Annotated in this window: 51 protein-coding genes (1 of these 51 running past the window's edge); 7 read left to right on the forward strand and 44 right to left on the reverse strand. The window is 67.6% G+C overall.

The annotated features are described in order from the left end of the window. Positions 1-137 precede the first annotated feature (137 nt). From NWF34_RS12385 to NWF34_RS12400, 4 genes are all read right to left on the reverse strand, one after another. Positions 138-746 (reverse strand): trimeric intracellular cation channel family protein, encoded by a 609-nt coding sequence (locus NWF34_RS12385; protein WP_258325159.1) that lies wholly within the window; start codon positions 744-746, stop codon positions 138-140. A gap of 122 nt (positions 747-868) precedes the next feature. Continuing rightward, positions 869-1,042: a 50S ribosomal protein L32 gene (gene rpmF, locus NWF34_RS12390; protein WP_005193867.1), complete on the reverse strand. Its 174-nt coding sequence runs from the start codon at positions 1,040-1,042 to the stop codon at positions 869-871. Between the two features lie 178 nt (positions 1,043-1,220). Beyond that, positions 1,221-2,258: a DUF4190 domain-containing protein gene (locus tag NWF34_RS12395; protein ID WP_258325160.1), complete on the reverse strand. Its 1,038-nt coding sequence runs from the start codon at positions 2,256-2,258 to the stop codon at positions 1,221-1,223. A gap of 99 nt (positions 2,259-2,357) precedes the next feature. Next, positions 2,358-3,134, reverse strand: coding sequence for a DUF4190 domain-containing protein (locus tag NWF34_RS12400; protein ID WP_258325161.1), 777 nt, complete (start codon positions 3,132-3,134; stop codon positions 2,358-2,360). Between the two features lie 61 nt (positions 3,135-3,195). Here NWF34_RS12400 and NWF34_RS12405 point away from each other — a divergent pair, with 61 nt between their 5' ends. Further along, complete coding sequence (locus NWF34_RS12405) at positions 3,196-4,131, forward strand: AEC family transporter (RefSeq protein WP_258325162.1); 936 nt, start codon at positions 3,196-3,198, stop codon at positions 4,129-4,131. A gap of 24 nt (positions 4,132-4,155) precedes the next feature. On the opposite strand, the gene NWF34_RS12410 is transcribed toward NWF34_RS12405, so the two are convergent. Next, positions 4,156-4,794 (reverse strand): DUF1707 domain-containing protein, encoded by a 639-nt coding sequence (locus NWF34_RS12410; protein ID WP_258325163.1) that lies wholly within the window; start codon positions 4,792-4,794, stop codon positions 4,156-4,158. Between the two features lie 153 nt (positions 4,795-4,947). On the opposite strand from NWF34_RS12410, the gene NWF34_RS12415 reads away from it, so the two are divergent. After that, positions 4,948-5,577, forward strand: coding sequence for a hypothetical protein (locus tag NWF34_RS12415; protein ID WP_258325164.1), 630 nt, complete (start codon positions 4,948-4,950; stop codon positions 5,575-5,577). 15 nt (positions 5,578-5,592) lie between these two features. Here NWF34_RS12415 and NWF34_RS12420 read toward each other — a convergent pair whose 3' ends face one another. The 21 genes from NWF34_RS12420 to NWF34_RS12520 all read right to left on the reverse strand — a co-directional run bounded on the left by NWF34_RS12420 (position 5,593) and on the right by NWF34_RS12520 (position 31,224). After that, a complete protein-coding gene (locus tag NWF34_RS12420; RefSeq protein WP_258325165.1) occupies positions 5,593-7,599 on the reverse strand; it encodes a VWA domain-containing protein in 2,007 nt (668 codons plus the stop codon). A 10-nt stretch (positions 7,600-7,609) separates the two neighbouring features. After that, complete coding sequence (locus tag NWF34_RS12425; RefSeq protein ID WP_258325166.1) at positions 7,610-9,055, reverse strand: sigma 54-interacting transcriptional regulator; 1,446 nt, start codon at positions 9,053-9,055, stop codon at positions 7,610-7,612. A 291-nt stretch (positions 9,056-9,346) separates the two neighbouring features. After that, on the reverse strand, positions 9,347-9,910 hold the full coding sequence (locus tag NWF34_RS12430) for a maleylpyruvate isomerase N-terminal domain-containing protein (RefSeq protein ID WP_258325167.1): 564 nt from the start codon (positions 9,908-9,910) through the stop codon (positions 9,347-9,349). A gap of 4 nt (positions 9,911-9,914) precedes the next feature. Next, positions 9,915-10,409, reverse strand: coding sequence for an SRPBCC family protein (locus tag NWF34_RS12435; RefSeq protein WP_258325168.1), 495 nt, complete (start codon positions 10,407-10,409; stop codon positions 9,915-9,917). Further along, positions 10,406-10,807 (reverse strand): helix-turn-helix transcriptional regulator, encoded by a 402-nt coding sequence (locus tag NWF34_RS12440; protein ID WP_258325169.1) that lies wholly within the window; start codon positions 10,805-10,807, stop codon positions 10,406-10,408. The genes NWF34_RS12435 and NWF34_RS12440 overlap by 4 nt, the downstream gene beginning before the upstream one ends. Before the next feature lie 150 nt (positions 10,808-10,957). Next, positions 10,958-11,881 carry a TauD/TfdA family dioxygenase gene (locus NWF34_RS12445; RefSeq protein WP_258325170.1) on the reverse strand — a complete coding sequence of 308 codons (924 nt, stop codon included), beginning with the start codon at positions 11,879-11,881 and terminating at the stop codon, positions 10,958-10,960. 271 nt (positions 11,882-12,152) lie between these two features. Continuing rightward, positions 12,153-12,983 carry an ABC transporter ATP-binding protein gene (locus NWF34_RS12450; protein WP_258325171.1) on the reverse strand — a complete coding sequence of 277 codons (831 nt, stop codon included), beginning with the start codon at positions 12,981-12,983 and terminating at the stop codon, positions 12,153-12,155. Further along, the gene (locus NWF34_RS12455; protein WP_258325172.1) at positions 12,964-14,016 is read right to left on the reverse strand and encodes an ABC transporter substrate-binding protein; all 1,053 of its coding nucleotides are present in this window, start codon (positions 14,014-14,016) and stop codon (positions 12,964-12,966) included. The genes NWF34_RS12450 and NWF34_RS12455 overlap by 20 nt, the downstream gene beginning before the upstream one ends. 6 nt (positions 14,017-14,022) lie before the next feature. Further along, positions 14,023-14,892 carry an ABC transporter permease gene (locus NWF34_RS12460; RefSeq protein ID WP_258325173.1) on the reverse strand — a complete coding sequence of 290 codons (870 nt, stop codon included), beginning with the start codon at positions 14,890-14,892 and terminating at the stop codon, positions 14,023-14,025. A gap of 139 nt (positions 14,893-15,031) precedes the next feature. Next, entirely contained in the window at positions 15,032-15,775 is a 744-nt protein-coding gene (locus tag NWF34_RS12465) for a sulfite exporter TauE/SafE family protein (RefSeq protein WP_258325232.1), read from the reverse strand. After that, on the reverse strand, positions 15,762-17,336 hold the full coding sequence (gene purH, locus NWF34_RS12470) for a bifunctional phosphoribosylaminoimidazolecarboxamide formyltransferase/IMP cyclohydrolase (protein WP_258325174.1): 1,575 nt from the start codon (positions 17,334-17,336) through the stop codon (positions 15,762-15,764). The genes NWF34_RS12465 and purH overlap by 14 nt, the downstream gene beginning before the upstream one ends. Next, a complete protein-coding gene (purN, locus tag NWF34_RS12475) occupies positions 17,333-17,956 on the reverse strand; it encodes a phosphoribosylglycinamide formyltransferase (protein WP_258325175.1) in 624 nt (207 codons plus the stop codon). Before purN ends, purH begins: the two co-directional genes overlap by 4 nt. Positions 17,957-18,001: 45 nt before the next feature. Continuing rightward, positions 18,002-19,597 (reverse strand): DUF6350 family protein, encoded by a 1,596-nt coding sequence (locus tag NWF34_RS12480; RefSeq protein WP_258325176.1) that lies wholly within the window; start codon positions 19,595-19,597, stop codon positions 18,002-18,004. A gap of 146 nt (positions 19,598-19,743) precedes the next feature. Beyond that, positions 19,744-20,913 carry a DUF5336 domain-containing protein gene (locus tag NWF34_RS12485; RefSeq protein WP_258325177.1) on the reverse strand — a complete coding sequence of 390 codons (1,170 nt, stop codon included), beginning with the start codon at positions 20,911-20,913 and terminating at the stop codon, positions 19,744-19,746. 216 nt (positions 20,914-21,129) lie between these two features. Beyond that, the gene (locus tag NWF34_RS12490) at positions 21,130-23,082 is read right to left on the reverse strand and encodes an acetoacetate--CoA ligase (RefSeq protein ID WP_375295664.1); all 1,953 of its coding nucleotides are present in this window, start codon (positions 23,080-23,082) and stop codon (positions 21,130-21,132) included. A 62-nt stretch (positions 23,083-23,144) separates the two neighbouring features. Further along, entirely contained in the window at positions 23,145-24,800 is a 1,656-nt protein-coding gene (locus NWF34_RS12495; RefSeq protein ID WP_258325179.1) for an AMP-binding protein, read from the reverse strand. Between the two features lie 69 nt (positions 24,801-24,869). Then, a complete protein-coding gene (locus tag NWF34_RS12500) occupies positions 24,870-25,790 on the reverse strand; it encodes a CoA ester lyase (RefSeq protein ID WP_258325233.1) in 921 nt (306 codons plus the stop codon). 5 nt (positions 25,791-25,795) lie between these two features. After that, complete coding sequence (locus NWF34_RS12505) at positions 25,796-26,296, reverse strand: MaoC family dehydratase (RefSeq protein WP_258325180.1); 501 nt, start codon at positions 26,294-26,296, stop codon at positions 25,796-25,798. Then, positions 26,293-27,438: an acyl-CoA dehydrogenase family protein gene (locus NWF34_RS12510; protein WP_006436157.1), complete on the reverse strand. Its 1,146-nt coding sequence runs from the start codon at positions 27,436-27,438 to the stop codon at positions 26,293-26,295. The genes NWF34_RS12505 and NWF34_RS12510 overlap by 4 nt, the downstream gene beginning before the upstream one ends. A 76-nt stretch (positions 27,439-27,514) precedes the next feature. After that, positions 27,515-29,584, reverse strand: coding sequence for a biotin carboxylase N-terminal domain-containing protein (locus NWF34_RS12515; RefSeq protein WP_258325181.1), 2,070 nt, complete (start codon positions 29,582-29,584; stop codon positions 27,515-27,517). Positions 29,585-29,643: 59 nt separating this feature from the next. Next, positions 29,644-31,224 carry a carboxyl transferase domain-containing protein gene (locus NWF34_RS12520; RefSeq protein ID WP_258325182.1) on the reverse strand — a complete coding sequence of 527 codons (1,581 nt, stop codon included), beginning with the start codon at positions 31,222-31,224 and terminating at the stop codon, positions 29,644-29,646. Between the two features lie 265 nt (positions 31,225-31,489). Between NWF34_RS12520 and NWF34_RS12525 the strand changes: the two genes are divergently transcribed. Next, positions 31,490-35,068 carry an indolepyruvate ferredoxin oxidoreductase family protein gene (locus NWF34_RS12525; protein WP_258325183.1) on the forward strand — a complete coding sequence of 1,193 codons (3,579 nt, stop codon included), beginning with the start codon at positions 31,490-31,492 and terminating at the stop codon, positions 35,066-35,068. Positions 35,069-35,320: 252 nt separating this feature from the next. Here NWF34_RS12525 and NWF34_RS12530 read toward each other — a convergent pair whose 3' ends face one another. From NWF34_RS12530 to NWF34_RS12555, 6 genes are all read right to left on the reverse strand, one after another. After that, a complete protein-coding gene (locus NWF34_RS12530; RefSeq protein ID WP_258325184.1) occupies positions 35,321-36,136 on the reverse strand; it encodes an SAM-dependent methyltransferase in 816 nt (271 codons plus the stop codon). Next, positions 36,117-36,809 carry a DUF5336 domain-containing protein gene (locus tag NWF34_RS12535; protein WP_258325185.1) on the reverse strand — a complete coding sequence of 231 codons (693 nt, stop codon included), beginning with the start codon at positions 36,807-36,809 and terminating at the stop codon, positions 36,117-36,119. Before NWF34_RS12535 ends, NWF34_RS12530 begins: the two co-directional genes overlap by 20 nt. 496 nt (positions 36,810-37,305) lie before the next feature. After that, positions 37,306-38,541, reverse strand: coding sequence for an acyl-CoA dehydrogenase family protein (locus NWF34_RS12540; RefSeq protein WP_258325186.1), 1,236 nt, complete (start codon positions 38,539-38,541; stop codon positions 37,306-37,308). Next, on the reverse strand, positions 38,538-40,199 hold the full coding sequence (locus NWF34_RS12545; RefSeq protein WP_258325187.1) for a class I adenylate-forming enzyme family protein: 1,662 nt from the start codon (positions 40,197-40,199) through the stop codon (positions 38,538-38,540). The genes NWF34_RS12540 and NWF34_RS12545 overlap by 4 nt, the downstream gene beginning before the upstream one ends. Before the next feature lie 40 nt (positions 40,200-40,239). Further along, on the reverse strand, positions 40,240-41,214 hold the full coding sequence (locus NWF34_RS12550) for a cyclase family protein (RefSeq protein ID WP_006436147.1): 975 nt from the start codon (positions 41,212-41,214) through the stop codon (positions 40,240-40,242). A 269-nt stretch (positions 41,215-41,483) separates the two neighbouring features. Beyond that, positions 41,484-42,323 carry a TetR family transcriptional regulator gene (locus tag NWF34_RS12555; RefSeq protein WP_258325188.1) on the reverse strand — a complete coding sequence of 280 codons (840 nt, stop codon included), beginning with the start codon at positions 42,321-42,323 and terminating at the stop codon, positions 41,484-41,486. 96 nt (positions 42,324-42,419) lie between these two features. Here NWF34_RS12555 and NWF34_RS12560 point away from each other — a divergent pair, with 96 nt between their 5' ends. Further along, the gene (locus NWF34_RS12560) at positions 42,420-44,066 is read left to right on the forward strand and encodes a class I adenylate-forming enzyme family protein (protein ID WP_258325189.1); all 1,647 of its coding nucleotides are present in this window, start codon (positions 42,420-42,422) and stop codon (positions 44,064-44,066) included. Here the strand turns inward: NWF34_RS12560 and NWF34_RS12565 are convergent, their stop codons facing one another. The 7 genes from NWF34_RS12565 to NWF34_RS12595 form a co-directional block, all read right to left on the reverse strand. Continuing rightward, positions 44,067-44,708 carry a TetR/AcrR family transcriptional regulator gene (locus tag NWF34_RS12565; RefSeq protein WP_191834825.1) on the reverse strand — a complete coding sequence of 214 codons (642 nt, stop codon included), beginning with the start codon at positions 44,706-44,708 and terminating at the stop codon, positions 44,067-44,069. It abuts the gene before it with no gap. 17 nt (positions 44,709-44,725) lie between these two features. Beyond that, the gene (locus NWF34_RS12570; RefSeq protein WP_191834824.1) at positions 44,726-45,346 is read right to left on the reverse strand and encodes a nitroreductase family protein; all 621 of its coding nucleotides are present in this window, start codon (positions 45,344-45,346) and stop codon (positions 44,726-44,728) included. Between the two features lie 79 nt (positions 45,347-45,425). Further along, positions 45,426-45,731 (reverse strand): hypothetical protein, encoded by a 306-nt coding sequence (locus NWF34_RS12575; RefSeq protein ID WP_191834823.1) that lies wholly within the window; start codon positions 45,729-45,731, stop codon positions 45,426-45,428. A 304-nt stretch (positions 45,732-46,035) separates the two neighbouring features. Beyond that, complete coding sequence (locus NWF34_RS12580) at positions 46,036-47,280, reverse strand: hypothetical protein (protein WP_258325190.1); 1,245 nt, start codon at positions 47,278-47,280, stop codon at positions 46,036-46,038. A 107-nt stretch (positions 47,281-47,387) separates the two neighbouring features. Further along, positions 47,388-47,702 carry a type VII secretion target gene (locus tag NWF34_RS12585; protein ID WP_258325191.1) on the reverse strand — a complete coding sequence of 105 codons (315 nt, stop codon included), beginning with the start codon at positions 47,700-47,702 and terminating at the stop codon, positions 47,388-47,390. Positions 47,703-47,792: 90 nt separating this feature from the next. Further along, complete coding sequence (locus NWF34_RS12590; RefSeq protein WP_258325192.1) at positions 47,793-48,191, reverse strand: NUDIX hydrolase; 399 nt, start codon at positions 48,189-48,191, stop codon at positions 47,793-47,795. Next, the gene (locus NWF34_RS12595; protein WP_258325193.1) at positions 48,188-49,663 is read right to left on the reverse strand and encodes a carboxyl transferase domain-containing protein; all 1,476 of its coding nucleotides are present in this window, start codon (positions 49,661-49,663) and stop codon (positions 48,188-48,190) included. Before NWF34_RS12595 ends, NWF34_RS12590 begins: the two co-directional genes overlap by 4 nt. Before the next feature lie 111 nt (positions 49,664-49,774). Between NWF34_RS12595 and NWF34_RS12600 the strand changes: the two genes are divergently transcribed. Continuing rightward, entirely contained in the window at positions 49,775-50,239 is a 465-nt protein-coding gene (locus NWF34_RS12600; RefSeq protein ID WP_258325194.1) for an SRPBCC family protein, read from the forward strand. On the opposite strand, the gene NWF34_RS12605 is transcribed toward NWF34_RS12600, so the two are convergent. Both NWF34_RS12605 and NWF34_RS12610 read right to left on the reverse strand, forming a co-directional pair. Beyond that, positions 50,223-50,699: an RDD family protein gene (locus NWF34_RS12605; protein ID WP_024499978.1), complete on the reverse strand. Its 477-nt coding sequence runs from the start codon at positions 50,697-50,699 to the stop codon at positions 50,223-50,225. The genes NWF34_RS12600 and NWF34_RS12605 overlap by 17 nt on opposite strands. Next, positions 50,696-51,340: a hypothetical protein gene (locus tag NWF34_RS12610; RefSeq protein ID WP_258325234.1), complete on the reverse strand. Its 645-nt coding sequence runs from the start codon at positions 51,338-51,340 to the stop codon at positions 50,696-50,698. Before NWF34_RS12610 ends, NWF34_RS12605 begins: the two co-directional genes overlap by 4 nt. 198 nt (positions 51,341-51,538) lie before the next feature. Here NWF34_RS12610 and NWF34_RS12615 point away from each other — a divergent pair, with 198 nt between their 5' ends. Further along, positions 51,539-52,582: a DUF1524 domain-containing protein gene (locus tag NWF34_RS12615; protein ID WP_258325195.1), complete on the forward strand. Its 1,044-nt coding sequence runs from the start codon at positions 51,539-51,541 to the stop codon at positions 52,580-52,582. 72 nt (positions 52,583-52,654) lie between these two features. On the opposite strand, the gene sucD is transcribed toward NWF34_RS12615, so the two are convergent. Both sucD and sucC read right to left on the reverse strand, forming a co-directional pair. Continuing rightward, positions 52,655-53,557: a succinate--CoA ligase subunit alpha gene (sucD, locus tag NWF34_RS12620; protein ID WP_006436132.1), complete on the reverse strand. Its 903-nt coding sequence runs from the start codon at positions 53,555-53,557 to the stop codon at positions 52,655-52,657. A gap of 13 nt (positions 53,558-53,570) precedes the next feature. Further along, entirely contained in the window at positions 53,571-54,734 is a 1,164-nt protein-coding gene (gene sucC / locus NWF34_RS12625) for an ADP-forming succinate--CoA ligase subunit beta (RefSeq protein ID WP_258325196.1), read from the reverse strand. A gap of 447 nt (positions 54,735-55,181) precedes the next feature. Between sucC and NWF34_RS12630 the strand changes: the two genes are divergently transcribed. After that, entirely contained in the window at positions 55,182-56,327 is a 1,146-nt protein-coding gene (locus NWF34_RS12630) for a M23 family metallopeptidase (protein WP_258325197.1), read from the forward strand. 268 nt (positions 56,328-56,595) lie between these two features. On the opposite strand, the gene NWF34_RS12635 is transcribed toward NWF34_RS12630, so the two are convergent. After that, on the reverse strand, positions 56,596-57,671 hold the final stretch of the coding sequence (locus tag NWF34_RS12635) for a UvrD-helicase domain-containing protein (RefSeq protein WP_258325198.1). The gene runs 1,438 nt beyond the window's last position; 1,076 of the gene's 2,514 nt are visible here — the last part of the coding sequence; its start codon lies beyond the right edge, outside the window; it ends in the stop codon at positions 56,596-56,598.

Raw genomic sequence — 57,671 nt, forward strand, 5'->3', positions numbered from 1 at the left:
ATTCAGCCGCCCGGCAAGTCCGTTTGGACCCACTCTCCGCAAACCCACCACTTTTCGCCAAACTCACCACCCGCGCGGGTGGTGAGTTTGGCGATCGGTGGTGGGTTTGCGGGGTGGGCGGGCGTGCGCGGCGGCGGTCAGTGCCGGGCCGTCGGGAGTCGCCACCCGAACTTCAGTCCGAGCAGACGCAGACCGGTGGCGAGGATCGACCCGACCGTCAGCCAGACCCATTGCGGGACGGGGGTGTGGTAGGAACCGACCGCGACGATCGTGGCGCCGAGCAGCGCGGGGATCGCATAGAGGTCCGCGGGCTGGAGAAGCAGCGGGATCTCGTTGGAGATCACATCCCGCAGGACGCCGCCGCCGATTGCGGTCATGAGTCCGACGGCGGTGGCGGCGAACGCGCTCGCTCCGACGTCGACGGCGATCGACGCCCCGGTCGTCGCGAACAGGCCCATTCCGAAGGCGTCGAGGACGAGGATCGACCGGCGTAGTTTCGTGAAGGCCGGATGGAAGGCGAAGACGAGCAGACTGGCGATCGTGCCGGTCAGCGCGTTGCCGAAGCCCTGGACCGACGAGGGTGGGGTGATGCCGAGCAGGACGTCCCGCAGGACCCCGCCACCGGCGCCGGTGAGCACTCCGACGGTCACGATGCCCCACATGTCGAAGTCCTTGCGGACACCGACCATCGCACCGGAGGCCGCGAACACCGCGACACCCGCGAAGTTCAGCACGTCGAGAAGCACCTCAGACCCTCCTCACGACCAGGACGCCGGTCCGCCGACGGCATACGAATGGCCGCCCCCGGTAAACCGGGGACGGCCGTCCGTGTAGAAATCGCGGTGCCGAGGCGGCAACCGGGAAAAGGCTAGCGACGATCCAGATCGATGATGCCCGCGCGAGCGGCCTTCACGAGTCGACGCGGAATCCGCACGGGGACGCCGTTGACCTTTTCTTCCTGCAGTGCGGGGTTTTCCGCCTTCCACTGCGAACGACGGCTACGGGTGTTCGCCCGCGACATCCGGCGCTTCGGTACAGCCATGGTTGAGCCCTTCTCCTACTGTGGTCTGCGTGGCCGCCGGCAACGCTGCGCGTCACCGATCGACCCGAGTCAGTGCGCCTATCGGCCCCCGCGGGCGCGGCACACAACCCGACCAGACTACCTGGCGGGACCGTCCAGCTCCAAAATGGTCATCCGTACGACGCTCCGCAGATCCGCGTCAGATGTACGACCAGGGACTTTCCACTCCCGTGAACACGACGACCAGCCAGTACGCCACCCACATGACGACGATGAACAAGCCGATGACGATGGCCGTCAGCGCGAGGCCGTCGCCGGTCTGCCCACCACCTGACGCCGCGATCTGTCTGCGCGCCACCACGCCGAGTACGAGTCCGACCAGGCCGCCGATGCCGACACACACGAGACCGAGCAGCGAGGCGACCAGCGCAGCCACCGCAAGCGTATTCGTCTTGGGGGTCAGGCCGGGCCGAGGATCATCGCCGAACGCATGCTGTCCGGGTGGCGACCCCGCGGGCGCCTGCTGAGGCGACGGACCGTACCCGGGCCGACCTCCTGGCGCCGGCTGACCGGGCTGTCCGTAGGACCCGCCGTATCCGGGCGGGGTCCCCTGCGGTCCGTACCCGGGCGGCGCCGGCTGCCGGTGACCCTGCTGCCCCGGCCCCTGCTGCCCCGGCCCCTGCCGACCGTAAACCGGCGGCGGGCCGTAACCCGGTTGCGGAGGTCCACCCGGCCCACCGGGACCACCCGGAGGGCGGGTCGAGATCACGCGTGTCGAGTCGTACCCCGACGGTGGCGGACCGGACGGTGTGGGCGGTGCGGTATGACCCTGAGGTGCGCTCCCGGCACTTGCGCCACCAGTGCTGATGACGCGGGTGACACCGTCGGCCGGGCTGTGTGACTGCGGCACCGACGTGCCTTCCGGACCGGCGCCCGGCGTCGAGGTCAGGGGTGTCGAGGTGTCGGGCGACCGGGGGTCCGGCGTCGAGGGCACCGGCTCGGTCGTCTCCTCCGAACCTGCTGGGCGATTGCCGGATTCGCCGAGGAGCTCTGCGGCCGACACCTTCTGCGTCGGCTCCCCCGGAGAAGGATTCGGATCGGGTGCCGAATCCGGCGGTACCTGATCCGACGGGGACTGGGGTGTGGAGGACGGATCGCGCGGATCCCCGCCTCCGGTCGGGTTCGACATCAGGTGCCCTTCCAAGCCGTGCGTCGTCGCGGCGCGAGGATCGTTCATGCACACCCGCGATGGCTGCGCAGGTCACAGAGTAGTGAGAAAACGCCTCGAACTGGGCAGAAGTCGACGATCACCGGCCCGGATCGGCCCGAAATTCGTTCAGTAGTAGTAGACCGAGTCCGTCGAGTTGCCGGCCGCGATCAGGATGATGAACAGCACGATCCACACGATCGCGCCGAGGATTCCCAATGCGCCGGTGATGATGCCGGCGAGGCCCATGCCGGCACCGGTCTGGTTTCCGGCCGACTGCTCCACCTCACGCCGCGACATGAAACCGAGGACGACACCCGCGATTCCGAGGGGCAGCGCGAGCGGGAAGCACGCGGCAAGCATGACCAGGGCGACGATGCCGCAGATGAGTGCGCCGATCGCCTTGCCGTTGGTGCTCTTCTGCGGAGCGCCGTAGCCGTAATCTCCGTAAGGCGCAGCGCCGTAAGGATTCTGGGCACCGTAGGCGGCCGATCCGTAAGCGGGCGCCTGCCCGGCCTGGTAGGGATCGCTGTACTGGCCGTAGCCCGCCCCCGGCGGCTGACCGTACGGATTCTGGTCCTGGCCGTACGGATTCTGGTCCTGACCGTACGGGTTCTGTCCGTATGAGTTCTGGCCGTACGGGTTCTGGCCGTACGGGTTCTGGCCATAGGGGTTCTGCCCATACGGGTTCTGTCCGTACGGATTCTGACCCTGCGGATCGGAGGACGGTCCCGGTTGGTATGTCTGACCGAACTCGGTCGGCGCGTAGTCCGGGGAACCCTGACCCTGGTCACCCTTGTTCAGGTTCGGGCGCGACCCTCCTAACCCGTCCGCCGCCCCGGGGCTCGGCACGGTCCCCCAGTCGTCCTGGCCCTGGCCCGATCCCTGTCCCGGTGGATATGACACCCGTAACCCCCTCGTTCGATCCGATAAATCCGTTCATCACCCTAATGAATAGACTCGAGCGGTGTCTGGCGTCATCTCCGGCTTCACGGTGATCTTCATAGTAGTCGGGGTCGGCTATCTCCTCGGACGGACGCATGTGATCGGCGATCACGCACATGAAGTCCTGTCCCGCTTGGTGTTCTTCGTCTTCACCCCGGCGCTGCTGTTCCATTCGCTGGTCACCACGGACCTGTCGGTCGTCTTCTCCTCGACGCTGGTGATCGCCGGTGGTAGCGCGATGCTCATGGGCGTCATCTACCTCGTGATCGCCAAGCTGTGGTTACGACGCCCCGTCCCGGAACTCGTGATCGGCGCGCTCTCATCGTCGTATGTCAACAGCGTCAATCTCGGCCTCCCGATCGCGATCTTCGTCCTCGACGACGCGTCGTTCATCGCGCCACTGCTGCTGTTCCAGATCGTCATCTACTCCCCGATGGCCCTGTTGGCCCTCGACCTCACCGCCCTCGAACGGAACACCGAGAGGTCGATCGTCCGTGATTCGCTCGTCGCCCCGATCACCAACCCGATCGTCGTCGGCGGCATCGCCGGGCTGTTGGTGTCGGTGCTCGGTGTGATGCCACCGGCGGCAGTGATGTCACCGCTGAAGATGCTCGGTGACGCATCGGTGCCGGCGGCGCTGCTGGCCTTCGGTCTGTCGCTGACCGGCGTCCAGGTGTTCAAGAAGGGTGAGAGCCCGCGCCGCGACATCGCGCTCGCCGCTGCACTGAAGATGGTCGTGATGCCGCTGACGGTGTACGCGATCGCGCGGTGGGGGTTCGGCCAGACCGGCGAGGCGTTGTTCGCCCAGGTCGTGATCGCCGCACTGCCGACCGCGCAGAACGTCCTCGTCTACGCCACCCGCTACCGGCGCGGGCAGATCCTGGCGCGGGACACCGCGCTCATCACCACACTCGCGTCGATCCCGGCCATCGCCGTCATCGCCCTGCTTCTCGCCTGATGACTGCTGACCGCGCGGGCTCGGTCACACGTCGGGATCTTCGCGCGGCGCGACCTTCACCTCGACGCCGCCCATCAGCGCGAGCCCGGTCACGCGCACGACCGGCGCACCCGGCCGTGGCGACTTCTGCGACTTCCCACCGAAGCCGCCCATGATCCCGAGGCCGCCGATCTCGACGGTCACGCCCTCGGGAACCCTGATCTCGACGCCGCCCATGATCGCGATGCACTGGATGGTGAGAACCGGTGCGGTGAACTCGACCTCGCGCAGGTCGATCTCGACGGCCCCCATGATCGCCGTCGCGGTGAGGGCGTCGGCGACCACCGCGGTCCCCGACAATTCGCTACCGGACATGATGGCCAGGCGATGACGCACCGCCGCATCGGAACGCCCACCGGTCACCCGGGGGCCCGGCGACATCGACGGCGCCGGCATCGCCACGCCGAGCTGCGCGATCGGGAGATCATCGGTCAACTCGTCGAGATCGCCGAAGGTCTTGGCCATCATGGCTTTTCCCGCACGCTCCTCGTACTCGACGGGCGAGAGGCTGCCGTGAGCCATGGCTGCGGACAGGATTTCGTGCACCAGTTCCCGGTCGGCGTCGGCGGCACGCAGACGCGCCCGCCGATCGTCGGGTGCGGGGAGATCGCCGGAAGAGGTCACGTCTGGAAACCCTAGTGGCCGCACCGCAGTCAGACCACCCTGATTTCGACCCTGATCCGAACCCGACGACGATCCGCCCACCGCCCGACGCATGTGAGGCATAATTCAGTCACCCCGGACGGACACCCGCCCGACCTACACCGGAGGCGACCCATGGGCCAGCCCTACGATCCCGGTTCGTCCGGCGCGCCGAATCCGTATCAGCCCGGCCCGAACCATCCCGGCCCGTACGGGTACGGCGGTTACCCGCCACCCGCGCCGCCCAAGGACCGGACCGGGATGCGACTCTGGGGCAAGATCCTCACCGCCGTCGGTGTCGTGATCCTCGTCGCATCGGTCGCGATCGGCGTGGTGCTGGCCGTCAGCGGGATCAGCCAGGTGGTCGATCAGGCGGACCAGGCCTTCGTCGTCGACCCACGGGCCGAGCACCGATACGACGCCGGGGACACCTTCGCCCTCTTCCGCCCCGACAACGCCGCGGCGACGCCCTCCTGTGAGATCACCGGACCGGCGGCACTCGAACGCGGTTCCGACGTGACGGCCGAATTCCCCTACGACGGCACCCAGGTTCGGTCCTTCGACTCCTACAAGGTGGTCGAGGCGGGAACCTATTCGTTCCTCTGCAGCGGCCGCGTCGTGGTCGCCACGATCGACCTCGGCGGCATCTTCAGTGGTGTCGGCGGGGTTCTCCTGGCCGTCTTCGGTGGCGGATTCGGCGCCGTCCTCCTGCTGATCGGGATCGTGCTGTGGGCCATCGCCGGACGTAGGCCGCGAACGGCCTGAGCCGACGCCCGCCGGTCAGCCGCGTCGACGACGGCCCTTCCGGGACTTCAGGTAGTCGCCGACCACGGCGGCGCCGAGGCCGTCGACGTCCGGCGCCACGACGCGACCGCCGATCCGGCGCGCGATCTGGTCCATGAAGTGGGCCAGGCCTGGGTCCTCACCGAGACGGAAGAACGTGACCTGCGCGCCGAGCCGGGCGACGTGGTCGAGTTCGCGCACGGTCAACGCGATCGTCTGCGGGTGCGGCGGGTAGAAGAAGAACGGTTCACCACTGGGGTCGAGATGCGCGGTGGGTTCGCCGTCGGTGACCACCAGGACCACCGGTTGTGCGTTCGGGAAGCGACGCAGGTGCCGCTGCGCCAGCAACAGCGCGTGGTGCAGGTTGGTGCCCTGCTCCATCCGCGGTTGCAGTCCGGTCAGTTCCGCGATGTCGATGGACCTCGCGTAGCGGCCGAAGGCGATGAGATGTAGTTCGTCACTGCGGAAGCGGGTCGAGATCAGGTGGTTCAACGCGATCGCGGTGCGCTTCATCGGTGTCCAGCGACCCTCCATCTCCATGGAGAACGAGGTGTCGACGAGCAGCACGACAGCCGCCTGGGTGCGGCTCTCGGTCTCCGCCACCTCGACGTCGCGGACGTCGATCCGCACTCCGGACCGCGCCATCTCCGACGTCGCCAGCGACGGCTCGGTGGTCTCGGAGACAGTGCGCAACACCGCATTCGACACCGTCCGGGTGACATCCCAGGGGTCGGTGTCGCCGAACTCCCATTCGCGGCTGGCACCGGTCGGCTCACCGAGTAGACCGGTGCGCCGGGTCTGACGATCGCCTCGACGTCCCGACAACTGCTCGGCGATGTCGCGGAAGATCGACTGCCCGAGTTGCCGCATCGCCTTGGGACTCAACCGGAGTTGCCCGTCGGCGGCACGGTCGAAGAACCCCTCCTCCGACAGCGCTTTCTCGAGTTCGGCGAGCATCCGCGCGTCGACCGCCGCCTCGTCGCCGAGTTGCCGTGCGAGAGCGTCGAGGTCGATGTCGTCCATCTGCGCTCCGGCGTACTGCTGGGACAGCTGCTCGGACAACGCTTCCAATTCGGAGATGTCGCGGAGCGCCGCGGCACCCTCCCCCAGTCCCATCGGCTGGTCCCCAGAGAACGACTGCGCGTTGTCCCAGTCCAGCCCGGGCCGTGCCGCGCGGAGTTGTGAATCCATCTGCGCGAGTTGACTCATCAGGTCCGGCGAACCGAATGCCTGCTGCGCCAGCTGGTCCAGCTCGGCCTGCTGCTCCGGGGTGAGCGAGTTGTAGAACTGCTGTGCCGCGGCGGCACGCTGGGCCAGCGAGTCGATGAGTTCTTCGGTGTTGCGCGGGTTCTCCGGGAAGAAGTCGCCATGGGCGTCCATGAACTCGTCGAACATCTCCGACGTGTCCTCACCGCGGTTGTGCGCCTCGAGCAGCTCGTTGAGATCTTTGAGCATGTCCGAGACGCGCTGCCGGTCGGCCTCGGTGGCGCCTTCGAGCGCCTCCTTCATGCCGGCGAACCGCTGGTCGAGCAGCTCGCGGCCGAGGAGGTCCTTGATCTTCTCGTAGTCCTGCCGCGCCTGCGGGCTGCGCCAGTTGTACTCCGACAGCTCTTCGACGGCCTGCGCGGTCGACGGCGGGAGGCTGCCGATCTGCATCTCCGCGAACCGCGCGTCGTCGTCGAGATCGCGGGCGAGTTGCTTGCGCTCCTCGAGGACGGCGCGGTCGAGGAGCTCGCGAATCTCGGCGAACGTGCCGTCGAGGTTGCGCTTCTTCAGCAGCTCCTGCCGACGCCGGTTGACCTGTTCCCGGAGCTTGTCGAGGCCGCGCATGTTCGGGGTGCCCCGGCGCAGCAACTCCCGCAGGGCACGCTGCGGCGACGCACCGGCCATGACGTCGTCGCCGATCGTCTCCAGCGCCTCACGCAGGTCGACAGGCGGGGCGAGCGGGTCGGGCCCACCGGTGTACCGCTGGTAGCGCGAACGATGGAAGCTCTTGCGCGCCAATGTGTTCTCCTCAGCCGTAGATGGTCTGGCCGGCCTCGTCGGCTTCCTTGCCGATCCGACGAGCCAGGAACAGACCCTCGAGTGCCAACTCGACGGCACTCGCCCGCTCGCCTTCGATGTCGGCCTCGAGTCGCTCGGCGATCGCGTCGAGCACCTTCCCGGTTGTCTCCGGGGACGGGATCGAGCCCAGGAAGTCGACGGCCCGGACGCGGTCACCGGTCACGACCGGCTCACCGTTCTCGAGGGCGTCGACGAGCGCCGCCATGTCGATTCCGCCGAGATGTGCGCGGACGGTGTCGGCGACGGACTTGCGCATGAGGTGCTCGAGGATCTCCAGCTCGCGCCCCTCCTCACCGGACTCGAATTCGATCTTGCCGCGCAGCACCTCGACCACCGACTCGAGATCGACGACACGCGCGACCGCCTGGTCCTCGCCGGTGACCGTCGCGCGGTGAAGTGCCGCAGCGGCAACGGTTTCGGCTCCGGCGATCGAGAAGCGTGCGGAGACACCCGAGCGCTGGTCGATGGACGGGTGGTCGCGGGCATAGCGGGTGAACCGCGCCAGGATCTCGACGATGAAGGTCGGGACACTGGCGGTGAGGTCGGCCTCCTGCTCGATGACGGCGACCTCGTCGTCGAGTTCGAGCGGGTAGTGCGTGCGGATCTCGGCGCCGAAGCGGTCCTTCAGCGGAGTGATGATGCGACCGCGGTTGGTGTAGTCCTCCGGGTTCGCACTCGCCATCACGAGCACGTCGAGCGGGAGCCGCAGCGTGTAGCCGCGGACCTGGATGTCACGCTCCTCCATCACGTTGAGCATCGAGACCTGGATGCGCTCGGCCAGATCCGGCAACTCGTTGATCGCGACGATCCCGCGATGTGCACGCGGGATGAGGCCGAAGTGGATGGTCTCCGGATCACCCAGACTGCGACCCTCGGCCACCTTCATCGGGTCGATGTCGCCGACGAGGTCGGCCACCGAGGTGTCGGGGGTGGCGAGCTTCTCGCTGTAGCGCTGCGAGCGGTGACGCCATTCGATCGGCAGATCGTCGAGCAGGTTCGCGGCCTTGCGGATCGACGCGGGGGTGATCGGCTCGTACGGATGCTCGCCGAGCTCTGATCCGGCGATCACCGGCGTCCACTCGTCGAGGAGTCCGACGAGGGTGCGCAGGATGCGGGTCTTGCCCTGTCCGCGCTCGCCGAGCATCACGACGTCGTGACCTGCGATGAGCGCACGCTCGAGCTGCGGGATGACGGTGGCCTCGAAGCCGACGATCCCCGGCCACGGGTCGCGGCGCTCCCGCAGTGCGGTCAGCAGGTTGTTGCGGATCTCGTCGCGCACACTGCGCTGCACATGGCCGCTGGCACGCAGTTCACCCAGGGTGCGGGGTGAAGGATGGCGGGTTTCGGTCGACTGAGAACCATGGGTGGTGAAATTGTCCTCTGGCACGTGATCCACGCTACTCCGAGTTGTGATGTGCGTGCGTGGTGTCGGGTGGTCACCAGGGGCTTCGACGCGGTGCCTCGCTGCGCTCGGTACCGGCTCAGCCGACAGGGGCCGGAGCTTCGACGCGGTGCCTCGCTGCGCTCGGTACCGGCTCAGCCGACAGGACAACGCCTCCCCGCCGGCGGAGCATCCCCACTCTGCTCCCCGAGGAGCCCGGAGCCTGCGGAGGGCGTCTCGAGGGGCGGCGGGGGGCTTCGACGCGGTGCCTCGCTGCGCTCGGTACCGGCTCAGCCGGCAGTGGGCTCAGCCGGCAGTGGGGTCCCGGCCGATGAAGCCCATCAGGCGGCTGACGGTGTCGGCATCGACGGGCACGTCGACGGCGGGTCCGTACTGACCCGAACTCCGCAGCAACTCGTCGATGGGGATCATCCCGTCGAGCAGCACCTGCGCATAGGCGGTGTCGAGGTCGGGGGTCGCGCCCTGCGACCGGGCGAGGTCCCAGGTGTGCATGAAGACGTCGGCGGTGTAGAACCGGTCGACCGCGTCGGCGAGGCGGTGCTCCCCCGCCATCGGGTGGGTGAAGGTCTCCCGCGCCGCCGGCCCGTCGAGCAGTTCTTGCACCGCTGCCGCATGCGCCGACCATGCACCCGCCGGGTCGTCGGCGACCGCGGGCCCGCCCGGCAACCGCACGCCCCCGGCGTCGAGGAACCCGGTGAACCAGTCGACGAGGTGCGCCACGACATCGCGCGCGACCCAGCCGTCGACCGGTGTCGGCGCCTCCCAGTCGGAGACGTCGGCGATCACGTCGGCGAATCCGGCCGCGACCGCACGGTGCCGGTCGGCGGCGTCGAGTTCTGCCAGTGCCATGGTTCTACAGCTCACCGGACTCGAGCAGCCCGTCGAGGGCGGCATACCCCTCGTTGACGCCGACCTCCATGCCCGACGCGAGCCAGCCGTCGCGGGCTTCGAAACTGTCGCAGAGGGATTGGGCGTGCAGGCGCGTCGTGCCGTCGCCGCCGTCCTCGAACCACAGCGTCTCCAGCGACACCTGGTCGGGCATCCCGAGAAAGGTGAAGGTCTGCACGATCTTGTCCTCACCCACGGTGTGGAAGCAGCCGCGGAAGCCGAACTCCTGACCCTCGTGGGTCGAGACGTAGCGCCAGCTGCCGCCGTCGCGCACGTCCCATTCGAGGATCCGGCTGGTGATGGCGTCGGGGCCGATCCAGCGGACGAACAGATCGGGATCGGTGTGCGCCTTCATCAGCTGGGCGGGGGTGCCACGGAAGTCGCGGGTGATCCGGATGATCGGGACCTCCTTGTCGGCTTCGATGGCGGCCTCGGGATAGCGGGTCTGCGTGGTGCTCATGACGCCTTTCCTTTCCTCGTTGTCGTGTCGTTTTCGGTTGTCTTGTCGTTCTCGGCCTCGGGACGTTCCGCCTCGGGTCCGTCGTTCATCTCTGCGAGCAGTACGTCGAGTCGCTGGTAGCGCTCTTCCGCCCGCCGTCGGTACCGCTCGATCCATTTGGTCATGAGGTCGAACACCTCGGCTTCCAGATGGACCGGACGTCTCTGCGCCTCCCGGGTTCGGGTCACCAGGCCGGCGTCCTCGAGCACCTTCAGGTGCTTGGAGACCGCCTGGATGCTGACGTCGTAGGGCTCGGCGAGCTGGCTGACCGTCGCGTCGGAGACCGCCAGCCGCGCGACCATGTCGCGTCGGGTGGGGTCCGCGAGTGCGGCGAACACCTTCGACAGCTCGTCTGCCATTCTCGTCCTCCTCAACCGTTCGGTTGAATACAACGATGCGCCGACCACGGATCGTTGTCAACCCCTCGGTTGAATACGAGGACAAAAAGAAACCGTATGACGTTGTGCCCGGATTCCGGGCACAACGTCATACGGATCTCGAAGGTCGGCTCAGGCGGGTCCGACGGGCGCGTCGCCGCGCAGCGTGATGCGGTGCATCACCCGGCGGTTGTCGCCGTAGTCGCGGTTGGCGTAGTGCAGCGTGTTGCGGTTGTCCCACAGCGCGAGATCACCCAGACGCCAGCGGTGGCGGACGATGTGCTCGGGCTTGGTGATGTGCGCGTAGAGCAGGTCGAGGATGCCGCGGCTCTCGGCCTCCGACACGCCCTCGATGTGCGAGGTGAAGCCCGGGTTGACGAACAGCGACTTGCGGCCGGTCTCCGGATGCACCCGCACCACCGGATGGCTCACGGGCACCAGTTCGGTGACTTCCCTTCCTTCCCAGGTGTTTCCGCGACCATTGCGACGCTGCGCGAGATAGTAGCCGAACTCGCGGCTGCCGTCGTGTACCGCGGTCAGACCGTCGACGAGGCGTCGGATCGGCTCGGACAGCGACAGATACGCGAGTTCGGCGTCGGCCCAGTTGGTGTCGCCGCCGTTGCGCGGCAACACGACCGGACGCAGGATCGAACCCATCGGCGGACGCGGCATGAAGGTCACGTCGGTGTGCCAGACGTCGGCGAAACCGTTGTCGGCGCTGTCGAGTTCGTAGACCTCGTCCGGGACGTCGCCGGAGTCCCAGACCGGGTGGCCGAAGGTGAGGTCACCCAACCGATTTCCGAACTCGATGTGTGACGCGTCGTCGAGCTGCTGGTCCCGCAGCACGATCACCTTGTACTCGATCAGCGCCGCCCGGACGGCTCGCACCTCGTCGTCCGACGCCGCGGCGACGTCGAGACCGCGGATCTCGGCACCGAAGGTGGGACCGAACTCGTCGACGTCGAGTTCGACGCCCGAGGAGACGATGCCTGCGGTGGGAGCGGAGGCCCGGGCGGGAGCGGTGCGGACGTCAGGAACGGGATGGGAGATGGTCATGATGGTTCCTTCTCGAAGAGGGCCGGAGGTGGCGAGGAGCAACAGCCGCCGGCGGGGATCCGTGGTGGGAGCCGTCAGACCAGTTCATCGAGTGGATCGTCATCAGACGCAGAGACTCCGTCCCGGCCGCCGGCCCCGTACACGACGAGCGCGACGAGCAGTCGCGGTGCGGGGCAGACGGTGTGGAAACGGACACCCGTTCTGTCTAATCGCCTGTCACCGAATCGGACAGGGTTCGGCCCAGGCTGAGAAAAACATCCCCTCTGGGCCGTCAGACCGCCGCCTCCTTGACCGCTGCGCTCACCTCGGCGCGCAGCGCGGCGTACTCGGGAGATCCACGCAGCTCGTCGGGTGTCGCCCCGGTCCGCGGCAACGGGGAGCTCAGGTCGAGGGCCACCCGCCCCGGCCGTCGGCTGAGCACGACGATCCGGCTGCCGAGAAAGGCTGCCTCGTCGGCACTGTGGGTCACGAACACGTTCGTTCGTCCCGAATCCGTGCTCACCGCCCGCAGATCCTCCTGCAGCCGTTCACGAGTCAGCGCGTCGAGCGCCGCGAACGGTTCGTCCAGCAGGAGCAGTGACGTCTCGGCGGCGAGCGCCCGCGCGATGGCGACGCGTTGCTGCTGTCCGCCCGAGATCTCCCAGATCCGCCGTCCCGCGGTGTCGTCGAGCCCCACGCGGTGCAGCAACTCGTCCCGACGAGCCGTTCGCTCCGCCTTCGGAACCCGCGCGTACTTGAGTGCGAGGTCGACGTTGCCGCCGACGGTCCGCCACGGGAACAGGCGGGGCTGCTGGAAGACGACGCCGGCGGTGCCACCCGGAACAGGTGCTCCCCCGGATACCTTGACCTGCCCGGAGGTCGCGGGCTCGAAGCCCGCGATCAGCCGGAGCAGGGTCGACTTCCCGCAACCCGACGCCCCGACCAGGACGAGGAACTCACCGGGCGGCACCTCGAGGTCCACCGGACCGACTGCGGTGACGGCGTCGACCCCGGAGCCGTAGGTCCGCGTGACGTCGCGCAGACTGATCGATCCGGTTCGGTCGCTCGTCGGTACCGCGACCCGGTCGGCATCGACAACCTGGCTACTGCTGTTCGACGACACCCGGTAACCCCTTGGTGTAGATGGCGTCCTGGAAGGTCTTCAGCGGCGGGGCCGACGGGATCTGCTGCTGTTCGGCAAGGAATTCGGCGGCGCTGTGCAGGTTCTCGGAGAGGTTGCCCGGGTTGCCCTCGGTGCCGAGCCAGGTCGGTGAGGTCAGTTCCGCTACGGTCAGGTAGGTGCCCTGTTTCAGCTGGTTCGACGCATCCTCGGGCGTCGTGTTGAGCTGTGCCGCAATGGCCTCCGCCGCTGCCTGCGGATCGTCCTTGATCAGGGTGAGAGCGCGGGCCTGGATCTTGCGCCAGGTGTCGACGACCTCCGGGTGCGCATCGGCGAACTCGGTCGAGACGACGCCGAGGTCGAGTGTCGGCTTGCCGGCGGTGGCGAGCTGACGGCTGGCGATGATCGTCGTGCCGTCCTTGCGGAGTTCGTCGAGAGTGGGCAACCAGGTGTAGACCGCGTCGACGTCGCCGCGTTGCCACGCGGCCAGCGAGGCCTGCGGCTGCAGATCGATCAGGTCGACGTCCTTGGGGTCGATACCGGCCTGGTGCAGCGCCGCGAGCAGGCTGTAGTGCGCCGTGGACGCGAAGGCGGTGGCGACGCGCTTGCCTTTCAGATCGGCGACCGTGGCGATCCCGGTGCCGTTGCGGGCGACGAGCGCCTCGTTGTCGCCGGCCACGTCGAGGACGAAGGCGACCTGGTACGGGATGTTCAGCGGCGCGGACAGGCCCCGGGCCACGGGGCTCGACCCGATGGCGCCGAAGTCGATCTCCTTGGCGACGAAGGCAGTGTTGATGTCGGCGCCGGAGTCGAACTTGGTCCACTTGATGTTGTAGTCCGGCAGCGCCTCCTCGAGCCAGCCGTTGTTCTTGACGATCAGGTCGCCGCTCGGGAACGACTGATAGGCAAGACGGATCGTCGGCTTGCTGCTGTCTTCGGAGTTGCCCACCGAGCATCCGGCGAGAACGAGCAGCGCCGCTGCCAGCACTCCGAGCAGTGCGCTCACCGAGCGCGCTCCCCTATTGTTGATTGTCATTGCGTGTCAGACCTTTCCGCGCCACGGCACCACTCGATGCTCGATTGTTCGAAGAAGCCCGTCGATGATCAGTCCGGACAGACCGATGGCGATGATGCCGACCAGGACGACGGGGGTGTTGTTGTAGTTGCTGGCGTCCTTGACCACGCCACCGATTCCGGGGATGCCGTTGAACAGTTCGGCGGCGACCACCGACGAGTAGGCAATGCCGACCGAGAGCCTTATGCCGGTGAAGGTCTCCGGCAGCGCCGACGGTACGACGACGTCGCGGATCACCTCTGCCCGTGAAGCGCCGAGCGCTCGGGCGGCCTCGATCAGCGTCACCGGTGCGGCACTGACCGCCGCGGTGGTCGCGACCGCCGCCGGCGGCAGCGCGGCCAGCGCGAGCAGGGTGATCTTGGGGGCCTCGTCGATGCCCAGCCAGATCACGAGCAGGAAGAAATAGGCCAGCGGCGGCAACGCGCGCAGGAAGGTCAGCCACGGTTCGAGCAGACGTCGCAGCCACACGACCGTGCCCATCGCCAGCCCCAGCAGGACACCGAGGACAACGCCGATCACGACACCCGCGAACACGCGACGCAGCGTCATGTACAGGTGTTCCCACCAGTAGTAATCGGCGTAACCGCGAACACCGTTGTGCGTGGTCGACATGTCGACGAAGGCCTGCCACACGGTTCCCAGACGTGGGACGAACGTCTCACTCCAGATGCCGCTGACGGCGACGAGCTGCCAGGCGACGCCGAAGACGACGACCGACAGCAACGGCAGTCCGACTCGGGCGGCCACCGATCGCAGACGCGACGATCCACCGGTTGGTTTCGGTTCCGAACGGCCCCCCGGCACGGCGTCGGGAACGATGTCCACGAACAAAGTCACCGTGCATGTCTAGAGTCCCGGACTGCCCAGGGCCAGAGTTTTCGTCGCGGCAACGAAAAAGGCGCGCCGGTGCGGGATTTGCGGCGCCGGTGTGCTTTCATCCCCCGGGCCGGACCGGTTCGGGCCCGACGACACGAACTCAGCCGACCGCGAGCCACACCGCGAGGCCGAGCCCGCACAGTCCGACGACGATCCGCAACGGACCGGCGGGCAGACGCTTGACCACCGGCGGCCCGCACCAGCCGCCGAGGAGGCAGCCGATCGCCATCGCGAGCGCGGCCCACCAGTCCACCGGCCCGAAGATCATGAACCCGACCGCGGCGACGGCGTTGGCGACCCCGAGGAAGACCGACTTCGACAGTGCCGCACGCCATAACGGCTCACTGGTGACCACCAGCATCAGCGCCAGGATCATGATGCCCGCACCCGCACCGAAGTAGCCGCCGTAGATGCAGATCAGCGTCAGTCCCAGGATGAAGATCCACGGGCGTTCGGCGTGCGAGGTCGCCCACCGACGCAGGACCGGTTGCACGAGAAGCGCGATGGCGGCGATCGCCACCAGGAACGGGACCAGCGCCTCGAATGCCTCGGCAGGCGTGACGAGAAGTAGTGCTGCGCCGATCGTTCCGCCGACGAGTGCGGCGAACAGTCCGATGACTAGGCGTCGGCGATCGCCGTCGAGCAGGGCCCTACCCGACTGGGCGGTGCTGCCGACCCCGACCGCGACGAGTGCGACCGTGTTGGTCACGTTCGCCGCGATCGGGGTGAGACCGACCGCGAGAAGTGCGGGATAGCTGACGATGGACGCCAGTCCGGTGATGTATCCGATCAGACCCGCGCCGAAACCGGCGACGACGAGTAGTGCGAGATCAGTGAGCGAAATGGCGGGCCCCGGTGAGGTAGAGCGTCACGCCCGCCTCGTCGGCCGCCTCGATGACCTCGTTGTCACGAATGGAACCGCCCGGCTGCACGACCGCCTTGACGCCCGCGGACAGCAGCACCTGGAGACCATCCGGGAACGGGAAGAAGGCGTCGGACGCACCGACACTGCCCGAGGCGCGGTCACCGGCACGCTGAACGGCGAGATGGGCGGAGTCGACACGGTTGACCTGCCCCATGCCGACGCCGACCGAGGCACCGTCGGCGGCCAGCAGGATCGCGTTCGACTTCACCGAACGACAAGCGCGCCAGGCGAATTCGAGATCCGCGAGAGTCTGGGCGTCGGCCGGCGGACCGGCGACCAGGTTCCAGTTGGCGGGGTTGTCGCCCTCGGCGTCGAGGACGTCGCGCTGCTGCATCAGCAGACCACCGGAGACCGGCTTGGTCTCGATGCCGGTGGCCGACGGCGGTGTTGCCACCAGCACACGGATGTTCTTCTTGCGCGTGAGCACCGAGAGCGCGCCATCGGCGAAGCCGGGCGCAACGACGACCTCGGTGAAGATCTCGGCGACCTGCTCGGCCATCTCGACGGTGATCTCGCGGTTCGCGGCGATCACGCCGCCATAGGCGCTGACCGGATCGCAGGCGTGGGCCTTGCGGTGTGCCTCGGCGATGTCAGCACCGACGGCGATGCCGCACGGGTTGGCGTGCTTGATGATCGCGACCGCCGGCGCGTCGAAGTCGTACGCGGCACGCCAGGCGGCGTCGGCGTCGGTGTAGTTGTTGTAGCTCATCTCCTTGCCGTGCAACTGCTCGGCGGTGGCGAGGCCGCCTTCCCCGGCGTTGCCGACGTAGAGGGCGGCGGCCTGGTGCGGGTTCTCGCCGTAACGCAGGACGGCCGAGCGGTTCCAGGTGGCACCCGCCCAGATCGGGAACTGCGAATCATCCTCCGGTGCGACCACGCTCGACATCCATGAGGCGACGGCCACGTCGTAGTCGGCGGTGTGCCGGAACGCCTTGGCGGCCAGCTTCTTCCGATCGGCGAGAGTGAAGCCGCCGGCCGAGATCGCCTCGGTCACCAGACCGTAGTCACCGGGGCTGGTCACGACGGCCACCGACGGGTGGTTCTTGGCGGCACCGCGCACCATCGACGGGCCGCCGATGTCGATCTGCTCGATACACTCGTCGGGGGTCGCGCCCGAGGCGACGGTCGCGGTGAACGGGTAGAGATTCACGACGACGAGATCGAATGCGTCGACACCCAACTCGGCCAGCTGGGCGACGTGCTCGTCCTTGCGGGTGTCGGCGAGGATTCCCGCGTGCACCTTGGGGTGCAGGGTCTTCACCCGGCCGTCGAGGCACTCGGGGAAGCCGGTCAAGGTCGACACCTCGACGACGGGGACACCGGCGTCGGCGATGGTCTTGGCGGTCGAGCCCGTCGAGACGATCTCCACACCGGCGGCCTGGAGTGCGGTCGCGAGATCGGCCAGGCCGCTCTTGTCGTAGACACTCACCAGAGCACGCCGAATGGGTCGGCGGGCGCTGTCAGCGGGCTGTGCGTTCACGGGATGCGGGCCTTTCGTCCATCGATGACTACTCCACGGGTGACCAGTGCGGTCACCACTTCGGCGAGCAACACGCGCTCGACCGTTTTGATGCGTTCGTGCAAGGTGTCGACGGTGTCGTCGTCGTCGACCGTGACCACCTGCTGGGCCAGGATCGGGCCGGTGTCGACGCCTTCGTCCACGAGGTGGACGGTCGCGCCGGTGACCTTGACGCCGTAGTCGAGTGCCTCGGGCACACCGTGCGCGCCCGGGAACGCCGGCAGCAGCGCGGGATGGCTGTTGACGATTCGTCCACCGAACCGTTCGAGGAAGGCCGGACCGAGGATCTTCATGAATCCCGCGGTGACCACCCAGCCCGGATCGATCGCCGCGACGGCGTCGGTGAGTGCCTGATCCCAGGCGGACCGATCGTCATGGTCGCCGACGCGACAGGTGATCAACGGGATCTCGTTGCGTTGCGCGATCTCCTGGGCTCGACAGACGCGATCGACCACGATGGCCGCGACCGTGAACGGAGCGTCGTCGGCGGCGGCACGGGCGAGCAGCGACTCGAGCAGGGAACCGGTGCCCGACGCCATCACCACGACAGGTGTTGGTGCAGGCGCGGTCTCCGAAGTCACGCCTGCGAGCCTAATAGCAGCACGTCGAGCGGGAATGAGCGGGTCTCAGCGCCGACGCCCCGCGCCGGGTGTTCCCGGGTAGAGGTCGTAGTCGGCGTCGTCGACGAGGTTGCTGTCGTCGAGGTCGTCGGGGTGGATCCGATTGGTCGACGGCGGGACGTCGTCCGCATCGGCCGGGACGAACCCGTCGACGGAGTCGTCCCCCGCGTGGTCCGCCTCGATGTACTCGGCGTCCTCGTAGCCACCCTCGTCGCCGTACCCCTCGTCGTCGTACTCATCGTCCTCGTACTCACCGTCGTCGGCCTCGGCGAACTCGACGTATTCGTCGTCTTCGTCGAGGTCGGCGACGATGACGTATTCGTCTTCGAAGCCGAGGTCGTCCGGGTCGTCGAAGTACTCGTCCCCGACGGCTGCGCGGGCGGCCCGGGTCGAGGGGAGGAAGGCGTAGACGAGCGCGAGGAGGATGCCGACCACCGCGGTCCAGCCGAGCGTGAAGACGCCGGCCGCCGAGACGGTGACCGCGACGTCGCCGAACTCGCCCAGCGATCCGCCGGCGGTCGCGGTCAGGATCGCCATGGCCGATGCGGCGACGGCTGCGGCCACCCCGATCGAGCGCACGTGCGCGACCGGGTTGAGGTCGCGGCAGCGCCAGCCCACGAAGACCGCCACCGCGGCGGGGGCGATCAGCCCGAGGAAACCCCAGTTGCCTGCACCGGTTCCGTCGGGCAGGACGGCGAGGGCGGGGACGGGAGGGACCGCTCCCCCGCGGACGGTGAACAGGTCGACGGTCATCGCGCCGAGCTGTACGTCGGAACCGACGAGGACAGCGGTCGCGCCGACCATCAGATTCGGGAGATACAAGATCGACAGCAGGGTGAGCCCGAGGAAACCGTCGAAGTCGTAGCCCGTTTCGATCAACTCACCGATCTCGGTGTGCTGCATCAGCATGCGCAGGCACACCAGCACCGCGCCGGTGACCAGCAATGCCAGCACGGCGACGAGTCCGTATCGGAAGCCGCGGCGGTCGGCGTAGGACATCCCCCACCGGGCTGCGAAGTCGTGTCGTCGTACCCACGTGACGCCGGCCAGCGCCGCACCGCCGTGGATGCCGATGGTGTAGGCGAAGGCGATCAGCGCATTGGGCGTCTGCACCGGGAGCACCGATCCGCCGTCCATCACGATGGCCAGGGACATCGCGGTGATCAGCAACGGGCCGACGATCGCCGAGCACACCACGGCACCGACGTCGAACAGGTCGTGCGCCGACCGTTGGGTGGGTCCACTCCCACCGATCGCGCGGGTCGTCAGGCGGGCGGTGCCGATCGCGACGACCAGGGTCGGCAGCAACGGCAGCACGCCGATCGTGACCCCGCTGATGGTCACCGGCACCTGATGGATCGCCAACCAGCTCGACGCGATCGCACTCGGCAGGCCGGTGAGTCCGCTACTCGCGAGCAGCAGCACCGTCAGCATCACGACGATGAGCGTGACCAGGGCGAGCGCGGGAACGGTGAACGCGACCACGGCCAGCTGCCGGGCCGAACCCTCGACGGCGCTGCGCTGGGCACGACGGGATCGTCGCAGTGCGCGCAGCTGCGACGCCAGGTTCTCCGCGGTCGAGTCGGGCCTGAAGGTGGGCATCGTCATGAGCGTGGCACGGGTGGCCGCCGGGCCGTCGGAGACGCGCCGCGACGAGACGGAAAGCGTCTCAGGTCACGAGAGCCGGGCCCCGAACACGACGGTGCCCCGCCGACGAGTGTCGGCGGGGCACCGTCGTATGCCTCCGATCAGCTACCGCTGCTCGTGGGCGGTTCGGGCTTCTGGAAGACCGTGGTCGAGTGATCGGCGGCCGGACCGGCCTCCGATTCCGTCGCCGACGCGCCACCACCGGTCGAGGCTCCCGAGGCGCCCGCCGAGTACTGACCCGGGTTGTAGCCGCCGTAGCCGGACTCACCGTGCGCCGACGCCTGTCCCGGCTGGGCGCCCGATCCCGGGTAGCCGCTCTGGCCGGTGCCGGGCGCCTGCGAGTACGCGGACGGATCGTAGTTCGCCGACGGCTGCTGGCCCGACGACTGCTGGCCGTACTGCGCCTGGCCGCTGCCGGTGCCGTATGCGGCGGACTGGGCATCGCCCTGGCCCTGACCGGCGGCCGGCTGGCTCGCCGAGGCATCGGCGGTCGACGCCGCGGTCGAGATCGGTCCGGTGGCGGACGACGGAGCTCCCACCGCGGGCGCCACCTTGATGACCGCCGCCTCGATGAGCAGCCACACGATCGCGAGGATCGCCGAGAGCAGCGAGAAGATCAGCAGGACGATCGCGCCGGAGGCGTTGTCGTCGACGTTGAGGAACTGGAACAGCGTGATCAGGAACGCCGTGACGGTCAGCGATGCGACGATCGGTGCCGCGGCGACCTTCACGCCCGGGATCAGCCAGATGAGCGAGAGCACACCGGCGACCGCGACCAGCGCATACGGGGCGTTGTACTGCGTCTGGAACAGCTGCACCTCGAAGTCGTAGGCCTTGGCGGCGGCGAGGAAGCCGCTGAACAGCACGACGAGCCCGAACAGCCCGATGACGCCGGCCAGGATCGTCGGCGTGATCGCGGGCAGGCCCTGGCTCGGCGGCTTCGGCTGCTGCTGCTGCTGCGAATAGCCTTGCTGGCCGTAGCCCTGCTGACCGTAACCCTGCTGTTCATAGCCCTGTTGCTGGCCGTACTGCTGTCCATAGCCCTGCTGCTGGCCGTACTGTTGCCCGTAATTCTGCTGAGGGCTCTGGCCGTAACCCTGCTGACCACTCTGCGGGTACTGCTGGCCGTACTGCTCCGAACCGGAGGTCGGCGACCCCTGCGATCCGGGGTTCTGGGATCCGGCCTGCGGGTAGCCCGAGGGACTCCCGTACTGGCCGTAGGACTGGCCGGACTCGGGCTGCTGCCCGTAGCCCCCCGATGGATACGTCATGGCGATCTCCTGGTCGGCTCGTCTGGGTCTTCTTCGCTCGGGTCGCGCGCCGGTGGTGACGGAATCTCCCCCGTCACCGTCCCGACGGGCACAACACCGGGCCCACGGTAGTACATGTGACCGTCGGGTCACATGAACGATTCGACGTCTGCCGTCGACGACACCGTCCACGCTACCCATGCCGGGCGAGGACAATGCGCTCCTTGTGCACAACAGTCACCAGCGGTGAGCTCGGCCCTGTTCGGCATACCAGTCGATCAGCGAGTAGTCGTCGACCGATTTGGGATCGATGTTGACCTCCGACCGGCCGGCCAGAATCGCCGTGACCGGAACCTCGAGCTTCTTGCCGGTGCGCGTGTGCGGGATACCGGGCGCCTCGATCACCTCGTCGGGCACATGGCGTTTGGACAACCGGTCACGGACCGCGGCAGCGATCCGTGCGGTGAGGGCGTCGTCGAGGACCGCGTCGGGGACGAGGGTGACGAACAGGGGCATCCAATAGGCGCCGCCGGGTCCGTCGACGCCGAGGACGAACGCCTCGGCGATCTCGTCGAGCGCCTCCACGACCTCGTAGATATCGGCCGATCCCATGCGGATTCCGTGCCGGTTCAACGTCGCATCGCTGCGGCCGTGGATGACCAGTGAGCCGCGCTCGGTCACGGTGACCCAGTCGCCGTGACGCCACACCGGCCCGTCGGGATGCGCCGTCGGGCCTTCCCACTCATGGTCGAAGTACGCGGAGCGGTAGCGGGTGCCGTCCGGGTCGTCCCAGAAATGCACCGGCATCGACGGCATGGGTGCGGTGACGACCAGTTCGCCGACCTCACCGACGAGCGGCGTGCCGTCCGGGGCCCAACTCTCCAGTGCCACACCGAGATAACGGACCGATAGTTCGCCGGGCACCACCGGGGCCCCGACCGATCCGCCGGCGAACGCCGACACGATGTCGGTGCCCCCGCTGATCGACGAGATCGGCAGGCCGTGCTTGACGTGGTCGTCGACCCAGGTGAAGAGATCCGCGGCGAGCGACGACCCCGTGCTGCCCAGATCGCGCAGCCGAGACAGGTCGTGGTCGCGGCCCGGTTCCAGACCGGCCTTGCGCGAGGCCTGCAGCTGTCCGGGCGAGGTACCGAAGTAGGTGACCTTCTCATCGGCCACGATCTGCCAGAGCTTGTCCGCGTCCGGGTGGAGGGGCGAACCGCTGTAACACACGATCCGTGCCCCACACAGCAGACCAGCGACCTGGTAGTTCCACATCATCCAGCTGAGCGCGGTCTGCCAGAAGAACACGTCGTCCGAGGACAGGTCGCCGTGCAGCGCACCGGCCTTCAGGTGTTCGACGACGACGCCGCCATGCCCGTGGACGATCCCCTTCGGTCGGCCGGTCGTCCCCGAGCTGAACAAGACCCAGAGGGGATGGTCGAAGTCCACGAGGACCGGTTCCGCGTCTCCGGCATCCGTGGTGAGGGCGTCGGCATAGTCGATGCGGTCCGGACTTCCGTCCGGTGCGGTGTCGGCGTCCCCGCCGATCGTGATGTGCGCGACCAGCTCCGGCAGCAGGCTCGCCAGTTCCGCACTGTCGGAACGCTTGTCGATGTCCTTGCCGCCGTAGCGGTAACCCGCGGCGCTGAACAAGACCTTCGGGTGCAATTGGCCGAGGCGGCTCGCGGCGCCCTGGGGTGCGTAGTCCTGACCGCATCCGGACCAGACGGCACCGAGGCTCGCGGTGGCGAGGAAGGCGACGACCGCCTCGGGGATGTCGGGAAGGTAGGCGGCCACGACGTCGCCGGTACCGACCCCCTGCGCGCGCAGCGTCGTGGCCAGGGCGGCAACCATTCCCGGCAGCTCGGACCAGGCGATCTCGGAGCGTTCCCCGGCTTCGTCGAGTCCGACGATGGCGGCACCGGGAAGGTCGGCGTGGCGCAGGACCTGGCTGACATAGTTCAGTCGGACGCCGGGAAACCACTGCGCGCCGGGCATCCGCGCGTCGCCGAGAACCGCTGCGTCGCCGTCGGCCAGCGGTTCAGCGGCCAGCGCGTCGAGGTCGAAGAACTCCCACAGTGCTCGCCAGAACTGTGCCGGCTGCCGCACCGACCACGACCAGAGCTCGTCGTAATCCGCGGTGCGCGCACCGAAACGGTCCTCGACGAGCCGGCGGAACCGGTCCATCGCGGGCTCGTCGGCCCGCAGCGCCGTACTCGTCTGCCGGTCACCCGACCGGGACGCACCGGTCATCTCAGGTCCTCCAGGATGGAGGTGGCCTCTTCGCGCATCGCGACCTTGCGTACCTTTCCGGTGACGGTCATGGGGAATTCCTTGACCACGTGGACGTATCGCGGGATCTTGTGCCGGGCGATCTTGCCGTCGGCGAAGGCGCGAACGTCCTCCGCGGTGAGATCGGTTGCGTGGTCGCGGAGTCGGACCCACGCCATGAGTTCCTCACCGTACTTCTCGTCCGGGACACCGATGACCTGGGCGTCGAGGATGTCGGGATGGGTGTAGAGGAATTCCTCGATCTCGCGCGGGTAGATGTTCTCGCCGCCGCGGATCACCATGTCCTTGATCCGGCCGGTGATCCGGACGTAGCCGGCGTCGTCCATCTCGGCGAGGTCGCCGGTGTGCATCCACCCGTCGGAGTCGATGGCCTCGGCGGTCTTCTCCGTGTCGTTCCAGTAGCCGGTCATCACCGAGTAGCCGCGCGTGCACAGTTCACCGGTCTCGTTGCGTCCGAGCGTTTCCCCGGTGCCGGGGGCGACGATCTTGATCTCGAGGTGCGGTCCGACCTGGCCGACGGTGGTGACGCGCAACTCGAGCGGGTCGTCGACCCTGGTCTGGGTGGACACCGGCGATGTCTCGGTCATGCCGTAGCAGATGGAGACCTCGCTCATGTGCATGCGATCGACCACCTGGCGCATCACCTGTTCGGGGCACGGTGAACCGGCCATGATCCCGGTGCGCAGCGACGAGAGGTCGGGACCGTACCCGTCGGGGGCCGCGTCGAGCAGTGCGAGTTCGGCGATGAACATCGTCGGCACGCCGTACAGGCTGGTGCAGCGGTGTTCGGCGACCGCGTCCAGGGTGGCCCGCGGGTCGAAGGCCGGGCCCGGGATCACCATGGTCGCACCATGACTGGTGGCGGCGAGGTTACCCATCACCATGCCGAAGCAGTGGTAGAACGGCACCGGCAGGCAGATGCGGTCGTCGGCGGTGTAGTCGAGCAGCTCACCGACGAGGTAGCCGTTGTTCCCGATGTTGCGATGCGACAGCGTCGCCCCCTTGGGGAATCCCGTTGTGCCCGAGGTGTACTGGATGTTGATCGGGTCGTCGGCGGACAACGACGCCGCGATGTCGGCGACGCGTGCCAGCTCCTCGTCGGAGGGGGTGGCGGTCAGGTCCGCCCAATCCGCGGACTCGAAGGTCACCACGGTTCGCAGGTCCGGACAGTGCGGGCGCGCCTCCGCCAGCATCGACGCATAGCCCGAGTCCTTGAACCGCTCGGCGGCGAGGACGACGCTCGATCCGGACTGCTTCAGGGCGTACTCGATCTCGTTCTGGCGGTAGGCCGGGTTCAGGTTCACCAGGATCGCGCCGATCTCGGCGGTGGCGTACTGGGTGAGAACCCACTCGAACCGGTTGGGCGCCCACAGGCCGATGCGATCCCCCGGCGCCACCCCGAGGCGCAGCAGGCCGGCGGCCAATGCCCGTACGTCGCGGTGGAATTCGGTGTAGGTCCACTGCCGGTCCACCGCGGCGTCGATCAGCGCGATGTGGTCGCCGTATCTCTCGACGGTCCGCGCCAGGGTCACGCCGATCGTGTCCGTCAGCAGGGCCGGACTCTGCGGTCCGTGGGTGTGTGCGAGGTTCTGGGCGTGAGCGTCGTTGCTCATGGCATGCTCCGGTCTCTCGTGGGATGTCGCGAACGAGTCAGTGCAGGTGGTTCAGGAGTCGCAGGTGGATCAGGAGTCCTCGGCGTTCACGGTCGGTCGTTCGGTCAGCCGGGACAGCACGACCTCGGCCTGCCGGAGCACCGGACCGTCGATCATCTGGCCGTCGAGGCTGAAGACGCCGCCGTTGTGTTCCGCGGAACCGTCGATGACCCTGCGCGCCCACGCGATCGACTCCTCGGACGGTTGGTAGCCGGCGCGGATGTGCTCGACCTGCGACGGGTGGATGCACGCGGTCGCGGTGTAGCCGAGGGCCACCGCGTCCCGCACCTCGGCGATCAGGCCGGCGACGTCGCCGATGTCGAGATGCACCGAGTCCACGGCGAACTTGCCGTGCGCGGCGGCGGCGATGCGGACCATCGACCGAACCCAGGCGGCGACGTCGCGGTACTCGCCGGCCCGCGGCTCGTCGGGGCCGAATCGGCTCGACGTCCCGCCGAGTCCGGCGACCAGGTCCTCGGCGCCCCACATGAGTCCGATGCAGTTCGAGGTGGCGGCGATGTCGTTGGCGCGGGTGGCACCGAGCGGTGTCTCGATCAGCGCGATCGTCTGGAATGCGGTGTCCAGGATCGACGCCACGTCCTCCGACTTGGCCTGCATGACGACGCGGTAGTTCGTCTCGGAGACCGCGGCGAGGTCGCGACGGTAGTCGCCGGTGCCGGCCGGGTTGATCCGCACGATCGTGCGGTCGGGGTCGATCGGGTTGGCGATCAACGCTTCCCGGGCCGCCGCGCGATTCGCCGGCGACACCGCGTCCTCGAGGTCGAGGATGACGACGTCGGCGCGTTCGAGCGCCTTCTGGTAGCGCTCCGGCCGGTCGGCCGGGCAGAACAGCAGGGCCGGACCGGCGGGTAGCCAGGCGTTGGCCAGCTGGGAATCACCCAGATTCGCTCCGCTCACGAGCGAATTGTCGGCGGGTCCGTCGAGGAACATCTTCGTCACTCCGTAGGTTGCTTGCGCACCAACGTGGCCCGCGCGGCTCGCGCGACGACCTCGCCGTGCTGATTGCGTCCGATGTGGGTCAAGTTCACCACGCCCTCCCCCGGCCTCGACCGGGATTCGCGTTTACCGGTGCACAGGGTCTCGGCGTACAACGTGTCACCGGCGAACAGCGGCGCGGGGAACGCGACCTCGGAGAATCCGAGGTTGGCCACCAGTGTGCCCTGCGTCAGCTGGCTGACCGACAGGCCCACGATCGTGGACAGCGTGAACATCGAGTTGATCAGGCGCTGACCACCGAAGCCGGGCTGCTGCGCCGACCAGGCGGCGTCGAGGTGCAGGGCCTGGGTGTTCATGGTGAGCGTGGTGAACAGCACGTTGTCGGCCTCGGTCACGGTGCGGCCCGGCCGGTGTTCGTAGAGCGTGCCCTCGGTGAACTCCTCGAACCAGAGTCCGCGCTGGACCACCCGGTTCACGGGTGTCTGGTCGTTCTCGCTCATGCGAATCCCAATTCTCGGGCGATGAGCATCAGCTGCACCTCGGTGGTGCCTTCACCGATCTCGAGGATCTTGGAGTCGCGGTAGTGGCGCGCGACCGGGTAGTCGTTCATGAATCCGTAGCCGCCGTGGATCTGGGTGGCGACGCGCGCGTTGTCCATCGCCGCCTCGCTGGCCACCAGCTTCGCGATCGACGCCTCCTTCTTGAAGGGCTTGCCTGCCAGCATCTTCGCCGCCGCGTCGTAGTAGGCGGTCCGCGCGACGTGCGCCCGGGCCTCCATCCGGGCGATGGCGAAGGACACCGACTGGTACTCCCCGATCGGCTTGCCGAACGACTGACGCTCCTTGGCGTACTTGACGCTTTCGTCGACGCAACCCTGTGCGGCACCGGTGGCGAGGGCGGCGATCGCGATGCGTCCCTCGTCGAGGATCGACAGGAAGTTGGCGTAGCCGCGCCCGCGTTCGCCGAGCAGGTTCTCCTTGGGCACCCGCACGTCGGTGAACGTGAGCGGATGGGTGTCCGAGGCGTTCCAGCCGACCTTGTTGTAGGCCGGTTCGGCGGTGAATCCCGGCGTTCCCGACGGCACGATGATCGTCGAGATCTCCTTCTTGCCGTTCTCCTTCACTCCGGTCACCGCGGTGACCGTCACCAGCGAGGTGATGTCGGTGCCCGAATTGGTGATGAACTGCTTGCCGCCGTTGATGATCCATGAGTCACCGTCGTCGCGGGCGGTGGTCGCGGTGGCACCGGCGTCGGAGCCCGCACCCGGTTCGGTCAGGCCGAAACCGGCGAGTGCCGTGCCGGCGGTGAGGTCGGGCAGGTACTGCTGCTTCTGCTCCTCGGTGCCGAAACGATAGATCGGCATCGCGCCCAGGCTCACCCCGGCCTCGAGGGTGATGGCCACGGACTGGTCGACCTTGCCGAGTTCTTCCAGCGCGAGGGCCAGCGCGAAGTAGTCACCGCCCATGCCCCCGTACTCCTCGGGGAACGGCAGCCCGAAGAGCCCCATCTTGCCCATCTGGGCGATGACCTCATACGGGAAGGTGTGGTCGGCATCGTGTTTCGCGGCCACCGGCGCCACCACGGTCTGCGCGAAGTCGCGCACCGTCTCGATGAGGTCGGTGTACTCCTGCGTGAGTTCCATGAGAGTCCTATTCGCTCTTGTCACTTTGGTTCGGTTGGTTCCGAGCCCTTCGAGGCTCGTCGCTTGCGGAGGGCCGTCACGAAGGGGCGGCGGCGTCGACGGGTTCTTTCGGATCGGCCACCGAGGCCGGCGTGACCACGGCGAGGATCTGTCCGGCATCCACCTTGTCACCCACCGACACCGTGACGTCGACGGTCCCGTCGACCGGCGCGGTCAGGGCGTGTTCCATCTTCATCGCCTCGACGACCACGACGGACGCGCCGCTGCTCACCTCGTCGCCGGAGGTGACACCCACGGCGACGACGGTGCCCGGCATCGGGCTGACGATCTCGCCGGCCCGTTCGTCGGCGGCCTCGTCGAGGAGCGGGCGGGCCAGGTCGAGGACCCACGCGCCGGCCGGGCCCGACACCCACCACGACTCGCCGATCCGCGTCGACGACCACGATTGACTGATCCCGTCGACGATGAGCCGGTCGGAGTTCGGGCCGCCACCTGGCCGCGCGGGCAGGTAGACGACGTCGGCAGACCACGACGCGTCACCTTCGGCGCCCTCCGCGGTGACCGTGGCTGTTCCCGAAACAGAGTGCGCGTCAGCATGTTCGACGCGGATCGAGACGATGGAGTGATGTCCGCCGCTCACGAGCCTGGTCACCACCGGCGCGGGTTCGCCGACGCGCCACCCGACGGACGAGGACCAGACGTCACCGCGGTCCCGGGTGCCGATGCGGGCGAGGCCGACGAGGACCTGCGCCTCCGGAGAAGGTTGCGGCACCGCGTAATCGGTGACGAGACGATCGAGGAGCTCGGTGTCGAGTTCGGCGTCGACGACGGCCTGCTGACGCAGGACGAAGCGGCAGAAGTCGATGTTGGTGACGACACCGAGGACGCGAGTGTGCGCCAGTGCCTGGTCCAGTCGTTCGAGCGCCTCCTCACGATCGCTGCCGTGCGCGATGATCTTGGCGAGCATCGGATCGTAGTCGCTGCCGACGCGCAAACCCGTCAGCATCGCGGAGTCGACGCGGACGCCGCTTCCCGGCGACGTGTCGGGATGGACGAGATGTTCGATGGTGCCGCCGGTCGGCAGGAAGCCGCGCGCGGGATCCTCGGCGTACACGCGGGCCTCGATGGCGTGGCCGGTGAGCTCGATGTCGTCCTGGGCCAGGCCGAGCACCTCACCGCGGGCGACGCGAATCTGCTGTTCCACCAGATCGATTCCGGTGACCAGCTCGGTGACCGGGTGTTCGACCTGCAGCCGGGTGTTCATCTCCATGAAGAAGAACTCGTCCGGCTTGTGCGCCGAGACGATGAACTCGACGGTGCCGGCGCCGGTGTAGCCGACGCTGCGCGCCGCATCGCAGGCGGCCTCGCCGATCCGGGCGCGGGTCTCGGCGTCGAGCAGCGCCGACGGCGCCTCCTCGATGACCTTCTGGTGACGGCGCTGCAGGGAGCACTCACGTTCGCCGAGATGGATCACGTTGCCGTGGGTGTCGGCGAGGACCTGCACCTCGATGTGGCGCGGGGTGTCCACGAAGTGTTCGAGGAACAGGGCGTCGTCGCCGAATGCGGCGCCCGCCTCGCGTCGTGCGCGCTGGAGTGCCGCGGGCAGTTCGGCCGGGTCGGCGACGCGGTGCATGCCCTTGCCGCCGCCACCGGCGCTCGGCTTGATGAGGACGGGGAAGCCGATGTCGGGGGCCGCGGCGATGAGGTCGTCGTCGGTCAGACCGGGACGCGAGAGTCCCGGAACCACCGGTACGTCGCGCTCGGTGACCGCGGCGCGTGCGGTGATCTTGTCGCCCATCGTGGCGATGGCCTCGGCCGGCGGGCCGATGAAGACGATGCCCGCCTCGGCCAGTGCGGCGGCGAACTTCTGGTTCTCCGAGAGGAATCCGTAGCCGGGGTGCACGGCGTCGGCACCGGTCTTGCGTGCGGCGTCGACAACGGCATCGATGTCGAGGTAGCTCTGGGAGGCGGCGGCCGGTCCGATCCGGACGGCGACATCGGCCTCGCGGACGTGGCGTGCTTGCGCATCGGCGTCGGAGTAGACGGCGATACTTCGGATTCCCAGGCGGCGCAGCGTGTCGATCACCCGGCAGGCGATCTCACCACGGTTCGCCACCAGGACGCTGCGAATGGGTCTGGTGCTCACGGTCTCGGGTCCTCTGCGGGTCGTGGTCGAACTCGGCGAATGCATCTCGGTCTCGGGTCTCACATCCGGAAGACGCCGTAGCGCGGGTCGGCCAGTGGCGCGTACCGCGCCGTCTCGAGCGCGAGCCCGAGAAGCGTGCGGGTCTGGGCGGGGTCGACGATGCCGTCGTCCCAGAGTCGGGCCGTCGAATAGTAGGCGTCGGACTGGCGTTCGAACTGTTCCCGGATGGGCGCCTTGAAGGCTTCTTCGTCCGCCGCCGGCCAGGTGTCCCCGGATCGCTCGATCTGGTTGCGGCGCACCGTGCCCAGCGTGTCGGCGGCCTGCGGCCCACCCATCACGGAGATGCGCGCGTTAGGCCACATCCACAGGAACCTCGGCGAGTAGGCCCGGCCGCACATCGAGTAGTTGCCGGCACCGAACGAGCCGCCGACCATGACGGTGAACTTCGGGACACGCGCGCAGGCCACCGCGTTGACCATCTTGGCCCCGTTCTTGGCGATGCCGCCCTCCTCATAGGCCTTGCCGACCATGAACCCGGTGATGTTCTGGAGGAAGATCAACGGGATTCGACGCTGATCGCACAGCTCGATGAAATGTGCTCCCTTGAGGGCGGATTCGCTGAAGAGTACGCCGTTGTTGGCGATGATGCCCACCGGGTGACCGTGGATGTGGGCGAAGGCGGTGACGAGGGTCGTGCCGTAGTTCGCCTTGAACTCGGTGTATTCACCGGCATCACAGATGATCTCGATGACCTCGCGCACGTCGTACGGCGTGCGTGAATCGGTGGGCACGACGTCGTAGATGTCGGTCTGCGGACGGAGCGGCTCCCGCGACGGGATGGTCTCCCACTGCGGCGCCTCACGCGGACCGAGGGTGGCGACGATCTCGCGGACCTTCGCGAGCGCCTGCTGGTCGTTGTCGACGAGGTGGTCGGTGACGCCGGAGACCGAGGAGTGCATCGCGCCGCCGCCGAGGTCCTCGGCCGAGACGTCTTCGCCGGTGGCGGCTTTCACCAGCGGCGGTCCGGCGAGGAAGATGGTGCCCTGATTGCGGACGATGACCGTCTCGTCGCTCATGGCCGGAACGTAGGCGCCGCCGGCGGTCGAGGAACCGAGGACCGCGGCGATCTGCGGGATGCCCGCGGCGCTCATGGTGGCCTGGTTGTAGAAGATGCGACCGAAGTGATCGCGATCCGGGAAGACCTCGTCCTGCTGCAGCAGCATCGCGCCGCCGGAGTCGACGAGGTAGATGCAGGGCAACCGGTTGGCCGCGGCGATCTCCTGCGCGCGCAGGTGCTTCTTCACCGTGACCGGGTAGTAGGTGCCACCCGAGACCGTGGCGTCGTTGGCGACGATCATGCATTCCCGGCCGGCCACCCGGCCGACGCCGGCGATGACGCCCGCGGCCGGAGCCTTGTCGTCGTACATCCCGAACGCGGCGAGGGGAGCCACCTCGATGAACGGCGAGCCCACATCGAGCAGCCCGTCGACTCGGTCGCGCGGCAGCAGCTTGCCGCGGGCGACGTGGCGTTCGCGCGCCTTGGCCCCGCCGCCGGCGGACACCGTCGTCAGACGCTGGTTGAGCAGGTCGAGATTCTGCTGGTGCGCGGCCCGGAAGCCGTCGAGCGTGCTGGTCACCATCGACCCTTCAGTTAGTAGGGATTAACTGAACGGAATCGTACGCCATGGAGTGGTCCGTGTCACCCCCGCCCCCGCCGGCTGAGCCGGTACCGAGCGAAGCGAGGCACCGCGTCGAAGCCCCCGCCACCGAGCCCATTCAACGTGACGCGCGTCACGTCATCTCGTACTGTGGTGGCAGGCCCACCACCCCCGGGCCGCCACAACCGATGCGTCGATCCCCGGCACGACCGGACCGGCCACCGCACATAGAAGGCCAGGTAACCCCATGACCCTCGCAGACGACCGCGCACGCTTCCAGCACGTGCCGACCCCACAAACCGGCTTGTCAGCAACACGCTCGGCCGAGCCCCTTCCTGACGGGTTCTCGCTCGATGACCGCTATACCCGTGAGTCGGGCACGATCTACCTCTCCGGCATCCAGGCCCTGGTCCGCATGGTCCGCGACCGCGCTCGCGTCGACCGTCGCCAGAACCTGACCACCGCGTCGTTCATCTCCGGCTACGAGGGCTCTCCCCTCGCCGGTTACGACCTCGAACTCGCTCGTCGCCGCGACCTGCTCGCGCCCTACGACATCGTCCACCGCCCCGGCCTGAACGAGGAGATCGCCGCGACCTCGGTGATGGGTTCGCAGGTGGCCGCCCAGGTTGCCGAGCTGAGCGCTGCTCCCGACGGCACGTCCCGCGACGGCGTCGTCGGCTACTGGTACGGCAAGGCCCCCGGCCTCGACCGCGCCACCGACGCGATCCGGCACGCCAATCTGGTCGGCACGCACCCGTCCGGCGGTGCGGTGGCCCTGGTCGGCGACGATCCGGGTGCCAAGTCCTCGACGGTGCCGTGCGCGTCGGAGATGGCCCTGGCCGACCTCTACATCCCGATCCTCTACCCGGCCGACTCGCAGGACATCCTCGACCTCGGCGTGCACGCGGCGATCATGAGTCGCGTCAGCGGACTGTGGACCTCGCTGAAGATCTCGGCCCACGTCGCCGACGGCTCGTCGACCGCCCATGTGGATCCCGATCGGATCATCCCCACCTATGGAGATCTCGGGCGTAGCCCGCATGTCCCGAGCGGCCGGCTTCTCGGTACCAACCTGATGGAACTCGAGCAGAATCAGCTCACCACCCGCATCCCCCGCGCGCAGGAGTACGCGCGGCTCAACGGGATCAACCAGATCGTGGTGTCCACACCCGACGATCGGATCGGCATCGTCGCCGCAGGCAAGACCTACCTCGACCTTCGAGAAGCCCTGCGCCTCATGCACATCAGCGACGACGATCTGCGCCGCCTCGGCATCCGGATCCTCAAGCTCGGGATGGTCTATCCGATCGAGCGGGACATCCTGAACCGCTTCATGTTCGACACCGCCAGAGGCGATCTCGACGAGGTCATCGTCATCGAGGAGAAGCGCGACTTCATCGAGACGATGATGCGCGACATCCTGTTCCGCCACCCGCGTGCACCCCGCATCGTCGGCAAGGTCCACGAGGACGGTTCGACGCTGTTCTCCCGGTTCGGCGAACTCGACGTCGACGCCGTGACCCGCGGTCTCGCCGACCGTCTCGCACGGCATCACGTCGACGCCGCGCAGGCGTGGATCGAGAAGCGGTCGCGGCGTCGCACCAGGATCGAACTACCCCTTGCGGTCCGCACGCCGTACTTCTGTTCCGGGTGCCCGCACAACAGCTCGACCAAGGTCTCCGAGGACACCCTCGTCGGCGCCGGGATCGGTTGTCACGCCATGGTTCTGCTGATGGACCCGCGCCAGGTCGGCGATGTCGCCGGCATCACGCAGATGGGCGGCGAAGGCGCGCAGTGGATCGGTATGGCGCCGTTCGTGTCGGCCGACCACTTCGTGCAGAACGTCGGCGACGGCACCTTCATGCACTCGGGTTCGCTGGCGCTGCGGGCCGCGGTCGCGTCCGGCGAGAACATCACCTACAAGCTGCTCTACAACGGCACGGTCGCGATGACCGGCGGCCAGGACCCGGTCGGCGCGATGGACCTCCCCCGGTTGACGTCCCTCCTGCTCGACGAGGGCGTCCACCGGATCGTCGTGACCTCCGATGACCCGAAACGTACTCGTGCACTGGGTCTTCCGAAAGACGTGGAGGTCCGTCATCGTGACGAGCTGGGCGAGGTGCAAACCGAACTCGCCGGTGTCCCCGGCGTGACCGTGCTCATCCACGATCAGCACTGCGCCGCGGAGAAGCGCCGTAAGCGCAAGCGCGGCACCATGCCCACCCCCACCACGCGCGTGATGATCAACGAGCGGATCTGTGAGGGGTGCGGCGACTGCGGTGAGAAGTCGAACTGCCTGTCCGTGCATCCGGTGCACACCGAGTTCGGACGCAAGACGCAGATCGACCAGAGTTCCTGCAACCTCGACTATTCGTGCCTGAAGGGCGACTGCCCCTCCTTCGTCACCGTCACACCGGGCGCGACGCGCACCCGGCAGCGCGCCGGCGACATTCCCGATGCGCTGCTGCCAGAACCGTCCCTCCCGGCGGTGCGCGACACCTTCTCCCTGCGGATCACCGGCATCGGCGGCACCGGCGTGGTGACGGTGTCTCAGGTGCTGGCAACGGCTGCGGTGCTCGACGGTCACGCCGCCCGCACCGTCGACATGACGGGCCTGGCGCAGAAGGGCGGCGCCGTCGTCAGCGACATCAAGGTCGCGCCGTACGACGTCGAACAGGCGGCGAAGGTGGCCACCGACGACTGCGACCTCTACCTCGTCTGCGACCCGCTGGTCGGAACCGACCCGGTCAACCTGAAGGTCGCGGCCCCCGAGAAGACCGTCGCCGTGGTGTCCACGACGCAGGTGCCCACCGGGCTCATGGTCATCGACACCTCGGTGGGCTTCCCCGCCGAGACCGCGATCCATTCGGCGATCGACGCTCACGTGACACGCGGCCTCTACCTGGATTCCGGGGCATTGTCGACGGCCCTTTTCGGTGACGGGCAGTTCGCCAACATGGTGATGGTGGGAGCCGCGTACCAGGCCGGCGCGCTGGCGATCTCGGCCTCGTCGATCGAGCGTGCGATCGAGCTGAACGGGGTCGCGGTCGATGCCAACGTGCAGGCATTCCGACGGGGGCGTCAGGCAGTTGCCGACGCGGACGCGGTGTCGGCGACCATCGCCTCGCTGCACGGCGACGCGACCGCGGCACCCGAACCGTCCGAGCACGCGATGGGCGTCGTCCGTGCAGGCGGCTTCGGCGACGAGTCGGCACGCACCGTCGCCCTCCGCTACGACGAGCTGACGGCCTACGCCGACGAGCGTTACGCGCGTGAGTATCTCGACGTCGTCGAGCGGGTGCACCGGGGCGTGGGCAGTGGCGAGTTGACCGACGCCGTCGCGCGCAACCTGTACAAGCTGATGGCGTACAAGGACGAGTACGAGGTGGCACGGCTGACGCAGGACGCCGCGTTCGCGGCGAAGGTGGCCGAGGAGTTCGGTGACGATGCCGAGGTCGCCGTTCGCCTGCATCCGCCGACACTGCGCCGGATGGGCATGCGCGAGAAGATGACCCTCGGCGGCTGGGCGAACCGTCCGCTGAAGTCCCTCGCGTCGATGAAGCGACTTCGCGGGACGGCACTCGACCCGTTCGGCCGCAACGAGATCCGCCGCACCGAACGTGCGCTGATCATCGAGTACCGCGAGATGGTCGACGCACTGCTGGCCGCGATGGAGAGTGGGAAGGTCCGCGAGTCGCAGTTGCCGACCGTCGTCGAACTCGCCGGATTGCCGGACATGGTGCGCGGCTACGAGAGTGTGAAGATGCGCAACGTCGAGAAGTACCGGGCGGAGGTCAGCCGGCTGCGTCAGGCCCTGGGCGTCTGACGAACGTCGGTACCCGGCCCGAAAACCGCCCCGGAAATCTGCCCCTGGAAACCACCCCTGGAAACCACCCCTGGAAACCACCCGCTCCCGAAATCCACCCCGGAAAACGACCCCGCAGGGGCCTCTCGGCGGCGATATGTCGCCGGCGGGGCGCTGGAGGGTTGTTCTCAGGGTCGGTTCTTGCGGGCGGATCTCGTGCCGGGGCGGATTTCTGGGGCGGATCTCGGGCGGGGTGGATTTCAGGGGCGGATTTCAGTGGCGCCGCGTGAGAACGGCCACCACCGTCTGGCCGTCGTCGCCGGACGTCGCGTCGACGACGAACTCCCCCGACCGGCGCCGCCGGGCCACCTCGTCGAACTGTGCGACGTTCATCTCGATGAGCAGCACTCCGTCATCGGACAGCCAGATCTGCGCGTCGACGATCAGCGCATCGACGTGGTCGAGCCCGTCCACGCCTCCGGTGAGGGCACGTCGGGGCTCGTGGTCGCGCGCCTCCGGGGCGAGGAGGCCGAAGGCGTGCTCGGGAACATACGGCGGGACGGCCGCGACCACATCGATGCGTCCCTGCAGCGACGCGGGCATCGCGTCGAAACCGGACCCCTGATGTATCCAGGTGCCACCGGGCAGATTGCGACGGGCATGGACGAGCGCGGCGGCGTCGATGTCAGATGCGTGCACTCTCGCGTCAGCGACCGACGAGGCCACCACCGAGGCGATCGGCGCCACCCCGCAGAACGCCTCCACGACAACAGGTCCCGTCCGCTCATCGGCGGCCCGGACAGCTTCTTCCGCCAGCAACAGCGACCGCTGACGCGGCACGAACACTCCTGGGCCGACACTCAAGCGGTGATCGCCGAACTGCACCCAGCCCAGCAGATGTTCGAGCGGCTCACCCGCGACGCGGCGCCGGACCATCTCGTCGAGCTCGGCCGAGTCACGAGCATGTCGGCGGATCAACCCGGCCTCGTCCTCGGCGAACACGCACCCCGCACGGCGAAGCGCATCCACCAGCGGGTCCTCGACGAGACCCGCCGACCGCGCGTGTCCGTCAGGAAGGGGTGGCGTCATCCTTCCTCAGACCGTACAAGAACGACGCCGTCATCAGCAGGGCCACCTGCAGGAATCCGAAGATGAGGCCGACGATGGCGCCGGCGCCGAGGTCGAGGAACGGCGGCATGATCAACGCCGACGCGAACAGTGCCAGCCACCCGGCGAGCGCGATCACAGCGAGGAAGGGCAGCACCTTCCGGTATCGCGGTACCAGGACGAGCGTCGTCGCGACCCCCACCGCCCCGAGCAGGATGAAGAACTTGCCCGGGTTCAGCACGATCTCGTAGGAGAAGAAGGCCGGGATGCCGCCCTGTCCTTCCTCGAAGTCGCGACCCCACCGGTCGAGTTCCTGCTCGGCTCCCACCGACACCGACACCCAGCTGACGAAACCCATGAAGTAGGTGACGACGCCGGCGACCGCCGCGGCGAGGGCGAAGATCACCGACAGATCGGGCCGCGGCCCCATCCGTTGTGGACCCATGCCGGGTGAGGGACCCCAGCCACCGGTCGGGTACTGGTTCTGCGGTCCCGGAGGACCCCACTGCTGCCCGGGGACCCCACCGGTGGGCGGGCCGCCCTGGAACTGGGTGGTCTCGCCTGGGTTGCCGGGGGTTCCACCGGACGGCGGCGGTCCCTGTGGGGCCTGCGACCACTGACCGCCCTGATGCCGGTTGGGATCGCCTGCATTCACGGTGCACTCCTCGCCGACGGCTGGTCGATCGATCGCGCACGCGGCGTCGCGACCTGAGCGCCCAGACTAGATCGGTCGGCCCCCGGACGCACTCCCTCCGCCGAGGATTCATTCGACCGGTCGCGAAGTGGCTTCGACACGGCTCCTCGCTCCGCTCGGTGCCGGCTCAACCAGCAGCAAAACCACCACACCCCACCCCACACGGCGCCGGCTCAACCAGCAGCAAAACCACCACACCCCATACGGCGCCGGCTCAACCAGCAGCAAAACCAGCACACCCCACCCCACACGGTGCCGGCTCAACCAGCAGCAAAACCAGCACACCCCACCCCACACGGTGCCGGCTCAACCAGCAGCAAAACCAGCACACCCCACCCCACACGGTGCCGGCTCAACCAGCAGCAAAACCACCACACCCCACCCCACACGGCGCCGGCTCAACCAGCAGCAAAACCAGCACACCCCATACGGCGCCGATTCAATCAGCAGAAAACGCTCACCGTCGCAGTTCCGACTTGGCGATCGTGCGGAGATGCACCTCGTCGGGACCGTCGAAGATGCGCATCGCGCGGTGCCATCCGTACATCGCGGCCAGTGGCACGTCGTCGCTGACGCCCGCGCCCCCGTGGACCTGGATCGCACGGTCGATGACCTCGAGCGCCACCCGCGGCACCGACACCTTGGCTGCCGAGACGTACGGTGCGGCAGCCTTGTTGCCGAGTTCGTCGATCGTCTTGGCGGCCAGTTGGCACAGCAGGCGCGCCTGGTCGATCGCGATGCGCGACTCGGCGATCTGCTGCTGGACGACGCCCTGCTCGGCCAACGGCTTACCGAAGGCGACGCGCCCCTTCGACCGCTGGACCAGGTGGTGCAGGGCTCGTTCGGCGGCGCCGAGCGCCCGCATGCAGTGGTGGATGCGACCCGGCCCGAGTCGCGCCTGCGCCATGGCGAATCCGGCGCCCTCCTCACCGAGCAGGTACTCGACGGGGACACGGACGTTCTCGTACACGACCTCGACGTGGCCGTGCTGGTCGTGACGACCGAACACCGGCACGTCGCGCACCACGGTGACTCCCGGGGTGTCGATCGGGACCAGCACCATCGACTGCTGCCGATGGGTTGCGGCCTCGGGATCGGTCTTACCCATCACGATGAGCAGCTTGCAGCGCGGGTCGGCCGCGCCACTCGTCCACCACTTCCGGCCGTTGATGACGTAGGAGTCGCCGTCGCGATCGATGCTGGTCTCGATGTTCGTCGCGTCGGAACTCGCGACGTCCTTCTCGGTCATCGAGAACGCCGACCGGATCGTGCCGTCGAGGAGCGGCTCGAGCCACGTCTTCTTCTGCTCGTCGGTGCCGAACAGGTGCAGCAGCTCCATGTTGCCGGTGTCGGGCGCCTGACCGTTGATCGCCTCGGGAGCCAGATGCAGACTCCAGCCGGTGATCTCGGCCAGACCGGCGTAGTCGAGCTGGCTGATCCCGGATTCCGACGGCAGGAACAGATTCCACAGCCCACGCGCCCGTGCCTTCTGCTTCAGCTCTTCGACGACCGCCGGGACGTCGTGGTCGTCGGGGCCGGCGACACCACGCTCGTGTTCATAGCGCTCCTCCGCCGGGAAGACGTCGGAGTGCATGAACGCGATGAGTTCATCCCGCAGTTCGAGCGCCTTCGCCGACGGCCGGAGGTCGAGGGTCTCGGCCGGAGTGCGGACGGTCAGATCCGGACGAATCACTGTGACACCGTCCGGAGTTCGCGACGCAGCAGCTTGCCGGTGGCCGTCTTGGGGATGTCGGCCATCACCACGACCTCACGCGGGTACTTGTACGCCGCCATCCGCGTCTTGCAGTGCTCGATCAGCTCCTCCGGCGTGGCGTCGGTGCCGGGTCGCAGACTCACGAACGCCTTCACGGTCTCGCCGCGGTAGGAGTCCGGCACACCGATGACGGCCGCCTCCCGAACCGACGGGTGCTCGTACAGAACGTCTTCGACCTCGCGAGGCCACACCTTGAAACCGCTGGTGTTGATCTGGTCCTTCTTGCGGTCGACGATGTAGAACCATCCGTCGGCGTCCATGTATCCGACGTCGCCGGTGTGCAGTGTGCCGTTCGGGATGCCCTTGGCGGTGGCCTCCGGCTTGTTCCAGTAGCCGGCGACCACCTGTGGTCCACTGGTCACCAGCTCGCCGACCTCGCCGGCAGGCAGGTCGTTGCCCTGCTCGTCGATGATCCGGACGATCGTGTCGTAGACGGGAACTCCCACCGAGGTGGCGCCGGTCTCCTCGTCGGCCGGGGCCGTGACCCCGAACGGAACCGCATGCGACGGCGAGGTGGTCTCGGTCAGGCCGTACACGTTGTGGATGTAGTGCCCGAACCGTTCCTGGAACTCCGCGATCGTGCTCGGCGGGATCGGCGCCCCGCCGGAGTAGATCTTCGACAGGCTCGCCAGCGACGCCGGGTCGACGTCCGGCACGTTCATCAGCGCGATGAACACCGTGATCGAGCCGACCGTGAAGGTCGCCTTCTCCCGCGCGATCGTCGCGATGGTGTCCGCCGGATCCATTCGATACATCAGGACCAGCGGCGCACCGGTCAGCTCGGCGAGTGCGATGTGCGCGATGAGACCGGTGATGTGGAAGAGCGGTGCCACACCGAGGATCACGTCATCGGCATCGACGCCGACCCAGTCGCGGTAGGTCTGCGCGTTGAAGACCACGTTGCGATGAGTGGTCATCGCGCCCTTGGGCGGCCCGGTGGTTCCCGACGTGTAGGTCAGGAACGCAACGCTGTCGCCGGTCAGGTCGGCCTTCGGCGGCCGCTGACCGCGGTACTTCGCCAGCATCGACGCCAGGTCCACCGTGTCCGGGCACTCGATCTTCTCGACCCCGGTCAGGGTTCCGCTGTTCGCGCTCTGGTACTCCAGCTCCGAAGTGGTGATCACGGTCCGCACCGCGGTCTTGTTGTCGCGCAGTGCTTCCTGCGCGACATCGCGGTACAGCTGCTGCATCGCGACCAGCACGGTCGCGCCGGAATCGACGAGGATCTCGGCGAGTTCGCGACTGCGGTACATCGGGTTGGCCGAGACCGCGATACCGCCGGCCTTCCAGATGCCGAGTTGCGCGATGACGAACTGCGGGATGTTCTGGGCATAGACCACTGCACGGTCGCCCGGAGTGAACCCGAGATCCAGGATGCCGACGGCGAACGCGTCGGTGAGCTCGTCGAGCTCACCGGCCGTGATCGATCCGTCGAAGTAGCGGATCAGGTCGGCTTCCGGGTTGCGCGCGACCGTGGCCGCGAACATGTCCAGCGCGGTGTCGAATTCGATGGTCCGCGGCGCGAGATCCTGCTCGCGGTAGTGGCGCAGCCACACCTTCTCGTCGTAGACACTCATGTCTGACGTTCCTCTTTCAGCGAATGACTCAGGTTGTTGCTCAACGGATGACGACGGGGTTCACCGGTGCGCCGGTGCCGCTGACGACCTTGAGCGGAGCCGCGACGTAGAGGAAGCTCCAGCGGTTGTCGGCCGCGCACGCCTCGGCGAGTTCCTCGAGCCAGACGATCTCGGTGAACACGACACCCAGGTTGCGCATGAGGGCGTTGTGAAGAGGAAGTGCCACACCGGATTCCGGATCGGTGGTGACCTCGTTGGCGATGGTGTCGGTGACCAGGTTCGGGATCTCCTTGTCCTGGAACCACTGCACCAGCTCACGGGAGTAGGTCAGGCCGGGCTCACAGAACCCGTCGTAGAACTCCTCCGGATTGTTCAGCTCGTACCAGTAGGTCAGCCATCCGGTGCGGATGATCAGGACATCGTGCGGCTCGATGGTGACACCCTGTGCGGCCGCGGCTGCTTCGAGATCGTTGTGGTCGAAGGTCTCCCCCTTCTCCAGGTACTTCTTGCCGCGGTAGCGGGCCATGTCGATCAGCACGCCGCGACCGACGACTCCCTTCTCGGCGATCGGCAGGACGGACGCCTTGTCCAGCGCGTCGACGGTGCTGCGGGCGTCGTAGCCGTTGTAGAGCTTGCCGTCGTACCAGACGTGACCGAGGGCGTCGTACTGCGTGGAGCCCTGCAGGAAGATGTTCGCGGTGTCGTCGGCGTAGTGCAGACCACCGGGGAACTGCGGCGCGCCCTCGCCGTCCCACGACGACTCGTCGAGGATGTTGGTGCGGTTGATGCCCTCGCGGCCCGGCCACAGCGGGTCGCCGGGGCTCTCCTTGCGGCCCATCTCGATCTGCAGGGTGAAGGTCTCACCCGACTTGATGTGCCCGACACCGCGCAGCACCTCGCTCGCGTCGAGGTAGTTCAGCGCGCCCACCTCGTCGTCGGGTCCCCACTTGCCCCAGTTCGACGGGGTGTCGGCACCCAGCAGGTCTCCCATGGACGGCGCAGCGATCTCGGTCATCTCATCTCCTTTGATTCGAACCTGAGCGGAACCGGGGGTTCCGGGTCGCGAACTGAAAGTTGTGGACTGAACTTTTCGAGCGCTCGCTCGGGAAGTTCATTGTGACGAGCATCGCACCCGATCGCAGCGCCGTCAAGAGGCCAAACCCGTGATGTCTCAGGGTTTGTCAGGGAAGAGAGGGAAAGCCCAGTACAGACGGTGAGTTCAGAAGAACTGAACATTCGCCAGCCGGGGGTGTCTCCCGGCATGCACGATGACGACCTACGACACTAGGGGCCGGAGTGGAAGCCCACCATGTCGAGCGCGAGACTCGCGTACTGACGGGCGATACGACGGCCCTGCACCGCGTCGGCGTCGTCGGTCCAGGTCGGGACGGCCATGCACATCGTGACGATGGCCTTGGTCGCCACCGACAGGTCCCCGGACCGGAACGAACCGAGGTCGGCGGCGCGTCGAGCCGTATCGAGGAGGCGCCCCTCGATCTGTGCCATCGACGCCTGCAGGTGTGTCCGATTGGGTTCCTCGAGGCGGCGCAGCTCGGTCGCCAGGACCAGTGCCAGCGCGCGACGCTCGACGTGGAACAGGGTCAGCGCCTCCACCATGTTCGCGAACGCAGTCACCGCGTCGACGCCCTCACCGGCCGCGTCGAGGCGTTGTGCCAGGTCAGCGTGTGCAATGTTGACCAGTGCCACGAGCAGGTGCTGTTTGCTCGGGTAGTGGTGGTAGATGCCGGCGACGCTGATGTCGGCTCCGGCGGCGATCAGTCGCATCGTCGCGCCGTGGTAGCCGAGTTCCTCGAAGACGTCGATGGCCGACTCCAGCACCGGGTCGAGCGCCAGCGGTGTGAACACACGCCAGTCCGCCGGGTCTCCCTCGGGGGCGGTGTTCGCCGATCCCGGTGGCTCGAGGAAACGGGCGACGGGCACGTCCAGGCACTGCGCGATCTCGCGCAGGCGGTCGACGGTGAGCCCGACCTTGCCGTTCTCGATGGCACTCATCGTCCCGACGCTCACCCCGATACCGGCCGCCAGTCCGCGCAGCGTCACGCCCGCCTGCTTGCGCAGCTCGCGCACGGCGGCGCCGCTGTCGGTCACCGGTTGTTCGACCACGCTGAACAGCTTATGGGGAGCCGCCTGTTTTTCGTAGACTCGTCTCGTGGTCCACAACCTGTCGCTTCCCGCGCGTCGCGCCGAACGCACCTACGCATGAACGCCTACGAGAGCCGTCCCTGGCTGGCCCACTACCCGTCCGGACTGTCCGAGCATCTCGATGTCGAATTCGGGTCCCCGCTCGACATGTTCGACGCGGCCCTCGCGGCGGCGCCGGACGGTCCGGCGATCCGCTACTTCGGCGCGACACTCAGCTGGGCCGACCTCGACGCCGCATCCGACGCCCTCGCCCACGCTCTGCAGGCACACGGTTTCGCGGCCGGCGACCGGCTGGGCATCGCCGTGCAGAACGGACCGTCGATCGCCCTCGGGCTTCTCGCGGCCTGGAAGACGGGTGGCGTCGCCGCGCTCATCAGTCCGATGTACAAGCGTTCCGAGTTCCGTAGGGCGCTGGACGATTTCACGCCGAGCGCGCTGCTCGTCCTCGACAACGTGCATGCGGAGGTGGCCGATGAGATCGCGGGGACCGGGTCCATCGGACTCGTCATCACCGTCTCCCCGCTCGACTTCGCCGGCAACGACGATCTCCGGCGCGTGTTCGAGGTGTCCCGGGTACCGGCCGCCGCCGGGACCGTCGAACTCCTCGACCTGATCGCCACGGGTTCGCGTGAGGTGAGTCGGCATGTGCCCGCACCGGACGACGTCGCCGTACTGGCTCCGACGTCGGGTACCACCGGCCCACCCAAGGGCGCCAAGCTGATGCACCGCAATCTCGCGTTCAGCGCGCAGGCATATCGCGACTGGACCGGCCTGAAGTCCGGTGAACCGATCCTGTGCATGTCGCCGGTCTTCCACGTCACCGGACTGGTGGGCTCGGTGATGCTGGCGCTGTCCCTGCGATCGCCACTCATCCTCACCCACCGTTTCGACGCCGGTCTGGTCCTCGACGCCGTGCGCGTCTGGCGCCCGGCCTTCTCCGTCGCCGCGATCACCGCGTACATCGCGCTCGCCGATCACCCCGACGCGTCGCCCGAGGCGTTCAGCTCACTCCGACTCCGCTATTCGGGTGGCGCACCGGTACCACCCGAGGTCGCCGAACGGGTCGCCGAACGCCTCGGCGGGATGATCCACAACGTATACGGCCAGACCGAGTCGACGTCGCCGACGCACATGGTCCCGCCCGGCGTCCTCGCGCCGGTCGACCCCGAAACCGGTGCTCTCTCGGTGGGTCTGCCGATCTTCGACACGACGGCCCGGGTCGTCGACGAGAACGGGGACCCGGTGCCACCGGGGACGTTCGGTGAGATCGTCACGGCCGGACCACAGATCGCCGCCGGCTACTGGGGTCAGGTGGACGATGGCGGCTCGGCACTGATGAACGGCGAGATGCGCACCGGCGACGTGGGATTCATGGACGCCGACGGTTGGTTCTACGTCATCGACCGCAGCAACGACCTGATCAACGCGTCCGGGTACAAGATCTGGCCGTTCGAGATAGAACAGGTGCTGCAATCACACCCGGCGGTACGCGAGACGGCGGTGGTCGGGATCCCCGACGACTACCGTGGCGAGTCGACGCGTGCCTATGTCGCCCTGCAACCGGGCGCGGAGGTCAGCGCGACCGAACTCATCGAGTTCTGCCGCAAACGGATGGCCGCATACAAGTATCCGCGCGAGATCGAGATCGTCGGCGCTCTCCCGCGCAGCGCGACCGGCAAGGTGTTGCGCCGCGAGCTCCGCTGATCAGACCCGGCAGCCGAGCGCGGCCAAGGCCATCGCGGTGAGCAGACGCCGCAGTTGCGTCTCGTCGTAGTCGGGCAACCGCGGTGAGGAGTTCAGCAGGCCGAACGTCGCGTGCACGCGGACGCGGGCCTCGGCCCGGTCCATGGTGCGGCCCTCCCCCTCGTAGACGGCGATCACGACGTCGACCCAGCGTTCGACATATCGGCGCTGCAGCAGTCGGACCCGGTGATTGGCCTCGGGTGTCGTCGACGACAGATCCCGGTCCTGGACCACGATCAGGTCGGGTTTCGTGACGAGCACGTCGATGTGAAAACCGATGAGCGCCAACAACGTCTGGGACGGCGGTCCACCGCGGTCGACGACCTCGGCGCCCCCGTCGTGCAGCCGTTGACTGATGTCGACGAGCATCTCGTCCAGTAGTTCGGTCTTGGACGAGAAGTGCCGGTACATGGCGGGCCCGCTCACCCCGACCGCGCGCCCGATGTCCTCGAGACGCACCCCGGCGAATCCGCGTTCGGCCATCTGCCGGGCCGCCGCGGTGAGCAGCTCGGCGCGGCGGGCCGCCTTGGCCTGGGTGCGACGCGTCGGCGGGCGGGGGTCGTCCCCCGCCTCGACCGGTGGTGTGTCACTCGTGGCGGACATGGTGATCCGCACTCTACTCACCAGCCGTCGATGTGAAGCACCGAGTCGAGGGGCTTGCGCGGAGCCGGCTTGAAGTCGGTGCCCGTGTAGTAGGCCACCGGCAGCAGGACGCCCTGGTGGATGCCCGCCGGGATGCCGAGCAATTCGGCGATCTCCTTTTCGTGGGCGAGGTGCAGCGTGGTCCACGCCGAGCCCAGGCCGCGGGCACGCAGGGCCAGCTGCAGGCTCCAGGCGCCGGGCAGCAGCGAACCCCAGACGCCGGCCTGGTTGCCCTCGGGCAGGTCACCGCCGGTGTAGATGGCACCAATGACCAGCACCGGAACCTGACCCATCGTGTCGGCGAGGTATTGCGCGCTCGACGCGACCCGCTTGCCGGTCTCGTCGCGCGGCTGCTGGGCGGCGTAGTAGTGGGAGAAGGACTGCGCGTAGTAGTCGGCGACCTTCTGCTTGAGCTCAGGGTCGGTGAGCACGATCCAGTGCCAGGTCTGGCTGTTGCTCCCGGTCGGCGCCTGCAATGCGACCTCGAGGGCCTCCTTGACCACGTCGAGGGGGACGGGGCGGTCGTAGTCGAGGCGTTTGCGCACCGATCGCGTCGTCGTGAGCAGCTGGTCGGGATCCAGGGGCAGGAGTTCGGTCATGTCCCCCATCTTCCACACGATGGGCAACGGGCACCACCGGCCGTGGTCACCCACGCCGCCATCCGGTGCGCGTCGCTGTTCACGCGATGGCCGATCCCAGTGCAGCCCCGGCCACAAGGGCGGGTATCGAGATGATGGCTCCGGCACCCGCCGCGAGGAGGCCGGTTCCGACGCGTCGAACGGTACGCGTACCTCGAACCGGCGTCGCGCTCAGCGCGACGAGTGCTGTACCCACGAGTGGTGGCGTGACGATCAACCACACCGCTTCCCGCGGGGCCAATCCGGTGTAGGGCAAGGACATAAGGAACAGACCGATCACCACCGCGCAGAATGATTCCGGTCCGAACCAGTCCTCACGTCGATACCTCGTCGACGGGTTCGTCACCACAGTGTCACCAACGCGACATACGCGACCACCACACTCGCGGCCAAGACACCCAGAGCTGCTCCCGCACACCTCGGCGTTCGGCGCCACCATAGGCCGACAGCGATCGCCAGAAGGACCACCCCTGCAATGCCTATCACCACTCCCAGTGACGACGACCACTCCGGATTCAGTCGGTCCGTGACCCCGGCCAGAATCATGAAGACGAAAATGGCGAATACCACCGAGACCGGTACGGCCACGGTGGCTGCCTGCCAAAACCTGGAATCCGCCAGTAGCGCACGATGCTTCATCGGCCGCGACACTATCGCACCATGACAACGGTGGGGGGATTGTCCGGGTCTCCGAGGTTCGTCGGTCTGTTCCGTTCCCAGTCCGGGTCGTCGAAGTCGGCCTTGAAGGGGTCCATCATCGCTCGGCCCCCGCCGACCTCGTGGTAGCCCGGCAGGTTGAACAACGGCCCCACTGCACTGCCGGAGTCGGCCGCGTCGATCAGCATGGGGCGGCTCTGTCCGGCCGAATTGTCCTGGTAGATCTCGACCGACGGATAATCGGTGATCTCACCACCGGCAATGATCCGAGCAGTGCCGGGGTTTCCGCTGGTCGGTTGAAGGACAAGCGAGCCGTTGACGGTGTGGCCGGTGACCGAGGAGCCGGGCGGCGCGAACGGGTTGACCGCGTCGTACTGAATCATGACCGATCCATCGGGTCGCTGCTGTGCCTGAACCTCAGGCTCACCGACCCGAACCTCTCCACTCGTGTCGACCGAGGGATTCTGCCTCGTGACGATCAGGCCATTCTCATAGTCCACGTACATGACGACACGGGCATGCTCCGGGTCGAAGTTCGGAACCTCTGCCCGATCGTCCCCCAGGTCGTAGTGCGGAGCATTGAACACCTCGGCCGCTGGTATGTACAGTGCTGCGCGTACAACACCTTGCCCGGGCACCGGTTCGATGCGCGCGACCTTTATTCCGGGTCCCACGCCTTGGTATTTCGGGTCGTAACTGTTGGGATTCAGCGCCTCGGCGGTCTTCCAATCGACCGGGCCGGATGGTTCGCGCCCGAATACCTCCTCGAAGGCAGCCGCGGAGGCACGCATGCGTTCAGGATCTGCGCGCGGACTGTGACGTTTGGAGTCCATGATCACCGCGAGCGCAGACGTCAGTGCTTCCTCTGGCGCCATGGTCGCGAGAGTCTGATTCGCCTCGGCGACCTCGGCACCCCAGGTGGCGTCGGCGCCAACGAGAGACGACACCAATCCGCCGAGTCGAGCCAGCTGCAGTCCTGCTTCGGAACTCCAGTCATCGACGCCTTCGACGACCCATGAATCAGTGAGTGTGACAGGGGGAATCACGTAGTTCTGAATGATCGAACGAATCTCGGCAACAGGATGCGACATCGCACCATGAGCGCCGGCCGCCGCGGCTGAGAGCGCGTCGTAGCCGGACGCCACCGCGCCGATCTGCTCTCGTTCTCGTTCGGCCCGGTCTTCAGCAGCTTGTCGCCCACCGCCTGTCCAGGCCAGATCATAGATCGTGTCTCGCATTGTCTTTGACGTTCCGACCATTGCATCGGCGATCGCAGCGGCCCGTGTGGACAACTCTCGCAGGGAGTCGACGTTCCAACTCAGAACGTCACTGGGAGTGGCCACACTCACCTACCGCTTGTCGCGGAGTTGATGTCGGGAACACCCGCGATGCGAGCTGCGGCCTCCGCGTCAGAGTCGCTGTAGGTGTCCGCCGACAGCGACAGGAGACTCGCGAACTGGTCATACCTCGCCTTGACCACCTGCTTGGCGCGGGTACTCACCGTATTCGACTCACCGAGTGCAGATCCCACACTGCTCCCCACCAGTTGCGCCGCAACTTCGGCGGCGCCCAGGAAGGGAGCCGAATCGACCTCTCCAGAAAGCTGAGCCAGCGTCCCCGACGCCACTCTCAGGCTGTCCGGATCCACTTCAACCGACAAGACAATCCCCTTCCCACACCCCCGATTCGGAAGAATATACCGCGGGACGTATCGGCACCGTCGCAGCAGTCCACATCCGACCGAGGCTGCCTAATCCAACACCCCGTGCTCGCGGAGGTGAGCAAGCAACCCGCGCGTCAGCGGGAGGTCGGTCAGGTCTCGGGCGGTGAACCATCCGGCGTCAGCGGCGTCGTCTCCGGCACACAGTGTCCCGGAGACGATCCGCGCGGAGAAGTCATGGACTTCGAACACGACGTCGTCGGGGCCGGGGATGTCGACCGTCCACAGCAACTCCCCGACATCGATGTGAAATCCGGTTTCCTCCAACATCTCCCGGACGACGGCGGCTTCGATCGACTCACCGGGCTCGACCTTCCCACCCGGGACCGTCCACTTCCCGGCCTGCGGCGGGTTCCGCCGCTTTATGAGCAGGACCCGACCCTCGTCGTCGGTGAGCACCGCTCCGACCGCGACGATGCGCCTGGTCATCGCACGTCCGCCGCGGGTACCCGGGCGCGCGCTCGCGGATCCGGCGTCGGCGAACTCGCGAGATACCGGCCGATCGCCTCGCGGATCCCGGCCAGCGCGTCCGCATCGGAGTCGGTGTCGACGATGACGTCGACCATCCCCTGCGCTGCGAGCCGTCCCGCGAGAATGCCCTGGCGAGCGGCCATCTCGTCGGCATGGTCGAGGTCGCGATGGACGATCAGACTCGCTCCTTCCGGTGGTAACGGCGACAGCCACGCGTCGGCACGTGCGACGCGCAGGTCCGCCGGAAACAGCGCCAGCGCCGCACCGCCGGCGCCCTGGCCTAGCATCACCGAGACGGTCGGCACCGGAACCTTGATCAATTCGACTGTGCAGCGGGCGATCTGGGCGGCCAGTCCACCTTCCTCGGCGATCACCGACAACTCCGCGCCCGGGGTGTCAATGACGGTGACGACCGGCAGTCCGAGGTCACCCGCCGCCATGATCGCCCGACGCGCCTCGCGCAGATGCCGGGGACCGGGCAGTTCACCGTTCGCCTGGGACAGCCGGTCGTAGCCGACGACCAGCGCCACGTTGCCGCCGAAACTGCTCAGCGCGAAGCGAAGTGGACCCGCATCGGAGAGCGTCGCCGAGTCACCCCGGGCCAGGAACTCGATGAGCCCCGCCCGCCCCGGCTCACGGGTGGCGAGGACACTCGCCCAGGCGTCTTCGGAATCGACGTCCTGGTCCGGGGTCGGGCGCGGCGCAACGACCGTGTCCGACTGCGTCGGGCTCTCATGCAGCGCCAGCAGCCGCAGCACCGACGACAAACGCCCGGCCAGGGCCTCCGGTTCCACCACATCGTCGACGACCGTTGTGCGGACGAGGTTCTCGGCCGTCTGCACACCGTCGGGGAACGGTTCGCCGTAAAGCCCCTCGTAGACGCGGGGCCCGAGAAACCCGACGAGGGCACCGGGTTGCGCCCAGGTGACGTGGCCGAGGGACCCCCAGGAGGCGAAAACCCCACCGGTCGTGGGATGCCGCAGGTAGACGAGGTACGGGAGCCCGGCCGCCTTGTGCGCGGTGACGGCCCCGGTGATCGCGACCATCTGGAGGAACGCAGCGGTCCCCTCCTGCATGCGGGTGCCGCCCGATGCGGGCAACGCGATCAGCGGCAGCCCTTCCCGGGTGGCCCGGCCGACCGCGTCGACGATTCGTGATCCGGCGTCGCGGCCGATGGACCCACCGAGAAAACCGAACTCGCTGAGGACGATCGCCGCGCGGTGACCGCCGATCAGGCAGGCGCCGGTGATCACCGATTCGTCGGAACCGCTGCGCTCCCGGGCGCGCGCCAGATCGTCGGCGTAGGCACGGTCGTCGCCGTCGGAGGTGACCGCCGGACGGACGATCGAGGTGTCCCACGACTCCCACGACCCGTCGTCGACGATCATGTCCCGTAAGTCCACGGCCGACAGCCGTGCCCGTTCACCCATGCCTCACACCGTATCCCGCTCGCGCATCACGACCCGGGAGAGAAGCGATGAATTCCGCTCACCGCCGGTGTCATACTTCTCGACAGCCCGACCACATCCTCAGGAGCCACCATGGCCGCCACCTTCCGCATCACCCGCTCGATCGTCGTCGACCCCGCGCCCGCCGCGATCCTGCCGTACCTGATCGACTTTCGGCAGTGGGTCCACTGGTCCCCGTGGGAGGGGGTCGATCCCGACCTGCATCGCGAATACTCCGGCGCGGAGTCCGGTGTCGGCGCGAAGTATGCGTGGTCCGGCAACAAGAAGGCCGGGCGCGGCGCCATGGAGATCACCCGCGTCGACGCACCGCGCGAGGTCGAGGTCCGACTCGACTTCGAGAAGCCGATGAAGGCCACCAACACCGTTACCTTCGAACTCGTCCCCCAGGGCGAGGCCACCCGGGTCACCTGGGTGATGGACGGCAAGCAGACCCTGTTCAGCCGCGTCGGCGGCTTGTTCGGCGTCTTCGACAAGATGCTCGGCAAGGACTTCGAGAAGGGCCTGGCACAGCTGAAAGCGGTCAGCGAGAGTAGATGACCCGGGTGCGGAAGACGATGTCGGCGACCGAGCGACGCCGACGGTCGACGATCACCCACGCCAGACCGATGGCGAAGAGCGTGCACAGCAGCGCCCGTAGCACCGCGACCGAGGGCCGGACGCGCACACCCTTGCCGTTGACCACGCGCAGGCCCATCACGACCGAGCCCAGCGTGCGGCCGGACACCTCCCAGCACGTGGCCAGATACAGCACCGAGGTGACCACGAAACCCGTTGTGGTGAAGAACAGATTGACCTCGGGGAAGTCGAAGTCGCTGACCGTGATGACGAACTTCATCAGCGCGAGACCGAGGTAGCACGCACCCAGGATCGTCCAGACCACGAGCAGGTCGAGGAAGGCCGCGATACCGCGACTCACGATCCCCGCGTTCTTGTCCCGGTCCTGCACGGCGTGCGCACGATGCACCACCGGGTGGTCCGGTGTGGGTTCGGCCGTCATCCGCCCGCACCGTCCCGTCCCTGTTCGTCCACGGTCTCGGCGGCACGGCGGCGCAGGAAGCGGTTGACCGCGTTGGCGACCGCGTCGTCGGCGCGTTCACTGGTGCTCCGGACGTCGGTCATCACATCGGCGGTGACCGAGGTGCTGGCCTCCCGGATGATGTCGGGAAGGTCGACGCCGTCGATGATCTCCTCAGCCAGTCCGACGAGATCGACGCGGTCGAGGACGGCGTCGATGTCGATTCGCGCGGCTATCGCGTCGAGGTCGATCTTGGTCGCCACCGCATCGAGATCCACCAGGTCGATGGCCTTCATCAGATCCACCTGCGCGACAGCACGATCGAGGTCGACGGTCTCGATCACCGCGTCGAGATCGATGACCGCGAGGACCTCGGCGATGAGCCGGCGCAGGTCGACGTTGCGCAACACGAGATCGGTCAGGTCGACCTCCTCGGTGAGGACCCCGACGACCTCGCGGATGACCGCACCGAGAATCGTCCGCGTCGTCGTGGCGACCCACACGCTGGTGTCGCCGACGAACTGCTGCGCCCTGGTACGTACCGCACCGATGACCCCGCCCGCGACGGGCAGACGCTCGGCGACGTCGACGACGACACCGGCGAAATGCAGCGACTCCCTCATCAATTCGGATGTCGCACCGCCCCGCGGCTCTGGGTTCACCGCCGAATTATCGCACGCAGGGATCGGCGCGGACCGTCGCAATCGTGTCACGTCGAGGGCGTGTAACGGCGCCGCTTCAGGATCGATATGGAGCTCGAGGCCCGTCGAGACAAGTGCGCGTCATGATGATGAGTGGCCCTATGAGAGGTTAGTTCGACGATGCCCGAATCCGTCCCACGCTCGACACCGCCGGCTCGATGGCTGATCGCGGCCGGCCCCGTCGCGGCCTTCGCACTCGCCGCCGCCGGCTGCGGGCTCACCGAACCGGTGGCCGCGACACCACCGACGCCCGAGACGACCTCGGCCGTCGCGACCACCGAGGAGCCACTGCCGGCCCCGTCGGCCGTGATCACCGTGGCCTCGGTACCGGCCGCGGACAACGCCCTCGAGACGCTGAACACCCTGGCCGTCAAGGGACGCGCACCCAAGACCGGGTACGACCGCGACCTGTTCGGGCAGGCCTGGTCCGATGACGTCACCGTCGACGGCGGACACAATGGTTGCGACACCCGCAACGACATCCTGCGCCGCGACCTGACCGACATCACCCTCAAGCCGGGGTCCAACGGATGTGCCGTTCTGTCGGGCACGCTCGATGACCCGTACACCGGCATGACGATCCGGTTCGTCCGCGGCCAGGACACGTCCTCGGCGGTCCAGATCGATCACGTCGTCGCGCTCTCCGACGCGTGGCAGAAAGGTGCGCAACAACTCTCCCCGCAGCAGCGCGCCGACTTCGCCAACGATCCACGCAACCTACAGGCCGTCGACGGTCCGACGAACCAGAAGAAGGGGGACGGCGACGCCGCCACCTGGCTGCCGCCCGAGAAGGGCTACCGGTGTACCTACGTGTCCCGGCAGGTCGAGGTGAAGGCCGCCTACCGGCTCTGGGTGACCCAGGCCGAGAAGGACGCGATCACCCGCGTGCTGGTCGGCTGCGGGGCAACCGTTCCAGCTCCAGCACCGGCGCCGGCCACCACCGAACGCACCGAGACGCGCACCTCCACCGCGACCCCTCTCCCCGAGGCGACCTACACACCGCCGCGGCTTTACGCCCCCGAGGCACCCACCCCCGACGCGCCCTCGACGTACTACGCGAACTGCTCGGCGGCACGAGCGGCGGGGGCCGCCCCGCTCTACGCCGGACAGCCCGGCTACCGCGCCAAGCTCGACCGCGACGGCGACGGCGTCGCCTGCGAGTAGTAACCCGATCTGAGCGCACGAAAAAACCCGAGCGGGGATGACTCCCGCTCGGGTTCTTCGTGTCGAGACGACTTACAGGGCCTCGTAGAGCTCCCGTGCCAGCGCGGCGGTCTCGGACGGCGTCTTGCCGACCTTCACGCCCGCGGCCTCGAGGGCCTCCTTCTTCGCCTGTGCGGTGCCGGAGCTACCGGACACGATCGCACCGGCGTGACCCATGGTCTTGCCCTCCGGCGCGGTGAAGCCCGCGACGTAGCCGACGACCGGCTTGGAGACGTTGGCCTTGATGTAGTCGGCGGCACGCTCTTCGGCGTCGCCACCGATCTCGCCGATCATCACGATCAGCTTGGTCTCGGGATCCTTCTCGAACGCCTCGATGGCGTCGATGTGGGTGGTGCCGATGACCGGGTCGCCGCCGATACCGATGGCGGTGGAGAAGCCGAGGTCGCGCAGCTCGTACATCATCTGGTAGGTCAGCGTGCCCGACTTGGAGACCAGACCGATCGGTCCCTTGCCGGTGATGTTGTTCGGCGTGATGCCGACCAGCGCCTCACCCGGGGTGATGATGCCGGGACAGTTCGGGCCGATGATGCGGGTCTTGGCACCCTTCTCCACGTTGTAGGCCCACGCGTAGGCGCTGTCCTGCACCGGGATGCCCTCGGTGATGACGACCAGCAGCGGGATCTCCGCGTCGATCGCCTCGATGATGGCGTCCTTGGAGAACTTCGGCGGCACGAAGGCGATCGAGGTGTCGGCCCCGGTCTCCTTGATGGCCTCTTCGACGGAGGCGAACACCGGCAGTTCGATGTTGTTGCCGTCGGCGTCGACGTGCGACACCGTGGTGCCGGCCTTGCGCGCGTTGACGCCGCCGACGACGTTGGTGCCGGCCTTGAGCATCAGAGCGGTGTGCTTGGTGCCCTCACCGCCGGTGATGCCCTGGACGATGACCTTGTTGTCTTTGTTCAGAAAGATCGACATTTTCCGGGCTCCCTTACTTGCTCGCCAGCTCGGCGGCCTTGTCGGCGCCCGAGTCCATGGTTTCGGCGAGCGTGACCAGCGGGTGGTTCGCATCGGCCAGGATCTTGCGGCCCTCGTCGACCTTGTTGCCGTCGAGGCGGACGACGAGAGGCTTGTTGGCCTCCGAACCCAGCTTCTCGAGAGCTCCGACGATGCCGTTGGCGACCGCGTCGCAGGCGGTGATGCCGCCGAAGACGTTCACGAAGACGCTCTTGACCTGCTCGTCGTTGAGAATGACGTCCAGGCCGGCAGCCATGACCTCTGCGGAGGCACCGCCACCGATGTCGAGGAAGTTGGCCGGCTTCACACCGTTGTGCTTCTCACCGGCGTAGGCGACGACGTCGAGGGTCGACATGACCAGACCCGCACCGTTGCCGATGATGCCGACCTCACCGTCGAGCTTGACGTAGTTGAGGTCGTTCTCCTTGGCCTTGAGCTCCAGGGGATCGGTGGCGTCGCGGTCCTCGAACTCCTCGTGGCCGGGCTGACGGAAGTCGGCGTTGTCGTCGAGGGTGACCTTGCCGTCGAGGGCCAGGATCTGATCGTCAGGGGTGCGGACGAGGGGGTTGACCTCGACGAGGAGAGCGTCTTCCTTGACGAAGACCTCCCACAGCTTCGCGATGGTGACCGCGGCTGCGTCGAGGACCTCGGCAGGCAGGTGGCCCTGCTCGGCGATGGAACGGGCGGTCTCCAGGTCGACACCCTTCACGGCGTCGACGGCGACCTTGGCGAGGCGCTCGGGCTTGGTTGCGGCGACCTCTTCGATCTCCATGCCGCCCTCGACCGAGCACATGGCCAGGTAGGTGCGGTTGGCACGATCGAGGAGGAAAGAGATGTAGTACTCCTCCGCGATGTCACTGGCCTCGGCGACCAGCAACTTCTTGACGATGTGACCCTTGATGTCGAGACCAAGGATGTTGGAGGCGTGGGACTGCGCGTCGTCCGGGGTCGCGGCGTACTTCACGCCGCCGGCCTTGCCACGTCCGCCGGTCTTGACCTGCGCCTTGATCATCACAGGCTTGCCGATTTCCTCGGCGATCGCCCGCGCGTCGGCGGCATCATCGGTCACCCGACCGGGTGTGGTGGGAACCCCGTGCTTGGCGAACAGTTCCTTCGCCTGGTATTCGAAGAGATCCATTCAGCTCACCATCTCGTAGATTTGCCCGCTTAAGGGTGTAACGCGGGCCATATCGGACTTTAAACCCGTACTGGATCGCCCTTTCGCGCGCACCCTGCCCTTGTGCGACAGATCACTCGCTCGGTCCGAACTTACTCTCGGGTACGTCGCGATACGTCTCACCTGGCACATTTGCCGTCCTCCAGACCCGACGAGGCGCGTCTCTCGCACAAGGTGTTGAATCGATCGCGGCGACGACGCCGGCGAGCCGCCTCATACAGGTCGGCAAACCAGCGATTTGACGATCTGACGAAGTTGGAAAAGTCTTGTGACTCAGCTCACAAATTTCCGATTAGCGGCTTTCTAGGGTTGGACTTGCCGCAATCATTTCGTTACCGTCGGCTTCGGAGATTGGTCACAAAAGGATTACGGACGATGATTTCGGATCCGCGGCAGCGAAGAGATGAGGTGGACGATTTGGCGGGACCCGGAGTCTCACGCGGATCGAGCCGCGTCCGATCGGGCGGGTTGGTCGAGGACATCAGAGCAGAAGAGATGACCACCATCATCCCCGTCGTCGACGACGACACGGACTACGACCTCAGCGACTACGACTTCGGTTACGACACCTCCGACTCGTCTTCCTCCGCCACCCGGACAGCGTCCGAGGAGACCACCTGGACGCCCTCGTCCTGGAAGGGCTACTACCGCCCGACCCACTCGGAGATCACTCAGGACATCCTGATCCCCGAGCACGAGTTCGATCAGTACGAGCACGACGAGCCGTTCGACGTCGATGGCGCCGAACTGGACATCCTCATCGATGACGAGTCCGACACGGACTCCGCACTCCGCCCGTTCCGCACGAACCCGGCCGGCCAGCGCGTCCGTCGTGGCGGCAAGCATCGCATCGCGGCACCGCCGAACGCCCTCAAGGGCGGTCGCGCCGCTCTGATCGCCATGGCAGCGGGCGCAGCCGTCGCCGCCGTCTCTCAGGTCGGTGCCACCGAGGACGCGCCCGCCACGGCACCGGTGAACGCAGCAGCGGTCAACGACGCCGCCGCCCCCGTCGACCTCGGTCCGGGAGTCGCCACGGCATCGCCGGTGACCGACCAGATGAACGTCTTCACCGGTCAGCTCGGCGTCGGCGCCAAGATGGCCGCCGACGAGGCGCAGCGCGAGGCCCTGGCCCGTCGCCCGCTCTTCGCCTCGCCGATCCCGCTCGGCAAGTACGACTTCACCTCCGCCTTCGCGATGCGCTGGGGCACCATGCACGGCGGCATCGACATGGCCGCCCCGCTCGGGACGCCCATCCACGCGGCGACCGACGGCGTCGTCATCAAGGCCGAACCTGCCTCCGGATACGGCCACTGGGTCCAGATCCGCGCCGACGACGGCACGGTCACCATGTACGGCCACATGTCCTCGTCGGGCGTCCTCGTCAGCGAAGGCCAGCACGTCACCGCGGGCGATGTCATCGCGCTCGTCGGCAACGAGGGCTTCTCGTTCGGCCCGCACCTCCACTTCGAGGTGTGGAAGAACGGCAACACCAAGATCGACCCGATGCCGTGGCTCGCCGCGAAGGGCGTCAAGCTCTCCGCCTACACCGGCTAGTTTTCTCCGACAGCGACCCGTCTGAGGCGGCACGCCAGTCTCGCTCCCTCAGTAGCGATAGCGCACGCCAGTCTCGCTCCCTCAGTAGCGATAGCGCACGCCCGTTCACGCTCCCTCAGTAGCGATAGCGCACGCCCGTTCACGCTCCCTCAGTAGCGATAGCGCACGCCCACTCTCGCTCCCTGAGGTGCGATAGCGCACGCCCACTCTCGCTCCCTGAGGTGCGAGGAGCGTAAGCGACGAGCCTCGAAGGGCGCCGCACTACTTCCTAGAGCTTCTCCCCCGGGATTCCGCCCGCGGTCAGCAGGGTGACGCGTCCGGCGCTGCCGCCGTAGTCGATGGTGACGCGTTCGGTGGCGCCACTCCCCTCCTTGGCCACGACCTTGCCCATGCCGTACTTGGGATGGTTGTGCCGATCGCCGATGTCGAAGTGCACCTGCTTGTTCCGTCCGCGCGCGGGGTCGGAGGAGTACGACGACCGGCCGCGACCGAACGACGAACCACCCGAACCCGAGCCCGAGAACGAGCCGTCGCGACCGAACACCCCGCCCGACGACCCGCCGAAGCCACGCGCCGAACGACGCGGCTCGGTGCGTCGCCAGTCGATCAGATGCTGCGGGATCTCTTGCAGGAAACGGGATTCCGGATTCGATACCGGCTGTCCCCACGATGCGCGGGTCACCGACCTGGTCAGATACAGACGCTGCTTGGCACGCGTGATGCCGACGTAGGCGAGACGACGCTCCTCACTCAGTTCGGCCGGGTCGCCGAGAGCGCGCATGTGCGGGAAATGCCCGTCCTCCCAACCGGTCACGAACACGACCGGGAACTCGAGACCCTTCGCGGTGTGCAGCGTCATCATCGTGACGACGCCGTCACCCTCGTCGGGCACCTGGTCGGCGTCGGCGACCAGCGAGACACGTTCGAGGAACGCTGCGAGAGAACCGGGTTCCGGCTCGCCCTCGCGATCGCTCTCGATGGACGGGTCCTCGTCGGCCTCCAGGTCGATCTGGGCGGCGTCGGCACTGAATTCCCGTGCGACGGCGACGAGTTCGTTGATGTTGTCGAACCGTGCGCCGTCCTGGGGATCATTCGACGCCTCCAGCTCGGCACGGTAACCGGTTCGTTCGACGATGGCGTCGACGAGTTCACCGATGTCGGCGGACTCCTCGGTGGCGTCGAGGAAGGCGGTGTCGGCGTCGTCGGTGTCGGAGTCACCGAAATGTGTGAGGAAATCGGCGCGCAGACCCTCGATGAGTTCGACGAAGCCACCGATCTGCTTGACCGCGCGCGTGTTCAGCAACGCGACCTTGCCCTCGGAGGCGTCGATCAGCGACTCGTAGA

Source organism: Gordonia sp. GONU (assembly GCF_024733855.1).
In the GTDB taxonomy this organism is placed as follows: Bacteria; Actinomycetota; Actinomycetes; order Mycobacteriales; family Mycobacteriaceae; genus Gordonia; species Gordonia amicalis.

Excerpts from the sequence above, each read along its gene's own strand:
- NWF34_RS12395 (WP_258325160.1), bottom strand. The coding sequence starts at position 2,258 with ATGAACGATCCTCGCGCCGCGACGACGCACGGCTTGGAAGGGCACCTG.
- NWF34_RS12560 (WP_258325189.1), top strand. The coding sequence starts at position 42,420 with ATGAACGCCTACGAGAGCCGTCCCTGGCTGGCCCACTACCCGTCCGGA.
- NWF34_RS12480 (WP_258325176.1), bottom strand. The coding sequence starts at position 19,597 with ATGCCCACCTTCAGGCCCGACTCGACCGCGGAGAACCTGGCGTCGCAG.
- NWF34_RS12595 (WP_258325193.1), bottom strand. The coding sequence starts at position 49,663 with ATGGGTGAACGGGCACGGCTGTCGGCCGTGGACTTACGGGACATGATC.
- NWF34_RS12415 (WP_258325164.1), top strand. The coding sequence starts at position 4,948 with ATGGGCCAGCCCTACGATCCCGGTTCGTCCGGCGCGCCGAATCCGTAT.
- NWF34_RS12500 (WP_258325233.1), bottom strand. The coding sequence starts at position 25,790 with ATGTTCCTCGACGGACCCGCCGACAATTCGCTCGTGAGCGGAGCGAAT.
- NWF34_RS12455 (WP_258325172.1), bottom strand. The coding sequence starts at position 14,016 with ATGACAATCAACAATAGGGGAGCGCGCTCGGTGAGCGCACTGCTCGGA.
- NWF34_RS12580 (WP_258325190.1), bottom strand. The coding sequence starts at position 47,280 with ATGCGAGACACGATCTATGATCTGGCCTGGACAGGCGGTGGGCGACAA.
- NWF34_RS12445 (WP_258325170.1), bottom strand. The coding sequence starts at position 11,881 with ATGACCATCTCCCATCCCGTTCCTGACGTCCGCACCGCTCCCGCCCGG.
- NWF34_RS12485 (WP_258325177.1), bottom strand. The coding sequence starts at position 20,913 with ATGACGTATCCATCGGGGGGCTACGGGCAGCAGCCCGAGTCCGGCCAG.
- NWF34_RS12530 (WP_258325184.1), bottom strand. The coding sequence starts at position 36,136 with ATGACGCCACCCCTTCCTGACGGACACGCGCGGTCGGCGGGTCTCGTC.
- NWF34_RS12600 (WP_258325194.1), top strand. The coding sequence starts at position 49,775 with ATGGCCGCCACCTTCCGCATCACCCGCTCGATCGTCGTCGACCCCGCG.
- NWF34_RS12495 (WP_258325179.1), bottom strand. The coding sequence starts at position 24,800 with ATGAGCAACGACGCTCACGCCCAGAACCTCGCACACACCCACGGACCG.
- NWF34_RS12505 (WP_258325180.1), bottom strand. The coding sequence starts at position 26,296 with ATGAGCGAGAACGACCAGACACCCGTGAACCGGGTGGTCCAGCGCGGA.
- NWF34_RS12610 (WP_258325234.1), bottom strand. The coding sequence starts at position 51,340 with ATGAGGGAGTCGCTGCATTTCGCCGGTGTCGTCGTCGACGTCGCCGAG.
- NWF34_RS12550 (WP_006436147.1), bottom strand. The coding sequence starts at position 41,214 with ATGACCGAGATCGCTGCGCCGTCCATGGGAGACCTGCTGGGTGCCGAC.
- NWF34_RS12525 (WP_258325183.1), top strand. The coding sequence starts at position 31,490 with ATGACCCTCGCAGACGACCGCGCACGCTTCCAGCACGTGCCGACCCCA.
- sucD (WP_006436132.1), bottom strand. The coding sequence starts at position 53,557 with ATGTCGATCTTTCTGAACAAAGACAACAAGGTCATCGTCCAGGGCATC.
- NWF34_RS12440 (WP_258325169.1), bottom strand. The coding sequence starts at position 10,807 with ATGGCAGACGAGCTGTCGAAGGTGTTCGCCGCACTCGCGGACCCCACC.
- NWF34_RS12605 (WP_024499978.1), bottom strand. The coding sequence starts at position 50,699 with ATGACGGCCGAACCCACACCGGACCACCCGGTGGTGCATCGTGCGCAC.
- NWF34_RS12435 (WP_258325168.1), bottom strand. The coding sequence starts at position 10,409 with ATGAGCACCACGCAGACCCGCTATCCCGAGGCCGCCATCGAAGCCGAC.
- NWF34_RS12490 (WP_375295664.1), bottom strand. The coding sequence starts at position 23,082 with ATGGACCGGTTCCGCCGGCTCGTCGAGGACCGTTTCGGTGCGCGCACC.
- NWF34_RS12615 (WP_258325195.1), top strand. The coding sequence starts at position 51,539 with ATGCCCGAATCCGTCCCACGCTCGACACCGCCGGCTCGATGGCTGATC.
- NWF34_RS12590 (WP_258325192.1), bottom strand. The coding sequence starts at position 48,191 with ATGACCAGGCGCATCGTCGCGGTCGGAGCGGTGCTCACCGACGACGAG.
- NWF34_RS12545 (WP_258325187.1), bottom strand. The coding sequence starts at position 40,199 with ATGAGTGTCTACGACGAGAAGGTGTGGCTGCGCCACTACCGCGAGCAG.
- NWF34_RS12430 (WP_258325167.1), bottom strand. The coding sequence starts at position 9,910 with ATGGCACTGGCAGAACTCGACGCCGCCGACCGGCACCGTGCGGTCGCG.
- NWF34_RS12510 (WP_006436157.1), bottom strand. The coding sequence starts at position 27,438 with ATGGAACTCACGCAGGAGTACACCGACCTCATCGAGACGGTGCGCGAC.
- NWF34_RS12520 (WP_258325182.1), bottom strand. The coding sequence starts at position 31,224 with ATGGTGACCAGCACGCTCGACGGCTTCCGGGCCGCGCACCAGCAGAAT.
- NWF34_RS12565 (WP_191834825.1), bottom strand. The coding sequence starts at position 44,708 with ATGTCCGCCACGAGTGACACACCACCGGTCGAGGCGGGGGACGACCCC.
- NWF34_RS12570 (WP_191834824.1), bottom strand. The coding sequence starts at position 45,346 with ATGACCGAACTCCTGCCCCTGGATCCCGACCAGCTGCTCACGACGACG.
- rpmF (WP_005193867.1), bottom strand. The coding sequence starts at position 1,042 with ATGGCTGTACCGAAGCGCCGGATGTCGCGGGCGAACACCCGTAGCCGT.
- sucC (WP_258325196.1), bottom strand. The coding sequence starts at position 54,734 with ATGGATCTCTTCGAATACCAGGCGAAGGAACTGTTCGCCAAGCACGGG.